Consider the following 57,212-nt stretch of genomic DNA (forward strand, 5'->3'; position numbering starts at 1 on the left):
TGTGGACCAAGACCGCCGAAGAGATACTCGAATCCCTCGGCAGACTTCTAAAACGAATTAACGGCGCGGGACACTAGCATTGGCGCCCATGACCTACCAGCAACCACCTGCGTTTGGATACGGCCAGCCCGCGGGCGGCTCCTTCTACGTCAACGTTCTCGGCCAGGAGTACGGCCCCCTCGGGATTGCCGAGCTGCAGCAGATGGCGCTCGCGGCATCATGATGCTGACGGGCAAGGTCACCGACTCCGACGGACGGCCGTTGGCCGACTGAGTCGGCAGAATTCGCCACCATGACCGTCGACACCGAGACCCGGACCCCGCGACTCGCGGCCAGTGAACTGGTCGCGGGCGTCGGGGTCGTCGGTGTCGGCGTGGCGTGCGCGCTGCCGTCGGCAGGTATCGAGCACGGTCCGATTCTGTGCCCGTTCCGGCTGGTGACGGGCCTGCCGTGTCCCGGATGCGGGCTGACCCGCGCGTGGGTCTATGCCTGCCACGGCGACTGGGCGCAGTCGTTCGCCGCGCATCCGTTCGGTCTGCCGATGGTCGCGGCGGTGCTGGCGCTCGCCGTGGCCGTGCTGGCCTGCCGCATCACCCGCCGACCGCCGCCACCGCTCACGCGGTTGTTGTGGAATCCGGTCACCAAACTCGTCGCGGTGGCCTGGGTGATCTTCGCCGTGGTGCGGCTGATCCTGGCGATCTGAGCCAGATCCCGGTCGGCTCAGAGGATCTCGTCGAGCAAATCGATCGGACGGCCCAGCCGTGTGCCCTTGTCGGTGACGACGAAGGGACGCTCCACGAGCACGGGGTGGGCAACCATCTCGTCGAGCAGCGTGTCCTCGGACGCGTCGGCGAGGTCGAGTTCTTTGTAGAGCGCCTCGCGTTTGCGGGCCGCCTGCTGTGCGCTCAGGCCCGCGTCGGTGAGCAGCGCTTCGAGCTGCGGACGCGTGTAGGGCTTGTCGAGGTATTTCACGATGGTGGGTTCGATTCCCGCATCGCGCAACTTCTCCAGGGCCTTGCGGGAGGTCGAGCACCGAGGGTTGTGGTAGATCGTCGCCTTCACGACTCACACCCTATTCGAGGTCGTCGGGGGGAGTGCGCCGCGACGCGCCCCGACGTCCCCGGTTCAGGCGATGCCGTCGAAAAGGCTTGTCACCGAACCGTTCTCGAATACCTCGCGGATGGTCTGGCCGAGCAGCGGGGCGATGGACAGGACGGTGAGCGTGTCGAAGCGCTTGTCCTGCGGGATCGGCAGCGTGTCGGTGGCGATGACCTCGGTGGCACCGCAGTTGGCGAGCCGTTCGGTGGCCGGATCGGAGAACACGGCGTGGGTGGTGGCGATGATGACGTCACCGGCGCCCGCGTCCTTGAGTTTGCTCACCGCGCCCGCGATGGTGCCGCCGGTGTCGATCATGTCGTCGATGAGCACGCAGGTGCGGCCCTCGACGTCGCCGACCACGCGGTGTGCCACGACCTGGTTGGCCACCAACGGGTCACGGGTCTTGTGGATGAACGCGACCGGTGCGCCGCCGAGCGCATCGGCCCACTTCTCGGCGACGCGCACGCGGCCGGAATCGGGGGAGACGATGGCGATGTTGTCGGTGCCGTATTTCTCGCGCACGTAGTCCGAGAGCTGACCCAACGCGTGCATGTGGTCGACCGGGCCGTCGAAGAAGCCCTGGATCTGGTCGGTGTGCAGGTCGACGGTGATGATGCGGTCGGCGCCCGCGGTCTTCATCAGGTCGGCGATGAGGCGAGCGGAGATGGGTTCACGGCCGCGGTGCTTCTTGTCCTGGCGGGCGTACGGGTAGAACGGCAGGATCACGCTGATCCGCTTGGCCGACCCGCGCTTGAGCGCGTCGATCATGATCAGCGCCTCCATCACCCACTCGTTGAGCGGGGCCGGGCAGCTCTGCAGCACGAAGGCATCCGATCCGCGTACCGACTCCTCGAAGCGGACGAACAGCTCACCGTTGGCGAAGTTGCGGGCGGTCTGCGGAGTCAGCTTGATGCCCAGTTCGTCGGCGACGGCCTGAGCGAGTTCGGGATGCGCACGCCCCGAGAACAGCATCAGGTTCTTCTGGTTGTCGGTCGTCCAGGTCATGAAAACTCTTCTACTCGGGGCTGGCTGGTCGTGGTCGGTGTTGCCGTGGCGGGTACTGCTGGGTCGGGCGGGCTACGACGGTGCGGGTCCGTCGATGGTCGGTGTCGAGGGCGTCTCGGTGGCCGAGCGGGCGGCCTGCGCGGCGGCCGTGTCCGGCCGCTTGCGAACCACCCATTCCTCGATGTTGCGTTGCGCGCCCGCCGATACCGCGAGCGCACCGGGCGGGACATCGTCGCGCACGACGGTACCCGCACCCGTGTACGCGCCGTCACCGACCTGCACAGGTGCGACGAACATGTTGTCAGAACCGGTCCGGCAGTTCGACCCGATGACCGTCTGATGCTTGTTCACGCCGTCGTAGTTGACGAACACGCTCGACGCCCCGATGTTCGATCGGTCGCCGATCGACGCATCCCCGACGTAGGTGAGGTGCGGCACCTTGCTGCCCGCGCCGATGATCGCGTTCTTCGTCTCCACAAAGGTGCCGATCTTGCCGTTGACGCCCAGGATGGTCCCCGGCCGCAGATAGGCGAACGGACCGACCGAGGCGCCGTCGCCGATCGCCGCATTGCTGCCGTGGGTCCGGATGACCTGCGCGCCGCGGCCGACGACGACGTCGGTGAGAGTCGAATCGGGACCGACGACGGCGTCCGAACCGATCGCGGTGACGCCGTGCAGCTGGGTTCCCGGATCGATGCGCACGTCCTCCCCGATCGTGACGTCGATGTCGATCCAGGTGGTGGCGGGATCGGCGACGGTCACCCCGGCGAGCTGATGGCGACGGATGATGCGCCGGTTGAGTTCGGCGGCGAGCTCGGCGAGCTGGGCGCGATCGTTGCAGCCGGCGACGAGCATCGGATCGCCGATAGTGAAGGCGCGCACGGCTTTTCCGTGGTTTCGGGCGATCTCCACGACGTCGGTGAGGTAGAACTCGCCCTGCTCGTTGTTTGTCGAGAGACCGGCCAGCGCAGTACGCAGGGTGGCCGCGTCGAAGGCGTATACCCCGGCGTTGAGCTCTGTGATGGCGAGTTGCTCGGGCGAGGCGTCCTTGTGTTCGACGATTGCGTGGACGTTCCCGTCGCCGTCACGGACGATCCGGCCGTAGCCGTTCGGGTCCTCGGCGGTGAATCCCGTGACGGTCACCGCGGCCCCGCCGTCGGCGGCGTGGGTCTCGACGAGGGCCCGCAGGGTCGGCGCGTCGAGCAGCGGGACGTCGGCGGCGGTGACGACGACGGTGCCGTCGAAGTCGCCGGGCAGCGCGGTGAGCCCGGCCCGGGCGGCGTCGCCGGTACCGAGCGGCGCGTCCTGCACGGCGATGGTGACGCCGGTGCCGAGTCCCTTGGCGGTCGCGGTGATCGAGTCGGACACGCGTTCACGTTCGTGGCCGACGACGGCGACCAGATGCGTGGGGGCGATGCCGTCGGCGCCGTGCAGGGCGTGTCCGACGAGCGTGCGTCCGGCGATGGTGTGCAGGATCTTCGGCGTCTTCGACCGCATCCGCGTGCCCGCTCCGGCGGCGAGGACGATGACGGCGGTCGTCGTCGGGGACGTCTGTGTCATGTAGACCTCCGATGGAGCTGGGTCCGGTGAGTTCGGGCGAGAGTCGGGCGGTCCCGTATCGGGCTTCGCCGCGCGGGCAACGTCTGGATACTACTGAGTGGTTCGCGGCGCCCGACCCCGTCCCCCGGTGCGAACGCTGCCTGATAGAACCAAAGGGACTCACGTCACACTCGACGGAAACCAATGAAGGGAAGCCGATGAGCACCCAGAAGACAGCAATCGTGACCGGTTCGGCACGCGGGATCGGCGCGGCCGTCGCCAAACGACTCGCCGCCGACGGACTCGCCGTCGCCGTGCTCGATCTCGACGAGGCGGCCTGCGCCGACACCGTCAAGGCCATCACCGACGCGGGCGGCAAGGCCATCGCCGTGGGCGCGGACGTGTCCGACGAGGCGTCGGTCGGCGCGGCGGTGGACAAGGTCGTCGCCGAGCTCGGTGCCCCGACCGTCGTGGTCAACAACGCCGGCGTGCTGCGCGACAACCTGCTGTTCAAGATGAGCGTGGACGACTGGGACACCGTGATGGCCGTCCACCTGCGCGGCGCGTTCAACGTCACGAAGGCCGCGCAGAAGCACATGGTCGACGCGGGCTGGGGTCGCATCGTGAACCTGTCGAGCACCTCGGCGCTGGGTAACCGCGGTCAGTCCAACTACTCCGCGGCCAAGGCGGGTATGCAGGGCTTCACCAAGACCCTCGCCATCGAGCTCGGCAAGTTCGGCGTCACCGCCAACGCCATCGCCCCCGGCTTCATCGAGACCGAGATGACCGCGGCCACCGCTGCCCGGGTCGGCGTTCCGTTCGAGGATTTCAAGCGTGCCGCCGCCGCGGAGATCCCGGTCAACCGCACCGGCGTGCCCGAGGACATCGCCCACACCGCATCGTTCTTCATCAGCGAGGGCGCCGGATTCGTCTCCGGCCAGGTGGTCTACGTCGCCGGTGGTCCGAAGGACTGAGGTCTGCGTTCCCGCGCACCGCGAGTCGGCGCGTGCGCGGGAATCGATGCGGACCCGTGCGTAGCGCTGTGGCACAATCGGGTCCGCAACAATCCCCCATGGTGTAATCGGCAACACTTCTGATTTTGGTTCAGGCATTCCAGGTTCGAGTCCTGGTGGGGGAGCAACGAGAAAGACCAGCTCAGAGCCGGTTTTGCTCACGCGCCGCAACCCTCGTGTCGACTAAGTGTCGATATCGCGCACCATCGAACTTCCTCGTTCTGTGGCCGCTTTGCATCTCAGCGAGCGCGGAGGTGGGTTACGGGGACGAATTGCTTCCCGACACTCGATACGAGCTAACTCAGGTCGGCCGATCCTGGGGGATCATGTGCTAATGGCATTCATCGGCGGAGCCGATCTCACCGCCTTGATCGACGATCAAAGTGCGGACGTCCTTTCATATAGCCGTGGGTACATCGAGGTCACGGATAGCGGAGGGCGTGTCCTGGCTCGCGGAGTCTGCGCCGGACTGAGCCTCACAACGCAACTCGTACTCCCGGAATATGGACCCGCAATAGCGCCCAACGTCCCGGCGAGTGAGGGTGCCATTTGGGATTTTTTAGATCGGATGCCTCTCCGGTACGCGCCCGGACAGGGAGTCCGAGTGTTGAGTAACGAAGACCCGAGTGGCTGGCGGACGACCCGGAGTTTGATCTGATCGAGGTGAGCGCGGAGACCGAGGCGTTGGTGGAGCGGGTTTGGCCGAACGTGAGCGCGGCATGGCAGGTGAGCGCGGAGCTGATCGTCGAGGCGCGGGTGTCAGAAGGTTTGCCGGTTCCGTCGGGTCCTGATGATCCGCTGGCGGTGATGGTGGCCGCCCTCGTCGATCAGGACATGGCGCATGACGCCGATGTGCGCGCGCAAGCAAAGCGCATGAGAGGTTAGCCAACGGCCACGGCCGGAACGGAATTCGCGCAATCTGCGAGCGAGCCCGCGGCAAGGTCTCCTCGTCGATGCTATGCTCGTCGACGAGCAAGGTATGGATTCTCCGAACTCTCCCCCCGAGTTCCGACGATCCGTCTGGCCCCAGGTTTGGCTACGGCACCCTGGGGTTGCTCTCTTTCTGGGGCTCCGCTCTTTCTGGGGCTGGGACTACGTATTCTTTCGGGGACCATCACCCTGGTGAGGCCCGGTCGCTCCGACCTCGCGAGACCTGCGACGGCGACTACTACCTATACCTACTCTTGCCTCCCCGACGGCTTACCCGTCGAGGCGAACGCCCGACATGGCCGAACGGAGGACTGAGGTCATGACTGCTTTGTGTGCCGGCCGAATGATGGTTGCGTAGGCGGCTCCCAGGCAGTCCACGCTGTGGGTCTGAGTTTCCAGAACTCCGTAGGAAACTCCCGACCGCAGCTCGACGCGGAACGTTGATTCGAACACTATCCGCCTGTCGGCATTTCCTCCTCGCACGATCGAAGAGTTGACCTCGGAGAACACGAATGGTCCTGCAGTCCCACCGGGGATGACTTCGACGTTTCGCGATCGGGAAGGTTGAGTGGCAAAGCCCAATCGACCCATGAACCTGTCGCGCAGGTCCAACACGCGGGTGAGCCACCGCGGCGCATGACTCAACACCTGCACCGTGAAGTCGGTTGCGGTCCAACCCGACGGGACCGGCACGCGATGTGTGTCGGAATATGCGACCACGCCTGCACTCCTTTCAGTGACCTATCCGTCGACCACAGATGACCGTGATCGATGGCAACACATTCTTGGGGTGAATATTGCACTGGGTTCGGTGTCGTTCAGTCTGGCGATGGGTACCTACTCTTGACCCCCACACCCTGGGTACCGTGGACGGTTCCGTCCTTGAGTACGACGACAGAGCAGCCGAAGGCGCTGTCACGCTGGAGACTGACCGAGTCAACAATGTCGGGAATCGTCAAGTCGCCGCTGACTTCCCACGTCACGCGGACGTCGTCTTTTGTCTTGTTCAGGTCGGAGAGTATCTGGGCTGCATCTTCGTCGACGACGGACTTGACGGTGGCGATGTGAGAGGGCTCGGTGGTTGCCGCGATACGCGCGATGTGGGCGGCGGTGAGGCCGTCGTCTCCGGGGACCAGGCGAGAGATGATCGAGTGCCGTGTGGAGGCGATGCAGTTGTCGATGGCGTCTTGGCGGTGGAAGTAGGCGTTCTGGTAGGCCAGCCGGTAGGTGAGGAATCCTCCGCCGATGAGGACGATGGGGATGAGCAGGAATGCGACGGCGCGCCAGTTGATGGGGGTGGGCAGGCGGACCGGTGCGCGTGTGACCGGGGTGTGGGAGGCATCGACTAGGAGGTTGCGATTGTCGCCCTGGTGTGGGTGGTCAGGCCGCGTCGTGGGCACTGTTCGGCTCCCGCTGGTAGATCGTCGGCGGCGTCGGGCGACATGCCGACATCGCGTCGCGCAACGCGGGAGGTCGGACCATGGTGGAGAAGTCTAATTGGTCGAAATAGCTCGCGGGCAATGACTCCCGACGATGTCCAGATTGGGCGGTGACCGGGGCGGTGTCGCTGCCGACTCGGGTGGTACGCACCGAACGGAGTTGCCGCTGCGGCGGAATGTTTCCGGCGAGATGCCCTTGGGTGACGCTGGACACGTTCGCGTGCAGATCGGCGTGTCGGCCGCGTCTACACCTCCTGACTGCCGATGGGACGCACAAGGGAGGTGGGCGGCATGAGACTGGCCGATAGGGGTGAGGACGCATCCGCACCTGCGATGCGCAACGCCGGAGCGTGGGCAGGCGTCGTCCGCGCGGTGCTGTTTGTCATCGGTTGTGGACTGCTGGCGGAAGCGTTGCTGCACATCGGGGATCTCGGGCCGTGGACGCAGCGATGGGGCATCGTGCCGGTGGGTGCGGCATTTGTCGTGGTCCTCGCGCTCGGTGTCTCTTCGTCTGCATTGGTGCCGCCGCCATCGTGGGTTGGCTGATCGGTTGAGGTGTGGCGGGGAATGCCAAGGGCGACAATGGCGTTGCATTCCCGTTGCTGATCGGAGTGGTTGGGCTCGCTCGGTCGCGGTTACGGAGACTTTTGGTCGATACCTGCGATTTGGGGGCCGTGGACGGTTCCGTCATCGAGTACGACGATCGAGCAACCGAAGGTGCTGTAGTGTTGAAGGACGGTCGAGTCGCCAACGTCGGGAATTGTTAATTCACCCAGTACTTCCCAGGTAACGCGGACGTCGTCCTTTGTCTTTTTCAAGTCGAAGAGGATTCTCGCTGCATCTTCGTCGACCACCGATTTGACGGTTCTCGCATGGGAAGGCTCGGCGGTTGCCGCGATATGTGCGATGTCGGTGGCAGTGAGGCCGCTCTGCCCTGGAACCATGAAGAAGCTGATGGAGCGCCGTGCGGCGGCGATACAGTTGTCGATGGCGTCTTGGCGGTGGAGGTAGGCGTTCTGGTAGGCCAGCCGGTAGGTGAGGAATCCTCCGCCGATGAGGACGATGGGGATGAGCAGAAATGCGACGGCGCGCCACCTGATGGGGGCGCGAAGTCGAGAGAATGGGCTCATGCGCCAGGTAGCGGCGGTTTGGTCAGCCCATTGAGGGCGGACAGTTCTCGATTGAAGCCGGTAGTGTTGCCTTCGTCGGCGGCTGCAATTGTTTGAGCGGCGTCGATAATGGACCGGGCGTTCGCGGCCAGATCCCGAATGAACTTATTGATTTCGTCGTGAAGTTGGCTGGAATATGCGGTGAGTGCGGGGCCTGCGGCGAATCCCGGGTTGGCGGCCGCCGCTGGCTCCTGGGAGGTGAAGAAGGTGTTTGTCTTGATGGTGGCCTCTGAACTCAGCGAATCGAGTTGATGGCCAGTGGATTTGACTGCTTCGGGACGGATACTGAGGTTGTCATCGCTCATAGTAGGCTCCTGCTTTGTGTCTCATTTTGTGGTCACCATGTGCGCTTGGGAGTGACGATCGTGATGTGTTGCTGGCCTTCAGATTGCGACACTTCAGGAAGTCGCCCTTGTAATGCGAGATCGGTGTCGTTGGAGGTGTGTTGGGTATAGACCACCTGGCCATCGGGTAGGACTCCGGTCACGATAGCGGCATGGTGGGCCTGACCTGGGGTCATCGGGTCACCATCCTCGGTCACCCCGTGCTGTGTGTACTCCCAATAGGAGAGGTCACCGGGACGTGCTTGGTTCGGCGAAATACTGGCGCCGCCGTGGTGGAGGAAGAAGTCTCTCTGCGCATTGGCTAGCGACCAGCTCTTGGTGTGGGTAAGCCCGGGGAAATTATCACTGATGCCGAGCGGGTCGAGATATGGGTCATCATCAACACCCCAGCCATCGTGGTCGAAGCGTGCAAAAGAGTGATCGCTCTTATAGGGAAGCGAGCCCCCTTCACTTAGAGCGTATGACACGAAGTTCGCGCAGTTGTTCGGGTAGTCGTCAATCGAATCGTCGTTCCTGTGTGCGAGTGCCCATCGAACGGCGCCGACGGAGCTGAAGCCATTTTCGGGTCGGTCGATGGCCGCCTTGACGGTGTCGGGTATGCCGTTCAAGTCGAAAATCTCTACCGGGCAGGCTCGTTCGAAGTCGTTCTGCTGTTGTGGTGTGAGGCTTAACCACCAGCGGAAGGCTTCCTCCCGAGTCGCACCGGACGGTATCAGGTCGCGCATCTCTTGGAGTGCCTTGGCGATTCCGATCTTCTGTTGTGCCTCTTGGGCAGCCTTTAGTGTCGTCGAGTCGTTGTCATCCGCTTTGAGTATCTGTAGCGCCGTCGTGCAGTCCCCATCGGCTCGTGTAGCAGCGGCAAGAGCGGCCTGGATCATCTCGGTGGCTTCGTCTTGCACGAAGCACAGCATAATGTCGCCCGCTTGCTCGTCGGGGATTGTCACAACACCGGTGGTGTTGTCGACATCAAGGCCTCGGGACCGTGCGTAGTCGACCGCGGCATGTAGTTCGCGCTGGGCAACACCGACCGCATGCCCCAGCGTGTCGAGCGGATCGACGACTCCCCGCGCGAGGATCGATGCGACTTGGGATCGGTTTGCGATCCGAACGAGGGAGTCATGCGCCGCGCCGAACGCCTGCCCCGACCAGTTGTCGGTGAGTGGGCGTGTGCCGTTGTAGTGGATGTCGTCTTCGATCCGTTCGCACTGCTTGGCGGCCGCTAGCAGATCGTCGGCTGCGCTGATCCACATGTCGGGTTTCGCGTTGAGCAATTCGGGAAAGGTGACCACGGTTTGGGAAGTCTAGTCCGTCGAAGGCGTTGGCAGGCAACAGGTCCCGACTGTCCAAGTTGGCCGTTTCGGGCAGTTTGCCGGTGTTCTCGGATAGCTGCCGTCTTCTAGCCCGGCTGTCCGGACCGAGCGGGAGTGGTTCGTCGGAAGTAGATGGCGAGGACGACACGAACGACAACTGCGTAGGCAAAGGACAGCGGTCCGATGATGATGCCGGCGCCGAACCACGCCAGGCCGGAGACCGTCACGGTGAAGGCTGTGGCTACCAGCGTGACCCACGCGTTTTCGGCCGCCATCCATGGGGTGAGCCATGGCACGACGACTGCGGCAATCAAGAGCGCGGGAAAAGGTACGAGCAGGAGTGGATAGCCCAGGCCGTCCGGCGCGCAGACTGCCGTCACGACGAGGGCTACCACCAGCAGCACCACCCATGCGACCCAAAAGGTCAGCGCGACATGGCTGTTCGGCTGCGGCCAAGAAATGCCTCGCCGATTGACCGGCGATCGGCGCGGTGTATCTGCGGGCTCGGTGGTGCTCACCGAACAGGACACTACCGCCCCGGGTTCGGTGAGCTTCACCATCGCGAGTCGTGCATCAGGCGGCGATGGGGCCGTCATGTTTGGGAATGGTGGGCAGCAGGACGAGTGCGACGAGCAGTGCGGCGAGGGCGAACCCGGCGCCGGCGGCAAACCCGTCGTGGAAGACCGTCGTCCGCGCCGCCGCTATGAGCGCTGGGTGGCCGCCGGCGGCCGCGGTGAGCTCGTCGACACGGCGGAATGCGTAGGTGGCCGCAACCGCGACGCCCAGGGCGCCGCCGACCTCTTGGCTGGTGTTGATCAGACCGGCGGCGAGCCCGGCCCGCTCCTCGGGGACGCCGACCTGGGCGGCGATCTGGAGCGGGACGAAGGAGAGTCCCATGCCGATGCCGGTGAGCAGGAACACCGGGAGCACACCGGTGAGATAGGAGGCCGAGCTCGGCATCCGTGCCAGCAGCACCAGCGCGGTGACCACCAAGACGAGTCCGACGACGAGGACGATCTTCCCCGGAACCTTGGCCACCAGACCCGAGGCGACGCCGGCGCCGACGGCGACCACGAGTGCAAGCGGGACGTAGGCCAACCCGGTCTGCAGCGGCGAGTAACCCAGAACCTGCTGCAGGAACAGGCTGGCGAAGAAGAAGACGGTCACCACCGTCCCGAGCAGGAAGAGTGTGGCCAGGTTCGCGTACCGCAGGGTCCGGATGGCGAACACGGCGAAGGGCACCAACGGCGCGGCAGCCCGGCGCTCCACCACCACGAACCCGGCCAGAAGCGCAGCAGCCACCCCGAGGCAGACCAGAACGACCACATCGGTCCGCCCGTGACCGATGGCTTCCTCCAACGCGTAGAGCAGGGTCAGCAGTCCACCGGTGAGCAGCACCGTGCCGAAGGTGTCGAAGCGTTGGCGTGGCCCGCGGCTCTCCGGCAGCACGCGGGGTGCGAGAAGCACCGCGGCCAGCGCGATCGGGACGTTGATGAAGAAGATCCATCGCCACCCGGGACCGTCGGACAAGACCCCACCCAGAGTCACGCCGGCCACCGACGCGATGCCGGTCAACGCGCCCCACACGCCCAGCGCCTTCGCGCGTTCCTTGCCGCCGACGAACGTCGTGGTCAGGGTCGAGAGGGCGGCCGGTGCGATCATCGCCGAGCCCAGGCCCTGCAGGCCACGCGCGGCGAACAGCAGGCTCTGGTCCTGCGCGATCCCGGCAGCCAGGGACGCGGCCCCGAAGACTGCGAGGCCGACCTGCAGCATCCGGCGGCGGCCGAACATGTCGGCCAAGCGAGAGCCGAACAGCAGGCACCCGCCGAGAACGGTGCCGTAGAGCGTCACGACGTAGGGCAGGTTCACCTCGTGGATGCCCAGCGCTTCGGCGATCGACGGCAACGCGACATTCACGATGCTGACATCGAGGAACACCATGAACTGCGCGATCGACAAGAAGGCCAGCACCAAGCCGGGTCGCGTCACGCCGGCCGCGATGCCCGGTCGATCAGCATCAACCGGCGGGTCGACGGACTGTATTGGCTGAGCAGGTAGCTCACGTTTCGTGTGGCTGTGGTCGGACATGGTCGTCTCCTTGGGAAAGTGGTCGTGCGGAAGCAGACACGAGACGACGATAGTTCCCTGCGTACACTAGGTACCTAGAGGAAACCGACACGAGTGTGAGGCAGATCATGACGACGCATGCCGACCTTGAGGACGAACAGACCGGCCACTCCGCGGCTGGCGGCTGTCCGATCACGCCCGTGGTCGACATCGTCTTCAGCCGCTGGACCACGCCGATCCTCTGGCAGCTGAACAGTCATGGGCGGCAACGGTTCAACGACCTTCGCGACCTTGTCGGCGGTATCACGGCCAAGGTCCTCACCCAGCGTCTCCGGCAGCTCGAGCGCGACGGCCTGGTCACCCGGACGACCTACCCCGAGATCCCGCCGCGGGTCGAATACGAGATCACCGACCTCGGCCGCAGTCTCTCGCCGGTCTTCGCCGCACTCGTCAAGTGGTCTGACGAGCGCCTCGACCACGTGCTCGGCTCCCGCGCCGCCTACGACGCATCCGATCGGCCCATGCCCTAGCTGCTCCCGCCTCACCGGTCGACGCGTAGGTGACGCCGGACACGTTCGCGTGCAGATCGGCGTGCCTGCCGCGTCTACACCTCGTGACTGCCGCGGAGACGCACAAGGGAGGTGGGTGGCATGAGATGGGGTGACACGGGTGAGGACGCATCCGCACCTGCGATGGGTAACGCCGGAACGTGGGCCAACGTCGTTCGCGCGATGCTTTTCGTCATCGGTTGTGGACTGCTGGCGGAAGCGTTGCTGCACATCGGGGATCTCGGGCCGTGGGCACAGCGGTGGGGCGTCGTGCCGGTGGGCGCGATATTCGTCGTGGTCCTCGCGCTGGGCGTCTACTTCTTCTACCTCGGGGCCGCTGCCATCGTCGGCTGGCTGATCGGCTGAGAAGATAAGCGGTTGAGACAGAGCGGGTTTGGCATTCATGGCTCCATGAGGTCCAGCGCATGCGCGGTGGACGTCAGCGCATCTCCGATGTCGTCGACCGACCGAGGCGGATCGGCCTGGGCCGGAACGGCATCGGCGTTGCACGCTCCCGCTGGATATGGCCCGAGCGTGCTTCGCCATGGGCGAGCCCGGTCGCCGACACGCCGCCGGTTTGCGGAGTCGTGCAGGTACGGGCACACTGCGAATCACTGACCACGGGCGCCCCGGGGGCGCGGGAGGGAATGGGCCGCATGGCCGATGCGCACCAACAGTGCCGGTCATCGGTCGCGTCGGCCCAAATCAGCCGACGACGGTTCCTGTCGTTGTCGGCGGCCGGTGCGGGGCTGATCGGTGCGTGGTCGCTGGCCGGATGTGCTTCCGGGACAGGTCTCGCGGACTCCGACAACACTATTCGCGCGGCCATCGCGGGCGAACCCGATCAGCTCGACCCACACAAGACCAGCGCCTATTTCTCGTTCGAGGTCCTGGAGAACGTCTTCGACACCCTGGTGGAGCCGAACGGCGACCTGCAGATGGTACCGGCGCTCGCGCAGCGCTGGGACATCAGCCCCGATGCCACGCGGTGGACGTTCACGCTGCGGCCGGGTGTCCGATTCCACAACGGTGACCCGTTGACCGCCGACGACGTCGTGTACTCCTATCGGCGCATCATCGACCAACAACTCGCCAGCGCATGGCGATTGGAGAATGTCGCGACCGTCGAGAAGACCGACGAGCAGACCGTCGTCCTGACCACCCGGACACCGAGTCCGAACCTGCTGGCGACGATCGGCGGATTCAAGGGCATGGCGATCGTGAACCGCCGCAACGTGGAATCCGGTGAGATCGCCACCCGGCCGATCGGCACCGGCCCCTTCGCCTACGAATCCGGCTCTCCCGGAACGTCCATCGTCCTCAAGGCACGCCCGGGCCACTGGTCGGGTGGCCCGCACGTCGGCGCGGTCGCGTTCAGCTTCATCTCGCAGGGCACCACCGCGGTGTCGGCGCTGCGGTCCGGCGAGATCGACTGGACCGATGCGATTCCCGCACAACAACTCCGCGTCCTGCGTGGCGACGACGCGGTGACCCTCGGCACCGTGACCGCCAACGACTACTGGTACGTCACGATGAACTACGCTCGGAAACCCTTCGACGACATCAGGGTTCGGCAGGCAGTCGCCTATGCGATCGACCGGCCGTCCATCGCGCAGGTCGTCGGCTACGGCACCGCGACACCGAATCAGCTCGCGATTCCGTCCACGAGTCCGTGGTTCACCCGCTACGACCGCTACACCGCGGGGTTGGATCGGGATGCCGCACAGAACAAAGCACGTGGCCTGCTCCGGCAGGCCGGGGTGCGCTCGCTGCACATGGGACTCATGGTCACCACCGAATACCCCGAAACGGTCACCGCCGCACAGGTCATCGCCTCGAACCTCGCCGACGTCGGCATCGACGTCAGCATCGAACAGCTCGATTTCGGGGTGTGGCTCGACCGGCAATCGCAGGGGAAGTTCGACGCCCTGCTGCTCGGCTGGCTCGGCAACATCGACCCCGATGACTACTACTACGCCCAGCATCACTCGAAGGGCACATCCAACTCGCAGAAGTACGCCAATCCGACCGTCGATCGGCTGCTCGACGCCGGGCGCACCGAGCTCGACGTCGCCACGCGCAAGCAGATCTATGCCGACGCGGCGACCCGCATCGCCGACGACGTCAGCTACCTGTATCTCTACAATCCCTCGGCCACCCAGGCGCACACCACTGCGCTGCTCGACTACACCGTGCGGTCGGACAAGGCGGTCCGCTTCCGTGATGCACGCCTGGACAGGAGTCGTGGCGCATGAACGGATTCGGTTGGCCGCTGGCCCGTTTCGTCCTGAAGAGGCTGCTGTACTCGGCGGTGGTCCTGCTCGGCGTGATCGTGGTGGTGTTCCTGCTCATCCAGGTGGTGCCCGGCGATCCGGTGCGCATCGCACTGGGCACGCGGTACACGCCGGAGGCCTACGCCTCGCTGCGGCACGCGTCGGGGCTCGATCAGCCGCCCTTGACGCAACTGTTCCACTACATCGGAAACGTGTTCACCGGCGATCTGGGCGTGAGTTTCCGCAACGGCGAACCGGTCACGACGACGCTGCTCGAACGACTACCGGCCACCATCGCGCTGGCCATCGCGGCCATCGTCGTCGCCCTGGTCATCTCCATCCCGCTGGGAACCTGGGCGGCGATGCGGGAAGGGCGCATGGCCGACAACAGCATTCGGGTGCTGTCACAGTTCGGTCTCTCGGTTCCGGACTTCTGGATGGGCATCCTGCTGATCGCGGTCTTCTCGACGGCGCTGGGCTGGCTGCCGTCGGCGGGGTACCGACCGCTGTCCGCCGGACCGGTGCCGTGGCTGGAACACATTGTGCTGCCCGCGATCACCATCGGTGCGGTCACCGGCGCCATCATGACCCGGTATGTGCGGACAGCGGTACTCGAGGCCGCCAACGCGCCCTTCGTCACCACCGCCCGGTCCAAGGGCCTGAGTCGTCGCCGAGTGCTGGTGTCCCACATCGGCCGCAACGCGTTGGTGCCCGTACTCACGATTTCCGGGATCCAGCTCGCCGCGCTGCTCGGCGGCGTGATCGTCGTCGAGGTCGTCTTCGCGTGGCCCGGCCTGGGCAAGCTCGTCTACGACTCCGTCGCCGCCCGCGACTACCCGATGCTGCAGGGTGCCATCCTCCTGATCGCCGCGATCTTCCTCATCGTCAATCTCGTCGTCGACGTGCTCTATGCCCTCATCGATCCGAGGATTCGGCTCTCATGACCACCACGACGGATTCAGCCACCGGCGCTGCGGGTTCGACCGACTCCGCGTGGCGGCTGTTCCTGCGTAACCGGGCGTCGGTGGCCGGCCTCGTCGTCATCGTGGTGGTCATCGTCTGCGCCGTCGCGGGCCCGCTGATCGCTCCGTACGGGGCCAACGACATCAACGTGCCCGACGCGCTGGCCGCACCGACGTGGACGCACCTGTTCGGCACCGACGATCTCGGCCGCGACGTGTTCTCGCGGGTGGTGCTCGCCGCGTCGGTGAGCATGCGGGTGGCCGTGGTGGCCGTGGCCATCTCGCTGGTCGTCGGGGTGGTGCTGGGTATGTTCTCCGGCTTCGTCGGCGGCATCGTCGACACCGTGCTCATGCGCATCGTCGACGTGATGTTCTCGTTTCCGGTGATGCTGCTGGCGTTGGCGATCGTCGCGATCCTCGGCCCCGGTGTCACCTCGGCGACGGTGGCGATCGGCATCGTCTACGTCCCGATCTTCGCCCGGGTCGCCCGCGCCGACACCCTGCGGGTACGCCAATCACAGTATGTACAGGCGGCCACCACGATGGGTGTCTCCACGCCGCGGACCCTGTTTGCCCATGTGCTGCCGAATATTTCGGGGCCCGTCGTCGTCCAGACCTCCATCTCCCTGGCGTTCGCGATCCTCTCCGAGGCGGCGTTGTCCTTTCTCGGTCTCGGTGTGCAGCCGCCGGAACCCTCATGGGGCCGCATGCTCTACGACGCCCAGGGGTTCATCACCAGCGCCTGGTGGATGGGTGTCTTCCCGGGTCTGGCCATCTTGTTGACCGTCTTCGCGTTCAACCTCATCGGCGACGGTGTGCGCGACGTGCTCGATCCGCGGCAGCGAACCATCCTGCGCAACCGCGGAACCCGGCGATTCCGGCGCCGCGCCCGAAATGCCGTGGCACCGTCATCCCCGATGCCGGATACCTCGCGGCGTCCGGACTCCGATGACGCGGCGGTCTGGACGGTCGCGGACCTCGTCGTCGGGGTGGGATCACGAGAGATCGTGCACGGCATCGGTTTCGCCGTCGCCGCGGGCGAAACACTGGGCATCGTGGGTGAATCCGGCTCGGGAAAGTCGCTGTCGGTGCTCTCGGCGACCGGCCTTTTCGACGCGCCGAGCGCCTGGATCACCGGCACCTCCCGGATCGGTGACACCGAGGTCATCGCGGCCTCCGACGCGGTGCTGCGCGCAATGCACGGCGCTCGGGTGGGATTCGTGTTCCAGGACCCGTCGTCGAGTCTGAATCCGCTGCTCACCATCGAGCAGCAACTCATCGAGGGGCCGCGGCACCATCTCGGGCTCAGCCGATCCCAGGCACGTGAGCGCGCGCTGAAGTTGTTGCGGGACGTGCGGTTGCCCGATCCGGAATCCCGGCTGCGGGCATATCCGCATCAGCTCTCGGGAGGCCAGCGGCAGCGGGTGATGATCGCGATCGCGCTCGCCTGCGACCCCGAGATACTCATCGCCGACGAGGCCACCACCGCCCTCGACGTCACCACCCAGGCGCAGATCATCGACCTCGTCGCCGACCTGCAGCGCCAACGCGGAATGGCCGTCGTGTGGATCAGCCACGATCTCGGTGTGATCGGGCGGATCGCCGATCGCGTGCTGGTGATGCGGGCCGGAGCGGTTGTCGAAACCGGTTCGGTGAGCGAGATCTTCGCCCATCCGAAGAACGACTACACGCGGACGTTGCTGGACTCGCGGCCGCTGTTGCGTGACGTCACCCACCGCGCTGCGTCGGAAGATGTTGCTGCAGAAGAGCATGCGCCACAGGTATCGATGCGGGGGCTCGGCGTCGACTTCACCATCCGTCGTTCGACCGGGCGCGATACCCTGGCCGCGGTCCGCGGCGTCGACCTCGACGTCGCGGCGGGCACCACGCTGGGGATCGTGGGGGAGTCCGGGTCGGGGAAGTCGACCATCGCCGGTGTCCTGAGCGGACTCGTGCGCAGCGGGTCGGGTACCAGCGTCCACGGCAGCATCGAGGTGCGGGTCGACGGACGCGTCATCGACGCCGTCGGTGTCCGGGGTTCCGACGCCGCCGTCTTGCGCCGGCGCGTGGCGATGGTGTTCCAGGATCCGGGCGCGTCCCTCGATCCGCGTATGACCGCGGCAGCTTCGATCGCGGAGCCATTGCGCATCCACAAACTTGCGGCGGGACGCGACGCGGTGCGCGAGCGGGCCGCACAATTGCTCGGCGACGTCGGTCTGGACTCGTCGTTCCTGCGGCGGTATCCGCATGAGATGTCCGGCGGGCAGCGTCAACGGGTGTGTCTCGCACGCGCGTTGGCCTCCGACCCCGACGTGCTGATCCTCGACGAGTCGACGTCCTCGCTCGACGTCTCGGTGCAGTCGGCGGTGCTCGATCTGCTGGCCGAGTTGCAGCGGGAGAAGGGGCTGACCTCCCTCTTCATCGCCCATGATCTCGCAGTCGTCGAGCAGATCAGCGACACCGTCGCGGTGATGCAGAACGGACGTGTCGTCGAGCAGGGTCCCGCCGCCAGGATTCTGCACGATCCCGAAACCGATTACACGAGAAAGCTGTTGGCGGCCATCCCGCCGGATATGCCGCAGCGTGCGTGAATGGTGGTGGCGAGGGGTGGGTCCACGCTAGGCTCTCGGTTGTGTCAATCACCGACGAGCGCATTCGATCCGCCACCCACGACATCTCGGCCGACGCCGCAACGGTTTTCGAGCTGATCGCCGATCCGGCCCGCCAGCCCGACTGGGACGGCAACGACAATCTTGCCGAACTCGTCGGCGGCGGGCGGATCCATGGAGTAGGGGAGACCTTCTCGATGCGGTTGACCAACGACGCGGTGCGCGACAACCAGGTCGTCGAGTTCGACGAAGGACGGCTGATCGCCTGGCTGCCCAGTGAACCGGGCAAGCCGAGCCCCGGGCATCTGTGGCGGTGGGAGATCGAGTCGATCGACGACACGCACGTCCGGGTCACCCACACCTACGACTGGACCGAGTTGACCGACCCGGGCCGGATGGAACGGGCGCGCACCACCACCGCCGAGCGCCTGCGCGCGTCGATCGACAACCTGGCCAAGTTGGCCGAACAGTCCCACTGACCGACGCGAGACATCATGGCGCCGAGGGCGTCTCGCCCCGCCGTGGCAGCACCCATCCCGGTCGGGGGAAGTGGCAGGTGTACCCGGCCGGGTAACGCTGGAGGTAGTCCTGATGTTCGGGCTCGGCCTCCCAGAACGGTCCCGGTGATTCGACGGTCGTGACCGCCGGCCCGGGCCACAGTCCGGACGCGTCGACGTCGGCGATCGTGTCCCGCGCGATCTGCTCCTGCCGGGCGTCCAACGGGAAGATCGCCGAGCGGTAGCTGCTGCCGACGTCGTTGCCCTGGCGGTCCTTCGTCGTCGGATCATGGATCTGGAAGAAGAACGCCAGAATGTCGCGGTACGTCGTTTGCGCCGGGTCGAACACGATCTCCACGGCCTCCGCATGTCCGGGGTGGTTGCGGTAGGTCGCGTGATCGTTGGTCCCGCCGGTGTAGCCGACGCGGGTGGCCAGTACACCCGGCTGTCGGCGGATCAGATCTTCCATGCCCCAGAAGCACCCGCCGGCGAGGACGGCGGTCTCGGTGCCGGCCGTGCGGGTGATCTGTCCGGAGTCGTGGTTTCCGCTGGTCATCAGGGATTCTCCTTCGTGGTGTCGGGCTCGAGCAGCGGCGGATGTGGTGATAGCACTGCTCCTGTCATAGGAGAACAGCAGGGATGCCCATTTTGGCCCCGGCCCGGTGTCTTAAGCCGTGATTCGATCAGCGCCGTAGATCGCTGCCACTGGGTGACGCCGATCTACGGCACAAGCGTGTTCAGTGCTTCCGGGACAAAGTTGTCAGACCCTCCCCGTATGGTTTCGGGTATGGACCACACCGGCGGCGAAGTCCCAGGCCACGCCGATGAAAGCATCGGTGTGACAGGGATTTCCGGGTCTCGAGTGGAGTCTCTGTTCACGCAGTTGGCCGATGACAACAAGCTGTACTCGCGGGAACTGGTCGAGGTGCTCTATCACTGCCAGTCGGCGAAGTCCTCCATGGATTACCGCATGTTGCAGGCGGCGTTGCTGATGTATGAGGACCGTGAATACGAGTACCTCGAACGCGTGTACCGCGAGATCGGCAGCGGCGAGGTCACCGTCCCCGCCGGCCTTACCGACACCGACGAGTTGGCGCGACTGCTCGCCGACGGGAGAGATCGGATCGCCCGCCTGGGCCCGGACGGTTTGACCACCGCGATTGCCGAGGTGGGTGCCGTCCTGACGCTGCCACCGGCACAAGCGAAACGGATGATCGAAACCGGCGCCTCGATGATGTATCGGCTACCCGAAACCGGTAAGCAGTTGGCGGCGGGGCGTATCGACCTATCGCGTTTTCAGGAGATCGTGTCCCGTACCGACATGGTCGCCGACGAGCACGCCCAGTCGTTGGATGCGGCGCTGGCCGAGCAGATCGCGGGCCGCGATCCGATGTCGATGACCCGCTTCCGCACCATGATCGACGCCACCATCACCCGCATCGACCCGGCCGCGGTGCGGCGCCGCCGCGACACCGCCGACCAGAAACGCCACATCCGCATCCGCCCGCACCGCGAGATGCCTGGCCACTCGGTGATATCCGGACAGCTACCGGCCGCCCAGGCCGCCGTGTTGGATGCCCGCCTCGATGCGATGATCACCGCCGTGCACCGCGCCGATCCGCGGTCCGCATCGCAGCAACGCGCCGACGCACTCATCGCGCTGGCCCGCGGTCACCAACACCTGGCGTGTGAATGCCTCGCCTGCACCGACCCGCAACCGGAGCCGGAGACCGAGACCGAGACCGAGGCCCAAGTCGAGGTCGAGGTGGAACCCGACGCGGCGGCCCAGCCTGCCGATTGTGGTCACACTCATGCGCCGCGGCCGCAGTTTCACATTGTGGTGAACCTGTCGACGCTGCTCGGCCTCGATGAGGATCCGGCGTTCCTCGACGGACACGGCGTCCTCGACGCCGACATCGCCCGGAGTCTGCTCACCGAGGCCAAACGCACCTACATTCATCCCGGCGATCCTGCCGCTCAGCGCGCAGCCGCACGCACCGCGGTCGAGCACACCTACGAGATCCCCCGTAAACTGCGGGAACTCGTCCTGGCCGGCGAATTGTGTTGCACCTTTCCCGGCTGCACCAACAAGGTTCGGGCCGCCGACCTCGACCACACCATCCCGTTCGACAAGACCGATCCGTCCGCCGGTGGGAAGACCGCTGAACACAACATCAAACCGTTGTGCCGGTTTCACCACCGGCACAAGACCTTCGCCGTCGGGTGGCGTGATCACCAAACACCTATGGGGGCGGTGTTCTTCCAATCCCCGGACGGCTACATCTTCGCCGGCAACGCCTACACCGGCCGCGACCTGTTCCCCGCCCTGCACCGACGCGCCGGGCCGGGCACACCACCCGACCCGCGCATCGCCGCACGCTTCACCGCACCACGCACCGCAGCGAGCGCCACACACCACGCCGCCTACCACGCCGCCCAGGACGCGGATCCCCCACCGTTCTGAAGCCGGGGTACGCGACGCCGTTCAGGCGAGGGCCACGACCAACGCCACCGCGATCACGATGATGAACAAGAACACCACCGCCGCGACGACCACCACGACGCGAGCATCGGTGTTGCGGTTCGCAGACTGCGGAACATGTTGTCGCCCAGGCTGATACCCCGTGTGTGGAGAACCTGGCACCGGGCCGGCCAGCGGAGGAATGTAGGTGATCGGCGGCAGCGGCTGGGTGGCCTGCGTCATCTGCGCATTTTGGCTCATCGGCGCTCCGGGGGCGATGGGCGCGCCGGGAGCCGGCGGTGTGCTGTGCACAATCGGCGCATTGGGGGCCATCGGCTGCCCCATCGGTCCCGGTCCGGTGGCGGCCGGTTGGAGTGGTCCGCTCGGCGGCAACGCCGTCCCGGGTGGAACCCGGCCTTCGAGCGCATCATTGGCTGCTTGGGCGAGCTCGCCTGCGGTGCCGAAACGGTGGGCCGGATTCTTGGCCATGCCGCGCGCGACGATCGCGTCGAACGGGCTGCCGAGGACCGGGGGCGCCTGGTTGAGATGCGCGGCGACGAGCACCTGCAGGTCGCCCGCGCCGAAAGGTGCCGCACCGGTGAGGGATTCGACCAAGACGCAGGTCAATGCATAGATGTCGGTCGCGGGGGTCGCGATATTGCCTGCCCCGAATCGTTCGGGCGCCATGTACGCGAACGATCCCACCGCTGCACCGGTGTCGGTGAGTCGCGGATCGGTGGTGGTCTGCGCCAAACCGAAATCGACCAGGTAGGCGAAGTCGCCGCTGTCGATGAGGATGTTGTCTGGCTTGACGTCGCGATGCACGAGTCCGGCAGCGTGTGCGGCATCGAGAGCTTGGGCGACCTGTTCGACGATCGACACCGCTCGATCCGGAGTCAACGGACCAGAGCTCAGGAGGTGCCGCAGATCGTTGCCGCCGCTGACGATACGCATGTCCAGGAACAAGAAGCCGTCGATCTCGCCCCAGTCGTGGATCGGGATCACATGCGGGTCGTTCAGCTGCGCTGCCATGCGTGACTCGCGGAGGAATCGTTCGCGGAACACGGCATCGCCGGCGAATTGCGGGGACAGCAGCTTGAGGGCGACGGTGCGCCCGCGGCGGGTGTCGAGCGCCTCGTAGACCTCGCCCATGGCGCCACGACCCAGCAGCCGTCGCAGGGTGTAGTCACCCAGAACGGAGCCACTGCGGTCGGCGGGGTCATGCATACTGCGGTGTTCCTCCTGCCCACCGGGCGTCGGGCGGTCCCATCGCGGGGTCGTCTTCTCGCGGTACGCTACCCGCTCGTCGTGCGCCTGGCGGACAGGACTCGCACAGCGGGGTTCTCGCCCGAGGCTACGCGCGTACCCGCTTCAGGTGGGTCGGACATGGAACCCCTGAAATCTCAACGTCATTGGCCGATGCCGGTGCCCGGATACCGCGCCGCAGGTCCGCCGGGCCGATGATCACCGTTGTCGGTCATACAGACGGCCCGGCCACCGGAATCGCCGGTGGCCGGGCCGTGGGTCGTGCTAGTTCGGTGAGTCGCGACAGATCAGTGAGCCATCGGAGCCGCGTCGCCCTCGGTGACGGGCAGCGGCCCGCTGCGGATGACGAAGCCTGCGATCACTGCGCCGACCGCGAAGACTCCCGCGGCCACCCAGAACGCCACCGTGTAGGAGTGCACAGCCGCCATCATCTTCAGCTGCTCCATGTTGGCGGTGTGCCCGATATGACTGGTTGCGTAGGACGCCGCGGCACTGGAGGCGATGGTGCTCAGCAGCGCGGTACCCACCGACCCGCCGACCTGCTGCATCGTGTTCACCGTTGCCGACGCGACTCCGGCGTCGTCGTGGGAGACGCCCGAGATGGCGCCCTGCATTGCCGGGGCCATGGAGGCACCGATGCCCACACCCATGATGAGCAGGCCGGGAAGGATGTTCACCGCGTACGAACTCGAGTCGGAGAGCTGGGTGAGCAGCACCATTCCGACAGCGGCGGTGGTCATCCCCGCCGTCATCAGCCAGCGCGGCCCGAAGCGCGGCAGCAGCACCGCGGTGGAGGTCGTGGCGGTGACGATGAGGGCTCCGATCATCGGCAGGAACGCCAGTCCGGTGCGAATCGGGCTGAACTGCAGATTCTGCTGCAGGTAGTAGGTCAGGAACAGGAAGATCCCGAACATTCCGATTCCGGTGATGAACACCGTGAGGTAGGAGCCGGCGCGAGTGCGGTCCAGGATCACCCGCAGGGGGAGCAGTGCGTGCGGCGTCCGCGACTGCAGCCACACGAACACACCCAACAGCGCCACACCGACGATCAGCCAGGTGATGGTGGCCCAGTCGGCCCAGCCGTTGGTCTCGGCGTTGGAGAAGCCGTACACGATCGAGAACAGTGCCGTCGAGACGGTGACGACCCCTGGCAGGTCCAGCTTGGGACGAACGTCGGCACGATGCGGGCCGATGAACAGGACGGCCCCGACGAGCGCGATCGCCGCGATCACCAGGTTGACGTAGAGGCACCAGCGCCAATTGGCCCATTCGGTCAGCATTCCGCCGAGGAGCAGCCCCAGGGCGCCGCCGCCGCCGGCGATCGCTCCGAAGATGCCGAAGGCCTTACCGCGTTCGGCGGGGTCGGTGAACGACGTGCTCAGCAGCGACAGTGCGGCAGGTGCCAGCAAGGCGCCGAACACGCCCTGACCGGCGCGGGCGGCGACCAGCATGTCGAAGTTGACCGCGGCACCACCGATCGCCGACATCACCGCGAAGCCGATCAGACCGATGATGAAGGTGGTCCGCCGGCCGAGGAGGTCGGAGAGCCGGCCGCCGAGCAGAAGAAGACTGCCGAAAGCCAGCGCGTAGGCGGTGACGATCCACTGACGGTCGGCATCGCCGAACTGCAGCGCGGTCTGGGCATGGGGCAGAGCGATGTTGACGATGGTGGCGTCGAGCACCACCATCAGCTGGGCGAGACCGAGCACGCCGAGGATGACCCACCTAAGGCGGTGGTGTCGGTCTCCGGCCGATTCTGTGGTGGCGCCGTCGCCACCGGACTTTTCGAGAGTGGTTGTCATCGGGGCTCCTGAGGATTAGATGAAAGACGTTCCTCCGCTTACCGGGATGGCAACCGGCCCCAACCGGAGATGATTCCTCCGGTTGCTAATCTGTGATGATGCCCACTGAATCCGCGTCGGAGATGCCCGCTACGCCGGAAAAGCCGCTACGGGCCGACGCCGAGCGCAACCGTCAGCGGATCATCGGGGCGGCCCGTGACCTCTTCACCGAGCGCGGCCTCGACGTCTCCCTCGACGAGGTGGCCGCTGCAGCCGGTGTCGGCGTGGGAACGGTCTACCGCCGATTCGCCAATCGCGACGAGCTCGTCTTCGGGGTGTTCATCGATCACCTGGAGTCTGTGGTCGCGCGTACGGCCGAGGCGATCGACAACGAGGACCCCTGGGATGCCGTGGAGGGACTGGCGACGTGGATGTGCCGAATCCTCGCCGAGGACCGCGGGCTGGCGGCGATCATCATGACCGTCGACCACAGCAACCCGGAGATCGAGAGATTCAAGGCCACGCTGTCCGAGCGCATCAACCGGATCTTCGCGCGGGCGATGGCGGCCGGGGTGTTGCGCCCAGACCTCGCGTTCACCGACTTCTTCGCCCTGTTCACCATGATCAAGGCCATCGCCGAGGCGACCGAGCAGACGGCTCCGGGAACGTGGCGCCGCTATCTCGATCTGTTCCTCGACGCCGTGCGCGCCGAGCCCCGGCGGGCACCACTGGGTGCGCCGGCGATGACCGAAGCGCAGGTACGCGACATGCAGGCGGCGCACAAGGCCGGGCGCTGACCGCGAGCGTGACCGGTGCCCACGTGGCGCTCTCAGGCGATGAGGTGCTCGCTCTTGAGCCAGTCGTAGGCCACCGTCGACGGGTCCTCGCCGTCGATGTCGACACGACCGTTGAGGTCCTGCATGATGTCGGAGTTCAGCCGCTGCGAGATGTCGCCGAGGAGATCGGCGATCTCCGGGTACTTCTTGAGCACCTCGTTGCGCACCACGGCGGTTCCGCTGTAGGGCAGGAAGAACTTCTTGTCATCGTCGAGGACGGTCAGGTCGAGGTTCTTGATGCGGCCGTCGGTGGTGTAGACCTCGCCGAAGTTGCAGGGCGAGCTCTTGGCGGTCGAGGTGTAGATCACGCCCGCATCCATCCGGGTCACGTTGGTCAGCGGGACCCCGTTGGGGTCGCCGAGCGGTATCCCGTATTTCTTGAGCATTGGCCCGAAACCATCTAAGCGCGAATAGAATTCGTCGTCGACGCAAAAGGTGCGGTCGGCGACGGGGAGCTTGGCCACATCCGACAGCGACCGGACGCCGAGGCGTTTGGCCGTCGCCGACGACGCCGCGAAGGCGTAGGTGTTGTTGAAATTGGCCGGGGGCAGCCACACCAGGTCGTGATCGGCGAGCTCGATGTCATGCACCGTCTGCCACAGGACCTTCGGGTCGGCGATGGTCTCGGTCTGGTTGTGATAGTTAATCCAGGCGGTGCCGGTGTACTCCCACAGGATGTCGGCGTCACCGTTGAGCTGCGCCTGGCGCGACGAGGCGGAGCCGGGTGCGCCGGTCAGATCGGTCACGTCGGCACCCGCGGCGGCCAGGTAGGTCGCGGTGATCTTGCCCAGGATCACGCCTTCGGTGAAGCTCTTGGACGTCACCGTCAGCGACGCACCCTCGAGCGGCTTCTTCCCGTCGGGCAGCGAGGCCTTCTCGAAGGTGCCCGACGAACTCACCAGACCGCAGCCGGCGATCGTGAGCACCGCGGCGAGCGCCACCAGCAGTCCACGAGACGAGCGCAGGAGTCGTTGTGTGCGCGTACTTGTCATGCCACACCTCGGGGAGTGGCGACCAGCTCGACGATCCGGCCGAGCCAGTCGATGACCATGGCGAGCAGACCGACCAGGATCGCCCCGGAGATCAGCAGTTTCGGCAGGAACAACGTGACGCCGGTGGTGATCAGGGTGCCGAGGCTGGTCGCGCCGATGAAGGTGCTCAGCGTCGCGGTGCCGACGAGGATCACCAGCGCGGTCCGGACACCGTTGAGGATCACCGGAACCGCGAGCGGCAACTCGACCTGGACGAGGGTGCGGAACGCGGAGTAACCGATCCCGCGGGACGCCTCGATGGTGCGCTGGTCGACCTGACGGAGTCCGACGATGGTGTTCTGCAGGATCGGCAGCACGGCGTAGACGACGAGGCCGATGACCGCGGTCTTGAAGCCGGTGCCGAGCCAGAAGGTGAACAACACCAGCAGGCCGACCGCCGGCGCGGCCTGACCGATGTTGGCGATGTTCACCGCGATCGGATTGAGCCAGCGCATCGAGGGCCGCGTCAGGACGATGCCCAGCGGGATGGCGATCACGATCACGATCACCGCGGCGGTCAGGGCGAGCTTGATGTGGTCGAGGATCGTGGTCTGCAACGTCGGCCACGCCAGCGAGGTCTGTTCGGTGTCGGTGAACGTCGTGGTGGCGTACCAGCTGAAGTATCCGATACCGATCACCAGGAACACCACCGGCTCGAAGATCACGTCCACCGGTAACTGCCGCAGGCGTCTCATGAGGCCGGCGCCGATCCGCTGCCGGAGGCGGGAGTCGAGCTGCCGTCGCGGTGGTCGGCGTAGGAGACCTCGTCCTCGTCGGCACGGGCATCTGCCAGTTGGGACTGGATGATGTCCATCACGGCCGCGATGGTCAGGGCGCCGAGGACCGCGCCCCGCCCGTTGGCGACCAGGGTGCCGCCCTGACTCGCCGCAAGCATCGAATCCAGTGCGTCGTTGAGCGTCGCCGAGTCGGCGACCACCGGGAGGCGCGGATCGACGTAGTCCGAGATCGTCTTCTTGGTGGCGACCTCGGCCAGTGTCGGCCAGGCGCGCGGGCGTCCGTGCTCGTCGACCACGACGACCCAGTCGGTGCCGGCGGCGCGGGCCCGCTCGATGACCGGCCGCGACGCCTCGCCGACTCGCGCGGTCGTCACATGATCGACCTCGACGTCGCGCACCCGCGAAAGTGTGAGGTGGGCCAGCGTCGCGCCGGAGCCGATGAACTCCTCGACGAAGGGCGTGGCCGGGTTGGCGAGGATCTCGTCCGGCGGCGCGTACTGCTCGATGTGTCCGCCCTCGGACAGGATGAGCACCTTGTCGCCGAGTTTGGTGGCCTCCTCGAAATCGTGGGTGACGAGGACGATGGTCTTGCCGAGTTCTCGATGAATGGCGATCAGACTGTCCTGCAGCCGGACTCGGGTGATGGGGTCGACCGCGCTGAAGGGCTCGTCCATGAGCAGCACGGGCGGGTCGGCGGCCAGCGCCCGGGCCACGCCGACGCGCTGTTGCTGGCCACCGGACATGTCCTTGGGCAGCCGGTGGGCGAAGGTCTTGGCGTCGAGACCGACGAGGTCGAGCAGATATTCGGTGCGCTCGGCGATCTTCTTCTTGTCCCAGCCGAGGACTCGCGGAATGGCGCCGATGTTCTTGGCGACGTCCCAATGGGGGAACAATCCGCCCGACTGGATGACGTAGCCGATCGACTGGCGCAGTTTGTCGGGATTCTCCCGGGTGACGTCGCGATCGCTGATGAAGATGCGGCCCTCGGAGGGTTCGATGAGCCGATTGATCATTTTCAGCGTCGTCGTCTTGCCACAGCCGGAAGGGCCGACGAAGGCGACGATGTCGCCGGCCTCGATGGTGAGGTCGAGTCGCTCGACGGCCGGACTGTCCTGCCCGCGATAGCGCTTGACCACGCCATCGAGTCGGATGGAGGCCCCGGTGACGGTGCGGCCGTCGGACGCCGGGGCGTCCGACGGAACCGGGTCGTTCGAGACCGGCTCCGGGGAATCCGGTTCATGGGAGATAGGGCCGTTGGATCCGCCGGTCATGACAACCCCTTGGAGATCGTGACGCGTCCGAGCAGGACGAGCAGTGCGTCGAAGACGAGAGCGATAAGGACGATGAGAATTGTTCCGGTGAGCGCCATTTCGAGTGCATTGGCACCACCGAGGCGGGAAAGGCCGTTGAAGATCAGCGATCCCAGCCCCGGGCCGAGGACGTAGGCGACGATCGCCGCCACGCCGACGATCATCTGGGTGGAGACCCGGATGCCGGTGAGGATGACCGGCCAGGCGATGGGCAGTTCGACGGTGAGCAGAATCCGCCAGCGCGACAAGCCGATACCCTTTGCCGATTCGATGACCGAGCCGGGGACCGAGCGCAATCCGACGACCGCGTTACCGATCACCGGCATCGCCGCGAAGAACGCGAGCATGATGAACGAGGGCACCACGCCGAGCCCGAACGGCACGATCAGCAATGCGAGCAGGGCCAGCGATGGGATCGTCAGCGCCACCCGGCTCGAGGTGAGAGTGAGTGACGACACGAGCGGCAGCCGGTACACGGCGACCGCGACGAGTACGGCGACCACGGTGCCGATGAGCACGGTCTGGAAGGCCAGTGAGGCGTGCTGATAGGTGAGGAAGGTCAGGTTGGATGCGTGGTCGTCGATGTATTTCCACAGCTGCACGTGTCGATGCCCCTTCCCTGGTCACGACGCGCGACAACATGATTGCCGACGGTGACAGCGCCGGCGGCGCTTGTCGAGGAGAGTAGATGGACCCTGGGAATCGCGGAGGTCGTTTCGCCGATATCGGCGGCGATTCATCGCGCCTTCGTGTGGCTCTCGAATCTTCTGACCTGGTCAGATGTCGATGCGATCACAATTGCGCGCGGATTTCACTCACGGTGAGTCGAAGTCGGTGGCGCCGCGGCGAACAGTCGACGCGGCGGTGGCGTGGGCGCGACCTCGATATGGTGGCACGCATGGCAGTCAGTCGTCCCACCGACAAGTCCGACGAGGTCCAGCGCGCGCCGCGGGCACGGATGACCGGGGCCCAGCGTCGTCTGCAACTCATCGAGGTGGCGCGCGGGCTGTTCGCCGAACGCGGTTTCGATGCGACGACGATCGAGGAGATCGCGCAGCGGGCCGGGGTCTCCAAGCCCATTGTGTACGAGCATTTCGGCGGAAAAGAAGGCCTCTATGCGGTGGTGGTGGACCGCGAGATGGAAACCCTGCTCGAGATGGTCACCTCGTCGCTGAGCAAGAACCGCTCGTTGTATCGCATCCAGCAGGTTGCGCTGGCCTTGTTGACGTACATGGAAGATCGAACGGACGGGTTCCGGATTCTGGTGCGTGGTGACTCCGCCAACACCAGTGATACGACCACCTACTCCAGTCTGCTCAACGACGCCATCAGCCAGGTCGAGCATCTTCTGGCCGGGGACTTCGAGCGGCGCGGCTTCGACCCGGAACTCGCACCGCTATATGCGCAGGCGCTGGTGGGCATGGTGTCGGTGACGGCGCAATGGTGGCTCGACGTGCGCGAACCCTCCAAAGAGGTCGTCGCCGCCCACCTGGTGAACCTGTGCTGGAACGGACTCACGCGGCTCGACCCGAACCCCGAACTGGTCGGACCCGATCACGTCGAACCCGACCATCGCCCGACCGACGCGGACTGAGCGCCGATCACCCGCTCGGCGGCCCGTCGGCCCCGGACAGCGCGGCGGCGCGGACAACCTACACTCACATGAGTGTCATCATCTCCCGCTCTCGCCGGGCTCGCCGAGGTCGCATCCTCGGACGCATCACTGTCAGCCCTTCGTGAGCGGAGCGACGACCCCCGCCTCGACATCACCGGACCGGACGCCGCGCGGCCGTTCGTGGTGACCACGCTGGCGCAGGGGCCGGCGCCGCTGCTGGTCGTCTCGGCCAACGGGCGCGAGGCCGACGATCTGACGGCCGAATTGCAGGAACTCCTCGACGACCCCGACGCGGTGGCCCAGTTCCCGTCATGGGAAACCCTGCCGCACGAGCGTCTCTCGCCGGGGGCCGACACCGTCGGCCGTCGGCTCGCAGTGCTGCACCGTCTCGCCCAGCCGGGGGACAAGCCGCTGCGTGTGGTGGTGACGACGGTGCGCTCGCTGGTCCAGCCGATGGCCCCGGGTCTCGGTGAGGTCCGCACCATCACGTTGCGCGAGAACATCGAGATCGATTTCGACACACTGCTCGCCGACCTCGTCGAGATGGCCTACGAACGCGTCGACATGGTCGGGCGCCGAGGGGAATTCGCCGTGCGCGGCGGTATCCTCGACGTGTTCCCGACGACCGCGGATTACCCCGTCCGCGTGGAGTTCTGGGGTGACGAGATCACCGAGATCCGTGCCTTCTCGGTCGCCGATCAGCGAAGTCAGCCCGAGGTGGAGGCATCGGTCGTACAGATCCATCCGGGCCGGGAGCTCTTGCTGACCGCGCAGGTGCGAGGGCGGGCCACCGATCTCGCCGCCGAGTATTCCGTGGATCCGGGGTTGTCGGACATGCTGGCCAAACTCGCGCAGGGCATCCCGGTCGAAGGCATGGAAGCTCTGATCCCGGCGCTCGTCGAGGGTCGGATGCAACTGTTGACCGAGGTCATTCCGGACGGTTCGCGCGTGCTCATCCTGGACCCCGAGAAGGTTCGCACCCGAGCCGGAGACCTTGTGACCACCGGAGCGGAGTTCCTCGAGGCGTCGTGGAACGCTGCGGCCCTCGGTGCGACCGCTCCCATCGACACCCGCGGTGGCACAGCCGGAATCGACCTGCAGGCCAGTGCGTACCGACCCCTCGACGAGGTCCTCGAGACCACCGTCGCGGCCGGCCGTTCGTGGTGGACCATGAGTCCGTTGTCGTCGGGATCGGGTGCGGAATTCGAACTCGACCTGGAACCCGGCCCCGCCCCGCATGGCAGCGACGACGAGATCGCGCAGACGTTCGCGATGCTGCGTGCCCATGTGGCCACCGCCAAGCCGGCGGCAATCGTCGTGGCGGGCAAGGGAACCGCGGCACGCACTGCCGAACGCCTCGCCGACGCGGAGGTGCGCCACGTCCTCGCCGAGCCGGGCGCCACCCCCGTGCCGGGCGAGGTGACCGTCTACTGCGGCACACTTCGGCGCGGTATCGTCGCACCGTCGGCCGGGCTGGTGGTGATCACCGAGAGCGACCTCACCGGCGCCCGGGTGGCCGCGGCACGCGACGGGCGGCGGTTACCGGCCAAGCGGCGCAACCAGGTCGACCCGCTGGCACTGACCGCGGGCGACCTCGTCGTCCACGATCAGCACGGCATCGGCAAGTTCGTCGAGATGATCGAACGCACCGTGTCCGGGGCGCGCCGGGAGTATCTCGTGCTCGAGTATGCGGCGGGCAAACGCGGTCAGCCGGGTGACCGCCTCTTCGTCCCGATGGATGCCCTCGATCAGCTGTCCCGCTACGTCGGCGGCGAGCAGCCCTCGTTGTCCAAGCTGGGCGGATCGGACTGGCAGAACACCAAACGCAAGGCGCGCAAGGCCGTTCGCGAGATCGCCGGCGAACTCGTGCAACTCTATGCCGCCCGCCACGCCGCTCCCGGCTACGCGTTCAGTCCGGACACCCCGTGGCAGCGTGAGATGGAGGACGCCTTCGACTTCACCGAGACCGTCGACCAGATGACGGTGATCGGCGAGGTCAAGGACGACATGGAGAAGCCGGTGCCGATGGACCGCGTCGTCGTCGGCGACGTCGGGTACGGCAAGACCGAGATCGCGGTGCGCGCGGCGTTCAAGGCGGTACAGGACGGCAAGCAGGTCGCGGTTCTGGTGCCCACCACGATTCTGGCGCAACAACATCTGCAGACCTTCACCGAACGGATGGCCGGTTTCCCGGTGCGGGTGCGCGGCCTCTCGCGGTTCACCGACGCCAAGGAATCCAAGGAGATCATCGATCAGATGGCCGAGGGGTCCGTCGACGTGGTGATCGGCACCCACCGGCTCCTGCAGACCGGCATCATCTGGAAGGACCTCGGTCTGGTGATCGTCGACGAGGAGCAGCGGTTCGGTGTCGAGCACAAGGAACACATCAAATCGCTGCGCACCCACGTCGACGTGCTGACCATGTCGGCGACACCCATCCCGCGCACCCTGGAGATGTCGATGGCCGGCATCCGCGAGATGTCGACGATTCTCACGCCGCCCGAAGAACGGCACCCGGTGCTGACCTACGTCGGCGCCTATGCGCGCAAGCAGGTGGCCGCGGCCATCCGGCGAGAACTGCTGCGCGACGGCCAGGTGTTCTACGTGCACAACCGGGTTTCCTCGATCGACAAGACCGCCAAGGACATTGCCGACATGGTGCCCGAGGCCCGGGTCGTCGTCGCCCACGGGCAGATGAACGAGGACCAGCTCGAGCGGACGGTGGCCGGGTTCTGGAATCGCGAGTACGACGTGCTCGTCTGCACCACCATCATCGAGACCGGCCTCGACATCGCGAATGCGAACACCCTCATCGTCGACCGCGCCGAGAGTCTCGGTCTGTCGCAACTACATCAGCTGCGCGGACGTGTGGGCCGCAGTCGCGAACGCGCCTACGCCTATCTGCTCTACAGTCCCGACCGGCCACTCACCGAGACGGCCTATGATCGGCTGGCGACGATCGCGCAGAACAACGAGCTCGGGGCGGGAATCGCGGTGGCGCTCAAGGATCTCGAGCTGCGCGGAGCCGGAAATGTGCTGGGCGCGGAGCAATCGGGACATGTCGCCGGAGTGGGCTTCGACCTGTACGTGCGGCTCGTCGGCGAGGCGGTGGAGGCCTATCGGGCCGCCGCCGACGGCCACCCGGTGGTGGCCGAGGAGACGCCCGAAGTCCGTATCGATCTGCCGGTCGACGCGCACATCCCGGTCGAATACGTCGACTCCGATCGCCTGCGGCTCGAGGCGTATCGAAAGCTCGCGGCCGCAGCCGACGACAGCGATGTGGAAGCGGTGCTGGCAGAATTGGTCGATCGTTACGGTGAGCCACCGGAGGAAACCCGCAGGCTTGCGGCCATCGCGATGCTGCGGCTGCGGTGCCGGGAGCGTGGTGTCGCCGAGGTCGGCACCGTCGGGACCAATGTGAAACTTGCCCCGCTGCATCTGCTCGACAGTGAGCAGGTGCGCCTCAAACGGCTGTATCCGGCGGCGTCGTATCGGGCGACGACCTCGGTGGTCACCCTGCCGATCCCACGCACCGGCGGTGTCGGGTCGGCGCGGCTGCGCGACAACGAACTGATCGACTACCTCACGACCTTCCTCACGCAGATCAAACCCGCCCCGGCGTCGTAGAATCCCGGCGGTACCCAGCGGCGTCGAGGTGAGGAAATCGCCACCCGAGATCCCACGTTGTGCGCACCCGAGCGTTTACCGTTGGAATGTTGTTTCATGGCTGTTGTTACCGCAGCCCGTTACCGAAAGGCGTGCCAGGGATGACGGTCGTCCTGCTCGATCCACTCCGACCGGACATGATTCCGGTTCGGGCGCGAGCTCATCTGTCCGGCACCGTCTACGTGACCGAGGACGTCCCGACCGGCGTGCTCTGGGATCTCGACCACTTTCAGCCGGTCTTCACCGTTGACGAGATCGCCGGCACCCTGCTCGCGGCAGACGCGCAGCATCCCCTGGTGCGTGCGCGAATTGCGCAGGGTGAGGAGGTGATCGCGCCGACGATTCCCAGCGGCAACGACCTACTGGCCGCGGTCGCGCTGATGGACACGCTGCGGCGCACCGGACCATGGGAGAGTCGGCAGACACATGAATCGCTGCGGCGCTACCTCATCGAGGAGGTCTATGAATTCCTCGACGCGATCGAGCGTGGGGACCAGACCGAACTGCGCGGGGAACTCGGTGATCTGCTGCTGCAGGTGCTCTTCCATGCACGCATCGCCGCTGACGATCCCACCGAGCCCTTCGACATCGACGGGGTCGCCCGCAGCTTCACCGACAAGGTCAGTGGCCGGACGCCTGGTGTGTTGTCCGGCGCCCACGCGGATCTGGAGACACAGATCCGCGAGTGGGAGGAACACAAGGCCGCCGAGTTGCACCGCGGATCTGTTCTCGACGGAATCGCCACCGGCGCCCCGGCTCTGGCGCTGACCCAAAAAGTACTCGAAAGACTCACCGCGGCAGGCTATCCGGTCGAGCGCATCGATCCGCAGGTGCTGTCGATCACCGTGACCGCCGGCGACGACAGTACCGAGGATCGCGCGCGAAGGCGCACTATCGCGCTGATGTCCCAGGTACGCGCCGCCGAGGAGCAGGCGGCACGGGTCGGGCTGACGCTCGATGGGCCGGCGGCCTGGACGGCGATCCTCGACGGTACGGCCGTACCAGAAGACGTCGAGGCGAGCACGGTGACCGCAGCCGACGAGGAAGCTGATACCGGGGAAGCCGGCACCGGGGAAGCTGATACCGGGGAAGCTGATACCGAGGAAGCCGGCGCAGGGGATTCTGACCCAGAGGATCCTGGCGCAGGGGAACCTGGTGCGGGGGAGTCGGCCGTGGAGGTCACCGACGAGCTGCCGATCGTCGAGTCGGACGTGGCCGTCGACGACGCCGCCGGGCCGGGCGCGCCGTCCGGTACGGCTTCGCCGGATCTTGGTGCCGAAGGCGACGTCATCGACGTCGAGGTGGTCGAGACCGTCGTGGAGGGCCCGACGGACGGGTAGGCGGGACCACTGGTCCCGACTTTGCCGCAACCGCGCTCGCGTACCTGCTCCCGCGAATATGAAATGCGGCTATAGCGACGGTCACGACAATAATCGTCGCGTCCGTCGCTATAGCCGCACGCCATATTTCCGCGTCGTCACGATCACCGGGTTTGCCGACCCCGGGAGCGCAGTGTCGTCAGGGGACGCCCGCCGTCACCGCCGTCCGTGCTCGCGCCAGATCGGCGAGGACGAGTCCGTGGGCCACCGCGTCGGTGAGGCGGGGCAGTCCCGTTGCCAGACTGGGGATATCGCCGACGGGCAGACCGAAACTCACGTTCGCGCCGATGCTGAAGATGTGGATGTCGGCGAGCCATGGTGCCGACCCGGCGACCGACTCGGTCAATTCATAGCCCGGTCCGAGGTAGGGTGCGGCGCCGAGCACCGCCGATTGCTCGTGCACCGGAGGTGTGTACCGATCGCGCCACCGGGCGATCTCGGAAGCGATGGACCCGAGTTCCGCGCGGGTCGACGGATCTTGCTGATAGCCGGTCCCGGCGATCACGAAGTCGGTTGTGCGCACACCGTCGGCGGCATCGATGCGGACGCGGCCGTCGGACTCGACCGCCGAACTCCACGGCGCGGACACGTGCAGATGGTAATTCGGGAAGCCGGCGACGCGTCGTACCGAATCGGCGGGCACGGAGGCGCCCCGGGCCTCGACCTCCTTACGCCGCCGCCAACGCTCACCGTCCGGCAGGAGCGAAAAGACGTCCCGCTCCAGGGGATTCGGACGCCTACCGGTTTCGGGCTGCACGGTGAGTTCGGGTCGGCGGGTGTACACGTCGACGCGCGCGGCGCCGGCTTCCAGGGCGGTCGCAGCGGCATCGAAAGCCGACGACCCCGCACCGAGTACGGCCACATCCTTACCGATCAGGGCGTCGAAATCGATGGGGTCGGCGGTGTGGGCGAATACTGCCGGGGGTAGATCCGAGACGACCGGCGGGATCAGCGGGCCACCGGTGCCCGACACCCCGGTGGCGAGGATCAGCTTGCGGGTGTCCTCCGTCCAGGACGACGCGGCATCGCCGGTCCCGGCGGCATCGGATGCGAGGTGCAGACGTAGGAATCCGCTCTCGAGTGGCTCTATCCGGGTGAGCCGGATTCCGTGGCGCACCTCGACGGCGACCCGGGCGCGAAACCACGCCAGATAATCGGCCCAGTCCTGCGTCCGGGCCCTCTCGAACCCGTCATATCCGTGCCCGGAGTGGACTCCGGAATACCACGCCTCGAAAGACAGGGCCGGTACGCCGAACTCGGGTCCGGCCAGGGTCTTGGGCGTGCGAAGATCGCGCATCCGCGCCGTCGTGCGCCACGCGAGGCCGGACTCGCCGGCGGCCGCATCGATGACGCTGACCCGCGAAAGTCCCCGCCGCCGTAGGCCGTAGGCGGCGCCCACACCACTCTGACCGCCGCCGACGACAACCACATCGTGGTCGACGTCGGTCCGGTCGGCGATCGGGTTGTCGAGTTCCCCATAACCCAACAGCCGCAGCGACTCCTGTGCCTGCCGGTTGTGTCGCTGCCCGTCCTGTGGGAGTTCGTTCTCCGACATCAGGCGCTCACCTGCCTGCGCGAGTTCGGGTTCGCCGGGCGCGGCAGTCCGTAGTGGCCACGCAGGGTCTTCGCGCTGTATTCGCGGCGGAACAGCCCTCGTTCACGCAGAAGTGGGACGACGTGCTCGACGAACAATTCCAGCCCGGACGGCAGCACCGGGGCCATCACGTTGAATCCGTCGGCGGCACCGCCGGTGAACCAGGCCTCGATGGTGTCGGCGACCTGCTCGGGCGTACCGGTGAACGTGCGGTGTCCGCGTCCACCGCCGAGCCGCCCGATCAGCTGCCGCACGGTGAGCTTCTCCCGCCGCGCCAGCTCGGTGACCAGGGTGTAGCGGCTCTTGGCGCCCTCGATGGAGTCCTCGGGAAGGAGGTCGCCGGGCAACGGCTCATCCAGTGGCAGCTTCTCGACGGGGATGCGCAGGGTGTTGGCGAGTTGCCGGTGGGCGAACCTCGGGACGATCGCCTCCTCGAGTTCGCGCTCCCGCTCGAGCGCCTCCGCCTCGGTGCTCCCGATCACCGGCACCAGTCCGGGAAGAATCTTGAGGGTTTCCCGATCGCGGCCGGCAGCGGCGGCGCGTGCCTTGAGGTCGGCGTAGAACTGCCGCGCCTCGTCGGTCGTCTGCTGGGCGGTGAAGACGGCCTCGGCGAATCGCGCGGCCAAGCGTCTACCGTCCTCGGACGAACCCGCTTGTACCAGAAGCGGATATCCCTGTGGGGAACGGGGGATGTTCAAGGGCCCCTCGACGGAGAAGTACCTGCCCCGGTGCCGGGGTGGGTGCAGTGTGGTGTTGTCACCCCACACGCCGGCGGCCTTGTCTGCCACCACCGTCTCGTCTTCCCAGCTGTCCCAGAGCTTTTCGGCCAGCTCCACGAACTCCTCGGCACGGGCATAGCGCGCGGCATGGTCGGGCAGCTCGTCGTAGCCGAAGTTGCGCGCGGCCTCAGCGGTGGCCGTGGTGACGATGTTCCAGCCGGCGCGGCCACCGCTCACGTGGTCGAGAGAGGCGAACCTGCGCGCCAGGTTGTATGGCGAGTTGTACGACGTCGATGCCGTGGCGATCAGGCCTATCCGCCGGGTCGCCCCGGCCAGGACGGTGAGCAGCGTCAGCGGCTCGAGCGACCCCGACGGTCGCCGCTCGATATCGGTGAACAGCGCCGGGCTGTCGGCGAGGAACAGCGAATCGAAGGTGCCGCGCTCGGCGATCTGCGCGAGATTCGTGTAATGCGCGATGTCGGTGCCGGCGTACGGGTCGCTCTCGGGCAGGCGCCAGGACGCCTCGTGATGGCCGGTGGTCATGAGGAATGCGTTGAGGTGGAGTTGTCGGTCGGTCATGGCGCATCCCCTCCCATGGCGTCGTGATGTGGGGTTCGTGTGGTCGTCTGCACGGCATCAGATGGTAGTGACCGGTCGCCGGGCAAAACCCGTACTTGAGCTACGCGAATCGTAAAGGGCCCAAGACTTGCACACCACGGAATATGGCTTCAAGGATGAATGCCGACCCGCAGTCCGCATATTGAGAATGCGAATCGATATTCCGCCAGAACAAGTGAGAAAGAAGTTCCATGACCGAAACCCTTACCCCCGTCGCCCCACCGGCACTCTCGTCATCGACGCTCGACGAGATCATCGCCCAGATCGCCGACGATGCCCGGCGACGCCGCGATGCGGGCGGTGGGAAGCCCGTACTCGCATTGGACCTGGTGCGCACGCACCGTATCGGTGCGGCGCGCGTGCCGGTGGAATCGGGCGGTGGTGGATATTCCAAGCGTGAGCTCTACGAACTGATCATCCGGCTGGCGCACGCCGATCCCGACGTGCCGCACATCCTGCGTATTCACTGGGGATTCACCGAGGAACGTCTCCGTCTGCGCCACGGCGACAAGGACCGCCGACTGCTCGAGAAGATCGTCGAGGGAACACTGTTCGGCGGCGCCTCCAGCGAGTTGAGCAGCGCGGCCGTGGGGACGTACACGTTCGACACCACCCTCAGCCGCGATGGCGACGGCTACCGGCTCAACGGGCGCAAGTTCTACAGCACCGGGAGCATCTACTCAGATCACCTGCGCATCACCGCCGCCGACGAGAACGGCGAGACGGTATCGGTCCTCATTCCCGCCGACCGTGCCGGGGTGGTCCATGCCGACGACTGGGACGGCATCGGACAAGCAGAGACCGGCAGCGGCACAACCATTCTCGACAATGTGCGGGTGGAGGCCGAAGAGCTGTATCCCTTCGAGCGAATCGATGACGTGCGGCGTCCGCGTTCCTCGCAACCACAACTGATCCTGCACGCCATCGCAGCCGGGATTCTGCGTTCGGTCCTCGACGACGCAGCAGCGCTCGTGCACAATCGGCAACGTAGCTATGTCTTCGCGACATCCGCGACGCCCGCCGAGGATCCGCAATTGCTCGAGGTCATCGGAAGGCTCAGCGCCGCAGCGTTCGTGGCGGAATCGACAGTTCTCGCCGCCGCAGACGCCCAGGATCGCGCAGCGCAGTATGCGTTTGTGCACGGCGAGGCCGATGACACACTCGAGGAGATCGCCTCACTGCAGGCCGCGCAGACAAAGGTCGGAATCGAGGACATCGCGCTGAAGGCGGCCGGAGACCTGTTCGCCGTCGGCGGCGCATCCGCGACCCGGGCTTCGGCACATCTCGACCGGCACTGGCGCAATCTGCGCACGCTCTTCTCGCACAATCCCACTCCGTACAAGGCGCGGATCATCGGCGAGCGAGTGGTGACCGGCAATCCGCTGCCCCGGGTCGGGTTCTTCTGAGCACGAACGATATTCGATAATACCGGAACCAATATCGGCCGGCGTTCCGATTATCGTTCACCGCGCGTTTTTGCTGGTTGTGTCCGCGCCCGGCTGCCTATCATCGCTCCAGATGAAATTCGGCATCGACGGTGACGGCCGCTCGCCGAGCGATCTGCGGTGACAAACATCGAGTCAACGATCAGAGTTACATTCCTCACGGATTGAAAGAAGCGAGTCATGGGCGGAATATCCCGCATACTGCGGAAGTCGAGATTGGCGCTCGCGCCGGTCATATTGCTGGTCGCGGTGCCGTTGCTGCTCGCCGGCTGCGGCAAGTCGGGCAATGGCGTCGTATTTCGCTTCGCCAACTCGCCGACGGCGCTGTCACTGGTGCGGATCGCCGACGAGTTGGGCTACTGGAAGGACTCCGGGGTTCGGCCGGAGTATGTCGGGCCGGCGTCGACGGTGCCCGCAGTGCAACTGCTCGACGAGGGACGCATCGACATCGCCACCGGCATGTTCAACAACGACATCGACGGCAAGGTGAAGGGTTTCGGCTTCACCGCGATCGCGGCGAGCATGCTCGACCTGCCCGACGAGCCACACATGGCCTACTTCACCAAGGCCGGGTCGCCGGTCACGAAGACCGATCTCAAGGCGCTCGAGGGCAAGACCGTCGGATTCACCGGCAAGAACAGCTGCACCGACCTGGTGATCAAACAGTATCTGAAACGCAATGGCGTCGACCTGAACAAGGTCACCTTCCTCTCGTTCAAGGACGAGAACCTCCTGCCGCCGGCGCTGGAGAAAGGTGATATCGATCTGGGAGTATTCCACCCGCCACTGATCGGCGTGTTGCAGAGCAAGCCCGACAAATTCACCAAGGCGTTCACCGCCTTCGACGACTGGGGGCCGCTGGGCGGGCAGGCGCCGTACGTCGCCAGTAACCATTGGCTGCAGGCACATCCGAAGGAGGCCCGCGAATTCGTCGGTGTCATCGCGAAGACGGCCAACTGGGCCAACGCGCATCCACGCGAATCCGCGGAGATCGCCGGTAAGACCACCGGCTACCCGGTCGAGCAGACCACCAACTGGCACTACGCCCCGAATGCCCTGCTGGACAAGGCATCACTGCGACTGTGGTGGGATCTGACACGTGATGTCGGGAGCCCGCTGCCCGGCGCGGAGAAGTTGAAGCCCGAAGACATCGCGACGAATGCGTTCAATCCGTATGCGAAGTCCGCCGATCTGCTCGACACCCCGTCGACGACGATCGTGGCACAGACCCAGAACACCGGGGTGCTCGATACGCATCTGGTCGAGATCAGAGGAGAGAAGTAGCGCACGCGACCACCGAGGACCCCGGCCCGCGAAAGAACTGCTGAAAGGTACATCGCATGACCAACCAACTCCTGGACCGGCCCGACCCGTCCGGCGACGCGAACCGGCTGCTCACACCGGGCACCATCACAGCCGAGAACGTGTCGAAGTCCTTCGTCCAGCCCAATGATCCACGGGCCACCTCGACCGTCCTCGACGGATTCGATCTGCAGATCGGTGGTGGCGAGTTCGTCTCGCTGCTGGGACCGTCGGGCTGCGGGAAGTCGACCTTTCTGAACATCCTCGCCGGACTCGAACAGCATGATGGTGGAACGGTACTGGTCGACGGTGATCGGGTGACCGGTGTCAACAAGCGAATCGGCGTGGTCTTTCAGGGATATGCGCTCTTCCCGTGGCTCACCACGGCCAAGAACGTCGAGGTCGGTCTGAAGATCCGCGGGGTTCCGCGCGCCGAGCGAAGGGAACGGGCCGCGGCAGTCCTCGAGACGGTCGGCCTCGGGTCGGCCGGTCACCGCTACCCGCATCAACTGTCGGGCGGTATGCGGCAGCGGGCCGCGATCGCCCGCGTACTCGTCTACGACCCGGAGATCCTGGTCTTCGACGAGCCGTTCGCCGCACTCGACGCCCAGACGCGGGAGTTCCTCCAGCACGAGTTGCTCCGGATCTGGGACGCCGGCACATCGCGGAAGACCATTCTCTTCGTCACCCACTCGATCGACGAGGCGGTATTTCTGTCCGACCGCGTCGCCGTGATGACCCGCGCGCCGGGATCGGTCAAGACGGTCATCGATGTCGATCTGCCGCGTCCCCGCGACAACGACGTGCGGGGTTCGCAACGGTTCGCACACATTCGCTCGCGCGTGGCGCGAATTCTGGAAGAAGAGGTACGTCATGACAACTCAGACCATTGACCGCAAGGGCGTGGGCGTTCGGTCGGTCGTCGACAAGCGGCGGCCGACCGCGACGAGGCCGCGGAATGCCTGGTGGACAAAGTACAACCGCTACATCTACGGGACGGTCGGGCTTGTCGCCTTCCTGCTGATCTGGTGGCTGGTGGTCGCCTCCGGTCAGGTCAGCGACCAATACCTGGCCACACCGCAGGACACGCTGCGCGCCTTCTTCAGCGGTCTTTCCGACGGAAGTCTCGCCTCGCAGATCTGGCCCAGTGTGCAGCGGGCTCTCATCGGGTTCGCGATCGCTGCGGTCGCCGGCCTCGTCCTCGGTATCGTCGTCGGATCGTTCCCGGTCTTCCAGAAACTGGCCGAGCCGGTCCTGCTGTTCTTCCGCAACCTCTCGCTGCTCGCCCTGCTGCCGGTGTTCGTCGTGTTCATGGGAATCGGTGAAGGCGCCAAGATCGCCATCGTGGCGTGGGCGAGTTTCTGGCCGGTGTTCCTGACCGCGGTCACCGCCGTCCGCAATGTCGAGAAACTGTTGGTGAATGCTGCGCGGGTGCTCGGTGCCGGCCGGCCGTGGGTGTTCGTCCACGTCATCCTGCCCGCGGCGATACCCGGCGTGTTCCCCGGCCTCCGGCTGGGCGCATCGAATGCGTTCACCGCACTTGTCGCGGCCGAACTCGTCGGCGGTGCAGACGGTTTGGGAATCTACATCAACAATGCCGCGATGCGCTACCAAACCCCGCAGCTCTATGCCGGGATATTCGCGCTCGGCCTGATCGGGATCATCGTGAACCTGATAATGACAGTGATCGAGTGGCGGGCCACATCCTGGCAACGCGGACTGACCACCAGGTGACGAGAGTTCGGGGTGCCACGACGACGTCACCGGCCGGTCGGAGAAGGTTGCGGCCACCTCTCGTGGGTCTCGTGGTCATGGCCGTTGCCGCCTCGGTGGCCGCACTCACCGGCTGTGGCTCGTCCTCGGATGTCACCTACGACACCTCATCGCCGGGCGCCGACGCTCTCACCGTCTATGCCGGAACGGGCAGCTATCGGTCGATCCTGAAGTTCGTCTCGGACAAGGGACTCGCCGCCGGCGTGCACCTCACCGTGGTGGATGCCCCCGCGGACGCGGACGCGAAGATTGCGGCAGGACAAGGCGACCTCGCGTTCTTTCAGCACGTACCGGCGTTCGACGCCGACGTGGCGGCCGGGTCGATCAAGGATCTCAGCGTCGTCTCCGCGGTCGATGTGGTGCCATACGGCCTCTACTCGTCGCGATGGCACGACCTCAAGGACACCTCGGGCTGGGTCAACTCGGGGCTCGGGGCCGACAATGCAAGTGGGCGGAGCCTCCCGCACGGGTCGCGGATTGCCGTCCCCGACACCGTGACCGGAGCGGCGCGGGCCCTGTACTTGTTGCAGAGTGCCGCGCTGGTGAGACTGGACCGCCGCTTCGGTGGCACCACGGTGCCGGATCTGACCATCACACAGAGCAACGTTCTGGACTCGCCACGGCACCTGAGCCTGGCCCCGGTGAGTTACGCGCAGTACGTAGGCGACATCTATCGCAACTACGACGCCGTGGTACTGGCCCCCGACGACGCTGCCAAGGCGGGATTGCGACCCGATCGCGACGCCTTGGCTCTTGAACCGGGGCAGGGAAACCCGTATGCACATGTCCTGGTGGCGCCGGCCCGGCTGGCCGGGGACCACCGGGTTCTCGAGCTCGCGCGGGCACTGGAAAGTCCTCAGGTCGCAGCGTTTCTCGAGAACACCTATCACGGGGCCGACATCCCGGCCGCGCGGAGCACAACCAACCGAGCACCCGTATCGACCGGTCCGTAACGGTGAGGGCCCCGCGGAAATATGGAGGGAGACAACGTAGACATGAGTGATGCAGATACGAGTGCCGAATCGCCGCCGGGACACCGGCCGCTGGTGATCGTCGGTCTCGACCGCGCCGTCGCGGCGGCGCTCCTGGCCCCCGGACGTGCCGACGAACGCGCCGATTGGGGAAGGCGATTGGACGACTTCGCCGACGCGATCCTCGTCGGTGCCGATCTGGTCCTTCCCGGGAACTCGGGTCCGTGGGGCGAAAAGCGCACGGAGCGGGGCGGAATCGACCCGAGTCTGGCAGCCATCGTCCTGGCCGCCGTCACCTCCCGGGCGGGGTTGCTCGTCGCCGCCTCGCCGCTGCGCGACCACCCGTACAACCTCGCACGTCGAATCGCCGGTCTCGACCACGCGTCGAGGGGCCGTGCCGGACTGGCGATCGCACCGACCGACCCGCGGGCCCCGACCGGATCCCCATGGACCTCCGCCGATCCCGACGCCGCCGCCGCGGATGCAGTGATCGCCGTCCGCGAGCTATGGCGCAGCTTTCCCGCCGACGCCGTGATCGCCGACCCGGCCCGCGGCGTGTTCGCCGAATCGGAGCGGATCGTCGCGATCGATCATCGGGGCGCCTTCGACATCGATGGGCCACTGCAGCTTCCGTCCGGCCCACAGGTGTGGCCGCCGGTGGTGACCTTCGGCGAGCCGTCGCCTGATCTGGCCCGGGTGGCCGATCTCGTGGTGACCGAGAGCGATCGTGAGGTGGTCGTGCATCACCCACGCGACGTCGACGAGCTCGCCGATCTACTCACCGGCACCGCGTCCACCACCGTGGACCAGGACGTGCTGCGCGACGGTGCGGTGTCCGGCGCCCTCCCGACGCCGACGCTGCGAGACCTGCTGGGGCTGGCCGCACTACGGCTGCCGACAGGTGGCCGGATTCTGTTCCCGGCGGCCGAAACCGACACCCGACAACCAGTAGGGGCGAACAGCCATGTCCGATAAGCGCACCGACCACGTCATCCTCAACGTCAACGTCCTCGACGTGGGGATCGTCCACGACGCGTGGCGCTCGAGCGAACTGCATCCGCTGTCGTTCGTCGACGTCGACTACTTCACGCGGATCGGACGAATAGCCGAGCGCGGACTGCTGGATGCGTACTTCTTGGCCGACGGTCCGGCGTTGCGAGAAGACCCGCGCCACAAACCCGGTCGCGCTCTCGAGCCGACGAGCATCCTTGCCGCGGTCGGCGCGGCCACCGAGAACCTCGGATTGATCGGCACGTTGTCGACCACGTTCAACGACCCCTGGGAGCTGGCGTACCGCGTGCAATCGCTCGACCATCTCTCCGGTGGCCGCGTGGCCTGGAATGTCGTGACCACCTACAGTCCCGAGGCGGCCGGCAATTTCGGACTCGCCGAACTGCCCGATCGCGATGTGCGCTATCGACGAGCGGAGGAGTTCGTGACGGTGGTGAACGACCTGTGGCGATCGGTGATCGATGAGCGGCCGACTGTACATCACGGTGAGTTCTTCGACGTCGAAGCCGTTCTGCCGGTTCCGCGTTCGGCGCAGGGATATCCGCTGCTCGTGCAGGCCGGCGGGTCGCCGGATGGGCGGGCACTCGCCGGTCGGGCCGCCCACGCCGTGTTCTCGGCCGAGATGAGTCTGGGCGCCGGGATCGAACACTATCGGCACGTGAAGTCGGTAGCGGCTGCGGCCGGCCGCAACCGGTCCCACATCCGGGTTCTGCCCGGACTGATCACCGTGCTCGGAAGTACCGAGGAGCAGGCGCGCCGGCGGCACCGGGAGTCGACGGCGCTCTCGCCCGACGGGTTCTCACTTCGTCGACTCGCCGGCACCCTCGGCGTGGACCCCGATGAACTCGACCACGACGCCCCACTACCGGTGTCGGTCGTCGACGGTCCGCCGGATCCGGCCAGATTTCGTGGGTCGCTGGGATTTCGCGAGGCCGTCGTCCGGCTTGCGGTGGACGAACGGTTGACGGTCGGGCAGTTGCTGGACGTCCTGGCGGGCGGCTTCGGGCATCGTCGGGTGGTGGGGACACCCGAGCAGGTGGCCGACACCATCGAGCACTGGTTCCTCGCCGGGGCGGCGGACGGCTTCAATCTCATGCCGGACAAGTTTCCGGACGGGCTCGAGGACTTCGTCGATCAGGTGATTCCCATCCTTCAGGAACGGGGATTGTTCCGGCGTGAATACGAGGCACCGACGCTGCGTGGGCGCTGGGGGATTCCCTTGCCGGAACGGCAGTTCGCCGCGTCGTGAGAGGGCCGGGGTCTCCTGGCCCCGGCGCTCTCAGTCCGGGGGAGTGAGACTAGTCAGTTGCGCGGCACGCCCGGTCGCGTTCTGTCCCTGGACGTGGAAGAAAAGGATTGTGCGGGCATAGAACTGGGCCGTGTCGTCCCGCGCGATACCGTGGCCGGCGCGTGCGACGAGCAGTGCTCTGGACAAGGCCGAGAGAGCGTCGAAGGTGGCGACGCGCGTGTTCAGGCGCTGCTGCACATCGAGTGAGGGGTCCTTGGCGTCGGCCGCCGCATCGATGAGTTGGTAGGCCCCGGATCGGAGCCGATCGATCTGGGGACGCCACGCCCGCGCGAGGGCGCGCGCCTCGTCGGCGGTGGATTCGGAGAGTTCGTTCAGGATCGACTCGGCGAGGCCGAAGTGGTGTGGCCGAGCGTCATTGGCGTTTCCGACGTCGTTGTGATGCCATTCCTCGATCGTCTGCACGGACAACACGTTCTCGTCGGGGACGAATACCTCGTCGAGGAAAACGCGTTCGGTTCGGCTGCCGGTGAGCGCGGCGAGTTCCAATGGGGCGGCGCGCAGCCGGTCGGTGACCGGGATCAGCGCGGTGACGACCCGGCGCTCGGCGGAATCGATGGCGGCCGTGGTCAGTACCGAGTTGAGGCCCCAGCCACTGACCCATGACACCCGCCCCGTGACGACCCAGCCGCCGGTGATCCGGCGGGCCCGGATGTAGTGATCCGGGAAGCGCCGGACATCGCTCAACGCAGCGCCGGCCAGTCGCTCGCCGCGCAGGATGTCGAGTGCGAGATCGGGGAGTGTCAGTCCCTCGTCGCGGGCCGCGATGAGTCGTGCGGCGATGGGCGCGTGTTGTGCCCACACCAGCCAGGTGTTGGGGCATGCCCCGGCGATGATCTCGTGGAGCCGCCGATCATCCGCGCGTCCCAGGCCGGCACCGCCGAATTCGGCTGGGGCGAGATGGTTGAGGAGCCCCAGGGTCGCGAATTCGGTGATTCGCTCCGGGGCGACCGCGGTGGCGTCGGTGGCGAGTGCGCGGGGCCGCAGGACGCTCTCGGCGTAGTTCTCGACCTCGGTGAGGAAGGGATGAACATCGGTGGCGGCCGGGGTGTCGGTGGGGCGACCGGTGATGGTCATGCGCGAATTCCTTTCCGCCGGGGCGTGGTCCTCGGGTCGAGATGATTCTGAATCGTGGCAGCAGTTGTCGAGATAGCCGCTCGGATAGGGAGTTTGCGAGAAATCACCTTTCCCAGAGTAGCCATCGGAGCGTTCGCCATCGATTCTTGTGCTCACCTTGATCGAAGATGCACTGCACCGGGAGTCTTTGGTGAATATCACCCATCGGATCTTCGGTGTCCTCGTAGTGAAAGATCGTTGTTCCCGACGGGCCCGGGTTTGCACACTGTGACCGGCCGGTGGCGATTCGCGCCGGCATGGCCGTGCCAGGCCGATACTCATGATGGGAGAAACACCGTGACCCAGGTGCAGGAGAACGCAGTACAGGAGAACCCAGTCCAGGAGAACCCAGTCCAGGAGAACCCAGTACCGGATAGGGCAGGGACCACCGGCCTCGACATCGCGCCGTCGGCCGGTTACATCGGGGCCGAGATCGGCGGCGTGGACCTCGGCGGCCCGCTCGCCCCGGAAGTGGTCGACCAGATCAGGAATGCCCTCCACGAATACAAGGTGATCTTCTTCCGTGATCAGCGGATCGGTCATGCCGAACAGATCGCGTTCGCCCGGCTCTTCGGAAAGATCACCCCGGCTCATCCGCATGAGGAGCGGCCGCCGGCGGGTTTTCCGGAGATCCTGCCGATCGACAGCCGGCGCTATGAAGAAAATCTCGGGCGCAAGCGGACCTCCTATGACCATAGCTGGCATACCGATGTGACCGCGCTGGTGAATCCGCCCGCGGCCTCGATACTGCGTGCCGACATCGTCCCGCCATACGGGGGCGACACCACGTGGACCAATCTGGTTGCGGCCTACGAGGGGCTTCCGCAAGAACTGCGTGACCTCGCCGATACGCTCGACATCAAGCACCAATTCGCGCCGCGCGCGGCGGCGGGCAGCCAACGCGCCCGGAAGATTTCGGAGGCCAACCTGGTCGCCTATCACCCGGCGGTACGGGTTCACCCGGTGACCGGGGAACGGGCACTGTTCGTCAGTCCCGGATTCACGCGTGGCGCGCGGGAGATCCGCGGTTTCTCCCCGGAGCAGAGCGAGCAGATCCTGCGCTTGTTGTGGCAGGAGGCCACCCGCATCGAATACACGGTCCGGTTCCGTTGGGCCCCGGGCAGTGTCGCCTTCTGGGACAACCGCGCCACCGCACATCTGGCCATCGGGGACGCCGCACATCTCGGTCATGATCGGGTTCTCTACCGGGTCACCCTCGAAGGCGACATCCCGATCGGTGTCGACGGACGCGAGTCCGAACTCGTCTCGGGCGAGCCGTTTCTGGGATCCTGACCCGGCATCGAAGCTCGTCGTCGGACTACCGGGTTCGGTGCCGAGGGGTCACCGAACCCGGTAGGAGAACGAGGCCAGCCGAGGCCCCTGCGTGCCGTCGAGTCGCACGGTCACCCTCCAGTGGCCGGCCGCCGGAACGATCAGGTCCCGGCTGCGCCAGGTGTGACCGCGCGGTGTGCGGGATTCGGTCAGATCCACGGGGAGGCGCGCGACGTTGGCGTCGGCGGACGACAGTTCGACGTCGACGGTCGGTGTCGTCCCGGCCGGGGCCGGATCGACGACGGTGAGTCCTTGCTCTCCCCGGCGGATCGAATCGATCCGGACGTCGAGTCGCTGGGAGTTCCCGAAATCGAGATGGGCGGTGACCGATTCGTCGAAGCTGTCGCGTGCCGGGGTCAGCGACGACAGGATCGACGTCAGCGACATCACGATCACGGCCAGCGCGCATTCGACGAGTAGCAGCCGTCGTCGCCCGCCGCCCTCGGCCGGGACCCGACGCCTCCGGTAGGTGCGCAGTACCCCGTATCCGGCCACGACCGTGCATGCGACGGCTGCCACCTTGGCCGTCAATGTCAGGCCGTAAGCGGTGTGCACCAACGCCTTCAACGGCGCGACCTGGAGGAAGGCGAGTGTCACCCCGGACGCGGCGAGCACGACGAGATGTCCGACGACCACGCGATGCCAGCGTTCGATGCGCAGTGGTGCCGGCCGGAGGGCGGCAAGGAGTGCGATCCCGCCCAACCACACCGACGCGGTGTAGACGTGCGCGAGCGTCGCGACGAGCGAATAGGGCCAGCGCCCGCCGGCACCCCCATGGCCGGCGAGGGTGATGGACACGATCGCGCATGCGCCGCCGAGATACCCGAGGAGTTGGGTAGGCCAACGTGTTCCGGGTGGACACAGTCCGGCCGCCACCGCGGTCGCCGCCGCCGCGGCGAGCGCGATACCCACTTTTCCGTCGAGCACGGTTGTCCACCCGGGAACCGACCACCCGGCGCCCCCGGATTGCTGGCGCGCAAGGAGTATCAGGCGGGCGGCGAGGCCGGCGACGAGTACTGCCGACCCGATCCGGTAGGTGCGCCGGAACCGGGGCAGCGCGGGCGTTTCCGGCCACACCCATCGCGCGGCCAGCAGCAGCCCCGCGGTGAGGACGGTCCCGGCGTAGACCGCCACCTTCGCCAGAAGGCCCCCGATCGTATCCGTCGTCGGCGTCGCGTTCTGCGGCGCGGGCATCGCACCGAGTTCGGTCACCGATCCGACCGTGAATCGCACCGCCAACGACACGACGTGGGTGTCGGCGGACACCACCCGCACGGTGGCCAGATAGGCACCGTCGCCTGGCGGATGTGCCGGTGTCAGGACGACGCGTCGGCCCCCGTCGGTCAATTGGGCCGACCGCAGCGTCGCGCGTGTTCCGTTGGCGCCCAGAATGCTTGCCGAGCCGGCGACGATGCTGACCGGCTCGTTCAACTCGACCGACACCGTTGCCGGGCCCTCGTCGAGATGGCTGCCGTCGGCCGGACTGCTGGATACGACGACGGCGTGTGCGGATGCCGGAGCGGCTGTCGCGGTCAGCCAGCAGCACGCCGCCGCGAAGCAGAGCACCACGATTCCCGCGAACCGGCGCGGCGAGTGCGACAACTCCTATTCCGGCCTGTTGCGGCCCGACCGGTACACGAATGCCAGTGCGACGAGGGCGAGAACGGCGACCACCAGGCCGGCGATCGCTATCCACCGTGATGTCCAGTCCGGGTTCTCGGAACCGGTCTCGGCGTGGTCGAGCGCTTGACCGTGGGCGTCTTGTCCGGCGGCGCCGAGATGCACGACGGGCGCCGGATGCTCCGGTTCGCTGCTCTGATCGACCGCGATCTCGTTCCAGGAGACGGTGGATCCGTCGCTGTAGCGTTGCTCGGTGGGCAGGTTCACCGTATTCGTGTTCGTCGGCCACGGTCCGGCGGAGAATGCGAACTGTCCGAGTTCTGTTGAGGTGAGCGCGTTGTCGGGCGTCGTTGCGGTCCAGGTGATGCGGGTGACGCGGCCGTCGGCGCCGGATCGGTGGTCGACGGTGGCGGTCCATCCCGGCACCGGGGTGGTGCGGGCCGAGGTGAAGTCGACGCCGTCGGGGATGGTGACCGAGACCGCCGTCGTCTTCGCGGTGTCTGATTCGCTCGGAACCAGCAGGCGCACGACTCCGTATCCGCCTGCGGCGATCTGGGTGCCGGGATCCACGGTCACATGGGCGTCGGCACGGGGGAGTGGGGCAAGCGCGAGTTGCGCGAAGCCCAACGTGGCCACGATCGCGGCGAGCATGAGTGCACCGCGTCCGAGGCGGTGACGACGGTTGTGGGATTGGTTGCGGCGCATGGAGTCTCCTCATCGAGCAGGGTTGTGTCGACCGGATACTGCCCGGGCCGGCGACCGCGAGCAATCTTTATCCGCGGACGGATCAGATGGGCACGCTATCCGGCCAGCCCGATCGGGGTCCGGGTGGCGCGAAGCGCTCCTTCGGAGATCAGCTGCAGCGCGCGCAGTGCGATAGCTGTCTTCGGATCCCGTTGACGCCCCGCGCGGACCACAGCCTGGATCTGTCGTGTCTCCAATGTGACATCGTCGACGACGAGTGGCCGGAGATGCTCGGGCACGGTGAGCAGTGGGACGACGGCCGGCCCGATCCCGGTTCCGGCGACATCGCAGATGTTGCGGGCGCCGACGAGCCGGTGGGTGATGCGGGGGATGAATCCGGAGCGCTCACCCGCACGCATGACGGCGATCCCCAGACCGGAATCGGCGGTTCCGGACACCCACTGTTCGTCGGCGAGCGTCGAGAGCCCTCGCGTCCGGATCGCGACGTGCAGGCGCGGCGGTGCCATGAGTACGAGTGGTTCGTCGATGAGCGGCACCGTCATCAGGCCGCTCTGGGATTCGTGGCCGCCGAACCCATAGGCGCAGGTGATCGCGAGGTCGGTTTCACCCTGGCGCAGGAGTCGCAGGGCACGTGCGCGATTCTCTTGTTGGATGAGCACCCGGACGTCGGGTGCGTCCTCGGCGAGACGTTGCATCATCGGCGCCACCAGCAATGAGATGCCCATGTTGAACGAGGCGACCACGAGTTGTCCCGACGCCCGGTCGACGGTGGCGGCCACCGCGCTCATCGCCTCGTCGAGGGCACCCAGAACGCGACGGGCGTGGTCGGCGAGCACCTCACCGCTGCGGGTGAGTCCCAGCGTCCGGCCGTCCCGGCGGAAGAGGACGGCGCTGCTCTCCTCTTCGAGGACGCGTAGCTGTTGGGACACCGCAGAACTCGTGATGTGTCTGCGTTCGGCGACGGCGGTGACGGTACCGAGTTCGGCGAGGTCGCACAGGAGCATCATGCGTTTGAGATCGATCATCGTCGGCTCCCGTCCGTGGAAGGCGCCGGGCGCGCGTGGATTCGGCGTGGGAGTTGCCGCAAATCGGTTCTGATGACTGTCATTCGGGCCTTTGGGGGGTGGTTCGGCGGTGGGCCGCCGCGCCGGAGAATCCACCTGGCTTCACGCAAGGTGCGACGCACCCCGGCGACGTATCAGACCGGCACAGCGTAAACCGCATGCCCGCCAACCGGTACTGATTGCCGTCGTTCCGACCACCGTGCGCAATACGAAAGCCGACCGGCGTTCGCCCGGCGGCCCGATGTTCGCCACGATCAGGCTGGTGGCCAATAATTCTCGCAGCGAGAAACAATTGACCTCCCGCACGTGAGGGTGGAGTGTGACCGTCGCAATCGGAGTCGACAGGCCCACAACAGCGGGAGAAGCCATGCCCATCACCGAACAGGTGCCCCTCACCGGACAAGCCGTATCCATCGCCGAACGCTATGGCGAACCCGACGCGACGCTGGAGGTCAGCAACGATTCACTCGCGATCCAGCTCGCACATCGCTCGGTGCGCGCATTCACCGACGACCCTGTCGACGATGCGCGGGTGCACGCCATCGTGGCCGCCGCCCAATCCGCGCCGACCTCGTCCAACCTGCAGCCGTGGAGTGTCATCGCCGTCCGCGATGCCGGGCGCCGGGCGCGACTGGCCGAACTGGCCAACCACCAGCAGTTCATCGTCGAGGCCCCGCTGTTCCTGGTGTGGATCGCCGACCTCGATCGCGTCCGGCGACTGGCCGCACGGGCCGGGAAGCCGCTGGACGGGGCGGACTATCTGGAGACCACGCTCATCGGCATCATCGACACCTCGCTCGCGGCGCAGAATGCCGTCGTGGCCGCCGAATCCCTCGGACTGGGAACGGTTTTCGTCGGAGCCCTCCGAAACCGGCCACGTGAGGTGGCCGCGGAGCTGAACCTCCCGCCGCACACCGTCGCGGTGTTCGGCCTCGCCGTCGGCACCCCCGACCCCGCCGAGCGTGCGGGCATCAAGCCACGCCTGCCGCAGTCGGCGGTCCTGCACCACGAGCAGTATGACGCCGAGGGTGCCGATCGGGACCTCGCCGGGTACGACGAGTCGCTGTCGCGGTACAACCGTGCGCACGGGCTGACCGGTGATTGGAGCAGTCGCGTACTCGCCCGACTCGCGAACGCCGACGCGTTACACGGCCGCGACCGCTTGCGTGATCACCTGGAATATCTCGGGCTATCGGCCCGGTGATCGATCCACGCCGTGGTCGGAGACCTCGTGACGCCGAAAACGTCGGGCGTGCATCATTGAGGGATGCTCTTTCCTGACACCGATGACCACGCAGCGGCCGACCCGACCCGCGAGAACGTGATCCTGGTGCACTGGCACGACCTCGGCCGCCACCTCGGGTGCTACGGCGCCGATGGCGTGGAGAGCCCGCATCTGGACCGTCTTGCCGCGTCGGGAATCCGCTTCGCCGACGCGCATTCGACCGCGCCGCTGTGTTCTCCGGCGCGCGGATCGCTGTTCACCGGGCAATATCCGCACCACAACGGGCTCGTCGGGCTCGCCCATCATGGCTTCGCCTACCGAGCGGGCGTGCAGACCCTGCCGGCGATCCTGCACGAGGCGGACTACCGGACGGTGCTGTTCGGCATGCAGCACGAGAGCACCGACCCCACCAGCATCGGTTTCGATTCCGTCGACGTCTCCGATTCCCGCTGCGACCACGTCGTCGCCGAATCCCAGTGGTGGTTGCGACATCACCTCGCGACCGAGCCGGACCGTCCGTTCCTGCTCACCGCGGGCTTCTTCGAAACCCATCGGCCCTATCCCGACGACGAGTACCCGCCGGCCGATACCGGCGACATCGAGGTGCCGGGCTTTCTGCCCGATACCGACGATGTGCGTGCGGACATGGCGGGATTACACGGCAGCATCACCAAAGCCGATGCGGCTGTAGGTCGTCTGCTCGACACCGTCGACGAACTCGGGCTCGCGGCGAACACCTGGATCATCTTCGTCACCGACCACGGGCTGGCATTTCCCCGGGCCAAATCGACGCTGTACGCCGAGGGCACCGGGATCGCGCTGATCATTCGTCCGCCCGCGGCCCGGTCGTTACCGCCGCAGGTCTACGACGGACTGTTCTCGGGGGTGGACCTCACCCCGACGATTCTCGATCTGGCCGGCGTGGAGATCCCGGCCGACGTCGACGGCGCCTCACATGCGCCGGAACTGGTCACCGCGGCGCCCGCGCCGGTACGCGATGAGGTCTACACCGAGAAGACCTACCACGATGCGTTCGACCCGATCCGGGCCGTGCGCACCAAGCAGCACAGCTACATCGAGAACTATGCGCACCGGCCGGAGCTGCTGTTGCCACTCGACATCGCCGACAGCCTCTCGGCGCGGTCGATCGACCCGGCGAGCACCGCCCGGGCACGCCCGCACGTCGAGCTGTACGACCTGACTTCCGATCCGTACGAACGCAACAACGTGGCCGACGATCCTCGGTACGCTGCGATACGGACATTGCTTGCCGAACGTCTCGCGCAGTGGCGTGCCACCACCGGTGACACCATCCCGCGCGAGGAGGAGGGCACCGCGATCGCCGAGGCGTTCATGGCCGCCTTCGCGGCGAAAGCGCACGACATCGACCCCGACGAGGAGGCGCTGCCGTCGCGGCGGCCGTTGGGGGAGCAGCGTGAGCTGCGCGGCGAGATCACCTCCGGCGAGGGTGGGACGGTCCGCGCATCGGCCGCGGACCCGACGCGTCGCTGAGCCTCGGCATCCGGGCCGCGTGTTGTCAAGGATTTTCCGCTCGCTGACCTTAAAAGCCCAGGTTGCAGTCCCTTTCGGGCTGGTTACACTGAGCCGGTGTCCAACCCGGAGAACTACCTGGTGTGCGCCAGTCAGCGCAGCGGCAGCACCCTGCTCGTCGAATCGTTGTCGGCGACCGGGGTGGCCGGCAGGCCCGAGGAGTTCTTCCAGTACCTCCCGTCGTCGTCGTTGGCGCCGCAGCCGCGCGAATGGTTTGCCGGCGTGACGGATTCGTCGATACTCGAGCTGCTCGACGACGCCGAACCGGGGGAGGTCGACACCCGGGAGTTCGCGCAGTGGCGCGCCGATGTCCGCGCCGCCGGCGCGACACCCAACGGGGTATGGGGCGGCAAGCTGATGTGGAATCAGACCCCGCTGCTCGTCGCGCGCACCCGCGTGGCGTCCGGACAATTGCGGACAGCCGTTCGCCAGTTGCTCGGTGCAGATCCGCTGTTCATTCATGTCCATCGGGAAGATGTTGTCCCCCAGGCGGTGTCGATGTGGCGCGCCGTCCAGACGCGGGTCTGGCGGGACGGTCACGGACCGCACTTCGATGCCGATCGCGACGCGGGCGCCCAGTACCACGCCGAAGCGATTGCGCACCTTGCGGGACTATTGGTGGATCAGGAACGTCAGTGGCGGCGCTGGTTCGACGAGGAGAGGATCGAACCGATCGAGATCGAATTCGGGAAGCTGGTCTCCGATCCGCAGGGCGCGACTGCGGCGGTGCTCTCGGCGCTGAATCTCGACCCGGGGCTGGCTCCGCCGCCTCCGCTCAAACCGCAGTCCAACGCGCGATCGCGCGACTGGGTTCGGCGTTACCGTCTCGACGCGGAAAGGTACGGATACCCGCTATGACCACGCCGGACTTCGATCACGTCGGGGCGCTTCGTGTTCTGGAAGCCGAATCGGTCCACATCATCCGGGAGGTCGTCGCCGAACTCGAACGGCCGGTGCTGCTGTTCTCCGGCGGCAAAGACTCCATCGTGCTGCTCCGGTTGGCCGAGAAGGCATTTCGGCCGCACCCGCTGCCTTTTCCGATCCTGCACGTCGACACGGGACACAACTTCGACGAGGTCATCGAATTCCGCGACCGCCGCGTCGCGCCGAGCGCCCAGAACCCGGCAGGCATCAGGCTGATCGTCGCCTCCGTTCCCGAGGCGATCGCCGCCGGTCGCGTCGCCGAATCCACCGATCCGTCCGGTTCGCGCAACCGTCTGCAGACCCGGGTGTTGTTGGACGCGCTCGAAGAAGGCGGTTTCGACGCCGCATTCGGCGGTGCGCGCCGGGACGAGGACCGGGCGCGCGCCAAGGAGCGGGTGTTCAGCTTCCGGGATGAGTTCGGGCAGTGGGATCCGCGCGCGCAACGGGCCGAGCCGTGGTCGCTCTACAACGGCCGGATCCGCCGGGGCGAATCGGTGCGGGTGTTCCCGCTGTCGAACTGGACCGAGGCCGACATCTGGCGCTACATCGAGTTGGAGGACCTCGACCTGCCGCCGATCTACTACGCGGCGCAGCGCGAGGTCTTCGACCGGGACGGGATTCTGCTTGCGGTGTCGCAGTTCTCGCAGCCCTCCGCGCGCGATCAGGTGAGTACCGAGTGGGTGCGGTACCGGACCGTCGGTGATCTCACCATCACCGGAGCGGTGCGCTCGCGGGCGACCACCATTCCCGAGATCATCGCCGAGATCAGCGAGGCGACCGTCTCCGAGCGGGGCGCGACCCGCGCCGACGACCGGACGTCGTCGGCGGCCATGGAGGACCGCAAGCGAGAGGGCTACTTCTGATGAGTACGGCGATTCCCACTGCGCGCCGTCAGATTCTGCGGCTGGCCACGGCAGGCAGCGTCGACGACGGAAAATCCACCCTGATCGGCCGGTTGCTGCATGACACCGGCAGTCTGCCCACCGATCATCTGGCCGGGGTCACCTCCGACGACGGCGTCATCGACCTGGCGGCACTCTCCGACGGTTTGCGGGCCGAACGTGAGCAGGGCATCACGATCGATGTCGCCTACCGGTTCTTCGCCAGCGACACCCGTAGCTACGTCCTTGCCGACACCCCGGGTCACGAACGCTATACCCGCAACACCTTCACCGGCACCTCCAACGCCCACGTGGCGGTGCTGCTGGTCGACGCGCGCCGGGGCGTGCTGCGGCAGACGCGCAGGCATGCGCGGATCGCCACCCTCGTCGGGGTGCCGCATGTGATCGCGGCGGTCAACAAGATCGACCTGGTCGGCTTCTCCCAGCAGCGATTCGACGAGCTGCAGGCGGAGCTGAACGAACTCGCCGTGCAATTGGGTATCGACGAGATCGCCGCCATCCCGGTGGCCGCCACCCTCGGCGACAACGTCGTCCACCGATCGCCGAAGACCCCGTGGTATTCCGGCCCCACGCTGCTGGAGTACCTGGAATCGGTTGAGCTGCAAGCACCCTCACCCGAACCGCGCGAGCTGAGGCTGCCGGTGCAGTGGGTCTCACGCCCGGGTGCCGACGGCAAACGCACCTACACCGGACGCGTCGCCGCCGGTACCGTCGCGCCCGGTGATCCGGTGACCGTGCTGCCGTCGGGATCGCGCAGCACGGTGACGTCGGTGGACACCCTCGATCCGCAGCGTCCGGTGGCGGTCGCCGGACTGTCGGTCTCGGTGCAACTGGGCGACGAGATCGACGTCGGCCGTGGCGATGTCATCGTCAGCGGGGCGGCCGACGCACACCTGCCGGTGACGGCGCGCGAGCTCTCGGCGACGCTGTGCTGGCTGTCGGAGACACCGTTGCACGCCGGTGACCGGGTCGCCCTCAAGCAGGGTGCGCACACGGTCCGGGCGACGGTGCAGTCGCTGGAGCGTCGCCTCGATCCGGAATCGCTCCTCGAGGTCGTCGGGCCGACGGAGTTGGGGCTCAACGACATCGGCACGGTCACGTTGCGCACGTCGTCGATCGTGGTGGCCGACGCCTACGCCGACAACCGCG

Annotated in this window: 52 protein-coding genes and 1 tRNA gene (1 of these 53 running past the window's edge); 30 read left to right on the top strand and 23 right to left on the bottom strand. The window is 66.5% G+C overall.

Going from position 1 to position 57,212, the window contains the following annotated elements; genetic code table 11:
• The first annotated feature begins 88 nt into the window (after window positions 1-88).
• A complete protein-coding gene (locus tag ACPXB3_RS15900; RefSeq protein ID WP_425728367.1) occupies window positions 89-223 on the top strand; it encodes a hypothetical protein in 135 nt (44 codons plus the stop codon).
• Window positions 224-292: 69 nt separating this feature from the next.
• A complete protein-coding gene (locus ACPXB3_RS15905; protein WP_425704772.1) occupies window positions 293-703 on the top strand; it encodes a DUF2752 domain-containing protein in 411 nt (136 codons plus the stop codon).
• A gap of 17 nt (window positions 704-720) precedes the next feature.
• Here ACPXB3_RS15905 and arsC read toward each other — a convergent pair whose 3' ends face one another.
• The 3 genes from arsC to glmU all read right to left on the bottom strand — a co-directional run bounded on the left by arsC (window position 721) and on the right by glmU (window position 3,663).
• Complete coding sequence (gene arsC / locus ACPXB3_RS15910) at window positions 721-1,062, bottom strand: arsenate reductase (glutaredoxin) (protein WP_425728369.1); 342 nt, start codon at window positions 1,060-1,062, stop codon at window positions 721-723.
• 63 nt (window positions 1,063-1,125) lie between these two features.
• A complete protein-coding gene (locus ACPXB3_RS15915; RefSeq protein WP_425704770.1) occupies window positions 1,126-2,103 on the bottom strand; it encodes a ribose-phosphate diphosphokinase in 978 nt (325 codons plus the stop codon).
• Window positions 2,104-2,175: 72 nt separating this feature from the next.
• Complete coding sequence (glmU, locus tag ACPXB3_RS15920) at window positions 2,176-3,663, bottom strand: bifunctional UDP-N-acetylglucosamine diphosphorylase/glucosamine-1-phosphate N-acetyltransferase GlmU (RefSeq protein ID WP_425704769.1); 1,488 nt, start codon at window positions 3,661-3,663, stop codon at window positions 2,176-2,178.
• Window positions 3,664-3,860: 197 nt separating this feature from the next.
• Between glmU and ACPXB3_RS15925 the strand changes: the two genes are divergently transcribed.
• The 3 genes from ACPXB3_RS15925 to ACPXB3_RS15935 all read left to right on the top strand — a co-directional run bounded on the left by ACPXB3_RS15925 (window position 3,861) and on the right by ACPXB3_RS15935 (window position 5,540).
• A complete protein-coding gene (locus ACPXB3_RS15925; protein ID WP_425704768.1) occupies window positions 3,861-4,616 on the top strand; it encodes an SDR family oxidoreductase in 756 nt (251 codons plus the stop codon).
• A gap of 92 nt (window positions 4,617-4,708) precedes the next feature.
• Window positions 4,709-4,780, top strand: a tRNA-Gln gene (locus ACPXB3_RS15930).
• Window positions 4,781-5,318: 538 nt separating this feature from the next.
• Entirely contained in the window at window positions 5,319-5,540 is a 222-nt protein-coding gene (locus tag ACPXB3_RS15935; RefSeq protein ID WP_425704755.1) for a hypothetical protein, read from the top strand.
• 315 nt (window positions 5,541-5,855) lie between these two features.
• Here ACPXB3_RS15935 and ACPXB3_RS15940 read toward each other — a convergent pair whose 3' ends face one another.
• The gene (locus ACPXB3_RS15940) at window positions 5,856-6,305 is read right to left on the bottom strand and encodes a DUF2867 domain-containing protein (RefSeq protein WP_425704754.1); all 450 of its coding nucleotides are present in this window, start codon (window positions 6,303-6,305) and stop codon (window positions 5,856-5,858) included.
• A 98-nt stretch (window positions 6,306-6,403) separates the two neighbouring features.
• Window positions 6,404-6,985, bottom strand: coding sequence for a hypothetical protein (locus tag ACPXB3_RS15945; RefSeq protein WP_425728371.1), 582 nt, complete (start codon window positions 6,983-6,985; stop codon window positions 6,404-6,406).
• 330 nt (window positions 6,986-7,315) lie between these two features.
• On the opposite strand from ACPXB3_RS15945, the gene ACPXB3_RS15950 reads away from it, so the two are divergent.
• Window positions 7,316-7,570: a hypothetical protein gene (locus tag ACPXB3_RS15950; RefSeq protein ID WP_425704752.1), complete on the top strand. Its 255-nt coding sequence runs from the start codon at window positions 7,316-7,318 to the stop codon at window positions 7,568-7,570.
• Between the two features lie 89 nt (window positions 7,571-7,659).
• Here ACPXB3_RS15950 and ACPXB3_RS15955 read toward each other — a convergent pair whose 3' ends face one another.
• From ACPXB3_RS15955 to ACPXB3_RS15975, 5 genes are all read right to left on the bottom strand, one after another.
• Window positions 7,660-8,154 (bottom strand): hypothetical protein, encoded by a 495-nt coding sequence (locus ACPXB3_RS15955; RefSeq protein ID WP_425704751.1) that lies wholly within the window; start codon window positions 8,152-8,154, stop codon window positions 7,660-7,662.
• Window positions 8,151-8,498 carry a hypothetical protein gene (locus ACPXB3_RS15960; protein ID WP_425704750.1) on the bottom strand — a complete coding sequence of 116 codons (348 nt, stop codon included), beginning with the start codon at window positions 8,496-8,498 and terminating at the stop codon, window positions 8,151-8,153. The genes ACPXB3_RS15955 and ACPXB3_RS15960 overlap by 4 nt, the downstream gene beginning before the upstream one ends.
• A 32-nt stretch (window positions 8,499-8,530) precedes the next feature.
• Entirely contained in the window at window positions 8,531-9,826 is a 1,296-nt protein-coding gene (locus tag ACPXB3_RS15965) for an amidase domain-containing protein (RefSeq protein ID WP_425728373.1), read from the bottom strand.
• A 107-nt stretch (window positions 9,827-9,933) separates the two neighbouring features.
• A complete protein-coding gene (locus ACPXB3_RS15970) occupies window positions 9,934-10,365 on the bottom strand; it encodes a hypothetical protein (protein WP_425704748.1) in 432 nt (143 codons plus the stop codon).
• 55 nt (window positions 10,366-10,420) lie between these two features.
• Complete coding sequence (locus ACPXB3_RS15975; RefSeq protein WP_425728375.1) at window positions 10,421-11,935, bottom strand: MFS transporter; 1,515 nt, start codon at window positions 11,933-11,935, stop codon at window positions 10,421-10,423.
• 107 nt (window positions 11,936-12,042) lie between these two features.
• Between ACPXB3_RS15975 and ACPXB3_RS15980 the strand changes: the two genes are divergently transcribed.
• The 6 genes from ACPXB3_RS15980 to ACPXB3_RS16005 all read left to right on the top strand — a co-directional run bounded on the left by ACPXB3_RS15980 (window position 12,043) and on the right by ACPXB3_RS16005 (window position 18,785).
• On the top strand, window positions 12,043-12,444 hold the full coding sequence (locus ACPXB3_RS15980) for a winged helix-turn-helix transcriptional regulator (RefSeq protein WP_425728377.1): 402 nt from the start codon (window positions 12,043-12,045) through the stop codon (window positions 12,442-12,444).
• 120 nt (window positions 12,445-12,564) lie between these two features.
• Window positions 12,565-12,828 (top strand): hypothetical protein, encoded by a 264-nt coding sequence (locus tag ACPXB3_RS15985; RefSeq protein ID WP_425728379.1) that lies wholly within the window; start codon window positions 12,565-12,567, stop codon window positions 12,826-12,828.
• 290 nt (window positions 12,829-13,118) lie between these two features.
• Window positions 13,119-14,717, top strand: coding sequence for an ABC transporter substrate-binding protein (locus ACPXB3_RS15990; RefSeq protein WP_425728381.1), 1,599 nt, complete (start codon window positions 13,119-13,121; stop codon window positions 14,715-14,717).
• A complete protein-coding gene (locus ACPXB3_RS15995; RefSeq protein ID WP_425728383.1) occupies window positions 14,714-15,679 on the top strand; it encodes an ABC transporter permease in 966 nt (321 codons plus the stop codon). Before ACPXB3_RS15990 ends, ACPXB3_RS15995 begins: the two co-directional genes overlap by 4 nt.
• Entirely contained in the window at window positions 15,676-18,288 is a 2,613-nt protein-coding gene (locus ACPXB3_RS16000) for a dipeptide ABC transporter ATP-binding protein (RefSeq protein WP_425728385.1), read from the top strand. Before ACPXB3_RS15995 ends, ACPXB3_RS16000 begins: the two co-directional genes overlap by 4 nt.
• Before the next feature lie 47 nt (window positions 18,289-18,335).
• Complete coding sequence (locus tag ACPXB3_RS16005) at window positions 18,336-18,785, top strand: SRPBCC family protein (protein ID WP_425728473.1); 450 nt, start codon at window positions 18,336-18,338, stop codon at window positions 18,783-18,785.
• Between the two features lie 13 nt (window positions 18,786-18,798).
• On the opposite strand, the gene msrA is transcribed toward ACPXB3_RS16005, so the two are convergent.
• Entirely contained in the window at window positions 18,799-19,359 is a 561-nt protein-coding gene (gene msrA, locus ACPXB3_RS16010) for a peptide-methionine (S)-S-oxide reductase MsrA (RefSeq protein WP_425728387.1), read from the bottom strand.
• A 306-nt stretch (window positions 19,360-19,665) separates the two neighbouring features.
• Between msrA and ACPXB3_RS16015 the strand changes: the two genes are divergently transcribed.
• Window positions 19,666-21,267, top strand: a complete 1,602-nt coding sequence (locus ACPXB3_RS16015) for a DUF222 domain-containing protein (RefSeq protein ID WP_425704740.1) — start codon at window positions 19,666-19,668, stop codon at window positions 21,265-21,267.
• Between the two features lie 21 nt (window positions 21,268-21,288).
• Here ACPXB3_RS16015 and ACPXB3_RS16020 read toward each other — a convergent pair whose 3' ends face one another.
• A complete protein-coding gene (locus ACPXB3_RS16020) occupies window positions 21,289-22,491 on the bottom strand; it encodes a protein kinase domain-containing protein (protein ID WP_425704739.1) in 1,203 nt (400 codons plus the stop codon).
• Window positions 22,492-22,817: 326 nt separating this feature from the next.
• Window positions 22,818-24,332: an MFS transporter gene (locus tag ACPXB3_RS16025; RefSeq protein WP_425704738.1), complete on the bottom strand. Its 1,515-nt coding sequence runs from the start codon at window positions 24,330-24,332 to the stop codon at window positions 22,818-22,820.
• Between the two features lie 98 nt (window positions 24,333-24,430).
• Here ACPXB3_RS16025 and ACPXB3_RS16030 point away from each other — a divergent pair, with 98 nt between their 5' ends.
• A complete protein-coding gene (locus tag ACPXB3_RS16030) occupies window positions 24,431-25,108 on the top strand; it encodes a TetR family transcriptional regulator (RefSeq protein ID WP_425704737.1) in 678 nt (225 codons plus the stop codon).
• 32 nt (window positions 25,109-25,140) lie between these two features.
• Here the strand turns inward: ACPXB3_RS16030 and ACPXB3_RS16035 are convergent, their stop codons facing one another.
• The 4 genes from ACPXB3_RS16035 to ACPXB3_RS16050 are packed head-to-tail and all read right to left on the bottom strand — an operon-like array spanning window position 25,141 to window position 28,827.
• Window positions 25,141-26,139 carry a glycine betaine ABC transporter substrate-binding protein gene (locus ACPXB3_RS16035; protein WP_425728389.1) on the bottom strand — a complete coding sequence of 333 codons (999 nt, stop codon included), beginning with the start codon at window positions 26,137-26,139 and terminating at the stop codon, window positions 25,141-25,143.
• Entirely contained in the window at window positions 26,136-26,873 is a 738-nt protein-coding gene (locus ACPXB3_RS16040) for an ABC transporter permease (protein ID WP_425704735.1), read from the bottom strand. Before ACPXB3_RS16040 ends, ACPXB3_RS16035 begins: the two co-directional genes overlap by 4 nt.
• Window positions 26,870-28,186: an ATP-binding cassette domain-containing protein gene (locus tag ACPXB3_RS16045; RefSeq protein ID WP_425728391.1), complete on the bottom strand. Its 1,317-nt coding sequence runs from the start codon at window positions 28,184-28,186 to the stop codon at window positions 26,870-26,872. Before ACPXB3_RS16045 ends, ACPXB3_RS16040 begins: the two co-directional genes overlap by 4 nt.
• On the bottom strand, window positions 28,183-28,827 hold the full coding sequence (locus ACPXB3_RS16050) for an ABC transporter permease (protein WP_425704733.1): 645 nt from the start codon (window positions 28,825-28,827) through the stop codon (window positions 28,183-28,185). Before ACPXB3_RS16050 ends, ACPXB3_RS16045 begins: the two co-directional genes overlap by 4 nt.
• 296 nt (window positions 28,828-29,123) lie before the next feature.
• On the opposite strand from ACPXB3_RS16050, the gene ACPXB3_RS16055 reads away from it, so the two are divergent.
• From ACPXB3_RS16055 to ACPXB3_RS16065, 3 genes are all read left to right on the top strand, one after another.
• Window positions 29,124-29,819, top strand: a complete 696-nt coding sequence (locus ACPXB3_RS16055; RefSeq protein ID WP_425728393.1) for a TetR family transcriptional regulator — start codon at window positions 29,124-29,126, stop codon at window positions 29,817-29,819.
• 72 nt (window positions 29,820-29,891) lie between these two features.
• The gene (gene mfd, locus ACPXB3_RS16060; protein ID WP_425728395.1) at window positions 29,892-33,467 is read left to right on the top strand and encodes a transcription-repair coupling factor; all 3,576 of its coding nucleotides are present in this window, start codon (window positions 29,892-29,894) and stop codon (window positions 33,465-33,467) included.
• A 140-nt stretch (window positions 33,468-33,607) separates the two neighbouring features.
• Window positions 33,608-34,846 carry a MazG nucleotide pyrophosphohydrolase domain-containing protein gene (locus tag ACPXB3_RS16065; RefSeq protein WP_425728396.1) on the top strand — a complete coding sequence of 413 codons (1,239 nt, stop codon included), beginning with the start codon at window positions 33,608-33,610 and terminating at the stop codon, window positions 34,844-34,846.
• 178 nt (window positions 34,847-35,024) lie between these two features.
• On the opposite strand, the gene ACPXB3_RS16070 is transcribed toward ACPXB3_RS16065, so the two are convergent.
• Both ACPXB3_RS16070 and ACPXB3_RS16075 read right to left on the bottom strand, forming a co-directional pair.
• Complete coding sequence (locus ACPXB3_RS16070; RefSeq protein WP_425704729.1) at window positions 35,025-36,440, bottom strand: NAD(P)-binding domain-containing protein; 1,416 nt, start codon at window positions 36,438-36,440, stop codon at window positions 35,025-35,027.
• Window positions 36,440-37,777 (bottom strand): LLM class flavin-dependent oxidoreductase, encoded by a 1,338-nt coding sequence (locus tag ACPXB3_RS16075; RefSeq protein ID WP_425704728.1) that lies wholly within the window; start codon window positions 37,775-37,777, stop codon window positions 36,440-36,442. Before ACPXB3_RS16075 ends, ACPXB3_RS16070 begins: the two co-directional genes overlap by 1 nt.
• Window positions 37,778-38,007: 230 nt before the next feature.
• Here ACPXB3_RS16075 and ACPXB3_RS16080 point away from each other — a divergent pair, with 230 nt between their 5' ends.
• The 7 genes from ACPXB3_RS16080 to ACPXB3_RS16110 all read left to right on the top strand — a co-directional run bounded on the left by ACPXB3_RS16080 (window position 38,008) and on the right by ACPXB3_RS16110 (window position 45,567).
• Window positions 38,008-39,222 (top strand): acyl-CoA dehydrogenase, encoded by a 1,215-nt coding sequence (locus ACPXB3_RS16080; RefSeq protein WP_425728398.1) that lies wholly within the window; start codon window positions 38,008-38,010, stop codon window positions 39,220-39,222.
• A 219-nt stretch (window positions 39,223-39,441) separates the two neighbouring features.
• The gene (locus tag ACPXB3_RS16085; protein WP_425704726.1) at window positions 39,442-40,545 is read left to right on the top strand and encodes an ABC transporter substrate-binding protein; all 1,104 of its coding nucleotides are present in this window, start codon (window positions 39,442-39,444) and stop codon (window positions 40,543-40,545) included.
• Between the two features lie 56 nt (window positions 40,546-40,601).
• Complete coding sequence (locus ACPXB3_RS16090) at window positions 40,602-41,456, top strand: ABC transporter ATP-binding protein (protein ID WP_425704725.1); 855 nt, start codon at window positions 40,602-40,604, stop codon at window positions 41,454-41,456.
• Window positions 41,437-42,297, top strand: a complete 861-nt coding sequence (locus ACPXB3_RS16095; RefSeq protein ID WP_425728400.1) for an ABC transporter permease — start codon at window positions 41,437-41,439, stop codon at window positions 42,295-42,297. The genes ACPXB3_RS16090 and ACPXB3_RS16095 overlap by 20 nt, the downstream gene beginning before the upstream one ends.
• A gap of 62 nt (window positions 42,298-42,359) precedes the next feature.
• Window positions 42,360-43,289 (top strand): MetQ/NlpA family ABC transporter substrate-binding protein, encoded by a 930-nt coding sequence (locus tag ACPXB3_RS16100; RefSeq protein WP_425728402.1) that lies wholly within the window; start codon window positions 42,360-42,362, stop codon window positions 43,287-43,289.
• 42 nt (window positions 43,290-43,331) lie between these two features.
• Complete coding sequence (locus ACPXB3_RS16105; RefSeq protein ID WP_425728404.1) at window positions 43,332-44,282, top strand: LLM class flavin-dependent oxidoreductase; 951 nt, start codon at window positions 43,332-43,334, stop codon at window positions 44,280-44,282.
• Complete coding sequence (locus ACPXB3_RS16110; protein WP_425728406.1) at window positions 44,272-45,567, top strand: LLM class flavin-dependent oxidoreductase; 1,296 nt, start codon at window positions 44,272-44,274, stop codon at window positions 45,565-45,567. The genes ACPXB3_RS16105 and ACPXB3_RS16110 overlap by 11 nt, the downstream gene beginning before the upstream one ends.
• 30 nt (window positions 45,568-45,597) lie before the next feature.
• Here ACPXB3_RS16110 and ACPXB3_RS16115 read toward each other — a convergent pair whose 3' ends face one another.
• The gene (locus ACPXB3_RS16115) at window positions 45,598-46,701 is read right to left on the bottom strand and encodes an acyl-CoA dehydrogenase family protein (RefSeq protein WP_425728408.1); all 1,104 of its coding nucleotides are present in this window, start codon (window positions 46,699-46,701) and stop codon (window positions 45,598-45,600) included.
• A gap of 438 nt (window positions 46,702-47,139) precedes the next feature.
• On the opposite strand from ACPXB3_RS16115, the gene ACPXB3_RS16120 reads away from it, so the two are divergent.
• Entirely contained in the window at window positions 47,140-48,033 is an 894-nt protein-coding gene (locus tag ACPXB3_RS16120) for a TauD/TfdA dioxygenase family protein (RefSeq protein ID WP_425728475.1), read from the top strand.
• Window positions 48,034-48,081: 48 nt separating this feature from the next.
• On the opposite strand, the gene ACPXB3_RS16125 is transcribed toward ACPXB3_RS16120, so the two are convergent.
• From ACPXB3_RS16125 to ACPXB3_RS16135, 3 genes are all read right to left on the bottom strand, one after another.
• On the bottom strand, window positions 48,082-49,674 hold the full coding sequence (locus ACPXB3_RS16125; protein ID WP_425728410.1) for a copper resistance protein CopC: 1,593 nt from the start codon (window positions 49,672-49,674) through the stop codon (window positions 48,082-48,084).
• Between the two features lie 3 nt (window positions 49,675-49,677).
• Window positions 49,678-50,397: a YcnI family protein gene (locus ACPXB3_RS16130; RefSeq protein ID WP_425728412.1), complete on the bottom strand. Its 720-nt coding sequence runs from the start codon at window positions 50,395-50,397 to the stop codon at window positions 49,678-49,680.
• Window positions 50,398-50,492: 95 nt separating this feature from the next.
• Entirely contained in the window at window positions 50,493-51,422 is a 930-nt protein-coding gene (locus tag ACPXB3_RS16135) for a LysR family transcriptional regulator (protein ID WP_425728414.1), read from the bottom strand.
• 406 nt (window positions 51,423-51,828) lie between these two features.
• Here ACPXB3_RS16135 and ACPXB3_RS16140 point away from each other — a divergent pair, with 406 nt between their 5' ends.
• From ACPXB3_RS16140 to cysC, 5 genes are all read left to right on the top strand, one after another.
• Entirely contained in the window at window positions 51,829-52,665 is an 837-nt protein-coding gene (locus ACPXB3_RS16140; protein ID WP_425728416.1) for an NADPH-dependent oxidoreductase, read from the top strand.
• A 63-nt stretch (window positions 52,666-52,728) separates the two neighbouring features.
• A complete protein-coding gene (locus tag ACPXB3_RS16145) occupies window positions 52,729-54,198 on the top strand; it encodes a sulfatase family protein (protein WP_425704714.1) in 1,470 nt (489 codons plus the stop codon).
• 96 nt (window positions 54,199-54,294) lie between these two features.
• Entirely contained in the window at window positions 54,295-55,095 is an 801-nt protein-coding gene (gene stf0 / locus ACPXB3_RS16150; protein ID WP_425728418.1) for a trehalose 2-sulfotransferase, read from the top strand.
• Window positions 55,092-56,024 carry a sulfate adenylyltransferase subunit CysD gene (gene cysD / locus ACPXB3_RS16155; RefSeq protein ID WP_425704712.1) on the top strand — a complete coding sequence of 311 codons (933 nt, stop codon included), beginning with the start codon at window positions 55,092-55,094 and terminating at the stop codon, window positions 56,022-56,024. Before stf0 ends, cysD begins: the two co-directional genes overlap by 4 nt.
• On the top strand, window positions 56,024-57,212 hold the 5' portion of the coding sequence (gene cysC / locus ACPXB3_RS16160) for an adenylyl-sulfate kinase (protein WP_425728420.1). 701 nt of this gene lie beyond the right edge of the window; 1,189 of the gene's 1,890 nt are visible here — the first part of the coding sequence; the start codon lies at window positions 56,024-56,026; its stop codon lies off the right edge, out of view. Before cysD ends, cysC begins: the two co-directional genes overlap by 1 nt.

It is taken from the genome of Gordonia sp. DT219, from assembly GCF_049847065.1.
GTDB lineage: Bacteria > Actinomycetota > Actinomycetes > Mycobacteriales > Mycobacteriaceae > Gordonia.

What these genes read in the sequence shown, in the direction of transcription:
- ACPXB3_RS15900 (WP_425728367.1), top strand. Translation starts at nt 89, where the DNA reads ATGACCTACCAGCAACCACCTGCGTTTGGATACGGCCAGCCCGCGGGC.
- ACPXB3_RS15905 (WP_425704772.1), top strand. Translation starts at nt 293, where the DNA reads ATGACCGTCGACACCGAGACCCGGACCCCGCGACTCGCGGCCAGTGAA.
- ACPXB3_RS15915 (WP_425704770.1), bottom strand. Translation starts at nt 2,103, where the DNA reads ATGACCTGGACGACCGACAACCAGAAGAACCTGATGCTGTTCTCGGGG.
- glmU (WP_425704769.1), bottom strand. Translation starts at nt 3,663, where the DNA reads ATGACACAGACGTCCCCGACGACGACCGCCGTCATCGTCCTCGCCGCC.
- ACPXB3_RS15925 (WP_425704768.1), top strand. Translation starts at nt 3,861, where the DNA reads ATGAGCACCCAGAAGACAGCAATCGTGACCGGTTCGGCACGCGGGATC.
- ACPXB3_RS15950 (WP_425704752.1), top strand. Translation starts at nt 7,316, where the DNA reads ATGAGACTGGCCGATAGGGGTGAGGACGCATCCGCACCTGCGATGCGC.
- ACPXB3_RS15955 (WP_425704751.1), bottom strand. Translation starts at nt 8,154, where the DNA reads ATGAGCCCATTCTCTCGACTTCGCGCCCCCATCAGGTGGCGCGCCGTC.
- ACPXB3_RS15960 (WP_425704750.1), bottom strand. Translation starts at nt 8,498, where the DNA reads ATGAGCGATGACAACCTCAGTATCCGTCCCGAAGCAGTCAAATCCACT.
- ACPXB3_RS15975 (WP_425728375.1), bottom strand. Translation starts at nt 11,935, where the DNA reads ATGTCCGACCACAGCCACACGAAACGTGAGCTACCTGCTCAGCCAATA.
- ACPXB3_RS15980 (WP_425728377.1), top strand. Translation starts at nt 12,043, where the DNA reads ATGACGACGCATGCCGACCTTGAGGACGAACAGACCGGCCACTCCGCG.
- ACPXB3_RS15985 (WP_425728379.1), top strand. Translation starts at nt 12,565, where the DNA reads ATGAGATGGGGTGACACGGGTGAGGACGCATCCGCACCTGCGATGGGT.
- ACPXB3_RS15990 (WP_425728381.1), top strand. Translation starts at nt 13,119, where the DNA reads ATGGCCGATGCGCACCAACAGTGCCGGTCATCGGTCGCGTCGGCCCAA.
- ACPXB3_RS15995 (WP_425728383.1), top strand. Translation starts at nt 14,714, where the DNA reads ATGAACGGATTCGGTTGGCCGCTGGCCCGTTTCGTCCTGAAGAGGCTG.
- ACPXB3_RS16000 (WP_425728385.1), top strand. Translation starts at nt 15,676, where the DNA reads ATGACCACCACGACGGATTCAGCCACCGGCGCTGCGGGTTCGACCGAC.
- msrA (WP_425728387.1), bottom strand. Translation starts at nt 19,359, where the DNA reads ATGACCAGCGGAAACCACGACTCCGGACAGATCACCCGCACGGCCGGC.
- ACPXB3_RS16020 (WP_425704739.1), bottom strand. Translation starts at nt 22,491, where the DNA reads ATGCATGACCCCGCCGACCGCAGTGGCTCCGTTCTGGGTGACTACACC.
- ACPXB3_RS16025 (WP_425704738.1), bottom strand. Translation starts at nt 24,332, where the DNA reads ATGACAACCACTCTCGAAAAGTCCGGTGGCGACGGCGCCACCACAGAA.
- ACPXB3_RS16030 (WP_425704737.1), top strand. Translation starts at nt 24,431, where the DNA reads ATGCCCACTGAATCCGCGTCGGAGATGCCCGCTACGCCGGAAAAGCCG.
- ACPXB3_RS16035 (WP_425728389.1), bottom strand. Translation starts at nt 26,139, where the DNA reads ATGACAAGTACGCGCACACAACGACTCCTGCGCTCGTCTCGTGGACTG.
- ACPXB3_RS16040 (WP_425704735.1), bottom strand. Translation starts at nt 26,873, where the DNA reads ATGAGACGCCTGCGGCAGTTACCGGTGGACGTGATCTTCGAGCCGGTG.
- ACPXB3_RS16045 (WP_425728391.1), bottom strand. Translation starts at nt 28,186, where the DNA reads ATGACCGGCGGATCCAACGGCCCTATCTCCCATGAACCGGATTCCCCG.
- ACPXB3_RS16055 (WP_425728393.1), top strand. Translation starts at nt 29,124, where the DNA reads ATGGCAGTCAGTCGTCCCACCGACAAGTCCGACGAGGTCCAGCGCGCG.
- ACPXB3_RS16065 (WP_425728396.1), top strand. Translation starts at nt 33,608, where the DNA reads ATGACGGTCGTCCTGCTCGATCCACTCCGACCGGACATGATTCCGGTT.
- ACPXB3_RS16070 (WP_425704729.1), bottom strand. Translation starts at nt 36,440, where the DNA reads ATGTCGGAGAACGAACTCCCACAGGACGGGCAGCGACACAACCGGCAG.
- ACPXB3_RS16075 (WP_425704728.1), bottom strand. Translation starts at nt 37,777, where the DNA reads ATGACCGACCGACAACTCCACCTCAACGCATTCCTCATGACCACCGGC.
- ACPXB3_RS16080 (WP_425728398.1), top strand. Translation starts at nt 38,008, where the DNA reads ATGACCGAAACCCTTACCCCCGTCGCCCCACCGGCACTCTCGTCATCG.
- ACPXB3_RS16085 (WP_425704726.1), top strand. Translation starts at nt 39,442, where the DNA reads ATGGGCGGAATATCCCGCATACTGCGGAAGTCGAGATTGGCGCTCGCG.
- ACPXB3_RS16090 (WP_425704725.1), top strand. Translation starts at nt 40,602, where the DNA reads ATGACCAACCAACTCCTGGACCGGCCCGACCCGTCCGGCGACGCGAAC.
- ACPXB3_RS16095 (WP_425728400.1), top strand. Translation starts at nt 41,437, where the DNA reads ATGACAACTCAGACCATTGACCGCAAGGGCGTGGGCGTTCGGTCGGTC.
- ACPXB3_RS16105 (WP_425728404.1), top strand. Translation starts at nt 43,332, where the DNA reads ATGAGTGATGCAGATACGAGTGCCGAATCGCCGCCGGGACACCGGCCG.
- ACPXB3_RS16110 (WP_425728406.1), top strand. Translation starts at nt 44,272, where the DNA reads ATGTCCGATAAGCGCACCGACCACGTCATCCTCAACGTCAACGTCCTC.
- ACPXB3_RS16115 (WP_425728408.1), bottom strand. Translation starts at nt 46,701, where the DNA reads ATGACCATCACCGGTCGCCCCACCGACACCCCGGCCGCCACCGATGTT.
- ACPXB3_RS16130 (WP_425728412.1), bottom strand. Translation starts at nt 50,397, where the DNA reads ATGCGCCGCAACCAATCCCACAACCGTCGTCACCGCCTCGGACGCGGT.
- ACPXB3_RS16135 (WP_425728414.1), bottom strand. Translation starts at nt 51,422, where the DNA reads ATGATCGATCTCAAACGCATGATGCTCCTGTGCGACCTCGCCGAACTC.
- ACPXB3_RS16140 (WP_425728416.1), top strand. Translation starts at nt 51,829, where the DNA reads ATGCCCATCACCGAACAGGTGCCCCTCACCGGACAAGCCGTATCCATC.
- ACPXB3_RS16145 (WP_425704714.1), top strand. Translation starts at nt 52,729, where the DNA reads ATGCTCTTTCCTGACACCGATGACCACGCAGCGGCCGACCCGACCCGC.
- cysD (WP_425704712.1), top strand. Translation starts at nt 55,092, where the DNA reads ATGACCACGCCGGACTTCGATCACGTCGGGGCGCTTCGTGTTCTGGAA.